This is a genomic window from Bradyrhizobium zhanjiangense, from assembly GCF_004114935.1.
GTDB classification, from domain to species: domain Bacteria; phylum Pseudomonadota; class Alphaproteobacteria; order Rhizobiales; family Xanthobacteraceae; genus Bradyrhizobium; species Bradyrhizobium zhanjiangense.
The window spans coordinates 4,626,303-4,683,651 of sequence record NZ_CP022221.1; the positions used below are offsets into that span (position 1 = coordinate 4,626,303).

Annotated in this window: 51 protein-coding genes and 1 pseudogene (2 of these 52 only partly in view); 33 read left to right on the forward strand and 19 right to left on the reverse strand. The window is 64.4% G+C overall.

Annotated features, from left to right (window positions below; genetic code table 11):
• Window positions 1–62: the end of an ABC transporter ATP-binding protein gene (locus XH85_RS22110; protein ID WP_128933460.1), read on the forward strand. The gene continues 982 nt to the left of window position 1, outside the view; the window shows 62 of its 1,044 coding nt (coding positions 983–1,044); the start codon falls outside the window, past its left edge; the stop codon is at window positions 60–62.
• Here XH85_RS22110 and XH85_RS22115 read toward each other — a convergent pair.
• Window positions 49–678 carry a LysR family transcriptional regulator gene (locus XH85_RS22115; RefSeq protein ID WP_128933461.1) on the reverse strand — a complete coding sequence of 210 codons (630 nt, stop codon included), beginning with the start codon at window positions 676–678 and terminating at the stop codon, window positions 49–51. The genes XH85_RS22110 and XH85_RS22115 overlap by 14 nt on opposite strands.
• 140 nt (window positions 679–818) lie before the next feature.
• Between XH85_RS22115 and XH85_RS22120 the strand changes: the two genes are divergently transcribed.
• On the forward strand, window positions 819–1,205 hold the full coding sequence (locus XH85_RS22120; RefSeq protein ID WP_128933462.1) for a RidA family protein: 387 nt from the start codon (window positions 819–821) through the stop codon (window positions 1,203–1,205).
• A gap of 642 nt (window positions 1,206–1,847) precedes the next feature.
• On the opposite strand, the gene XH85_RS22125 is transcribed toward XH85_RS22120, so the two are convergent.
• The 4 genes and pseudogenes from XH85_RS22125 to XH85_RS22140 form a co-directional block, all read right to left on the reverse strand.
• A complete protein-coding gene (locus XH85_RS22125; protein ID WP_091885921.1) occupies window positions 1,848–2,876 on the reverse strand; it encodes an ABC transporter permease in 1,029 nt (342 codons plus the stop codon).
• Window positions 2,877–2,888: 12 nt separating this feature from the next.
• Window positions 2,889–4,391 carry a sugar ABC transporter ATP-binding protein gene (locus XH85_RS22130; protein WP_128933463.1) on the reverse strand — a complete coding sequence of 501 codons (1,503 nt, stop codon included), beginning with the start codon at window positions 4,389–4,391 and terminating at the stop codon, window positions 2,889–2,891.
• A 6-nt stretch (window positions 4,392–4,397) separates the two neighbouring features.
• Window positions 4,398–5,420 (reverse strand): sugar ABC transporter substrate-binding protein, encoded by a 1,023-nt coding sequence (locus tag XH85_RS22135; RefSeq protein ID WP_091885915.1) that lies wholly within the window; start codon window positions 5,418–5,420, stop codon window positions 4,398–4,400.
• 142 nt (window positions 5,421–5,562) lie between these two features.
• Window positions 5,563–5,979: pseudogene (locus XH85_RS22140) on the reverse strand (globin).
• Between the two features lie 471 nt (window positions 5,980–6,450).
• Here XH85_RS22140 and XH85_RS22145 point away from each other — a divergent pair.
• The 8 genes from XH85_RS22145 (at window position 6,451) to XH85_RS22180 (ending at window position 15,631) form a co-directional block, all read left to right on the forward strand.
• Entirely contained in the window at window positions 6,451–6,837 is a 387-nt protein-coding gene (locus XH85_RS22145) for a DUF2946 family protein (RefSeq protein WP_128933464.1), read from the forward strand.
• An 84-nt stretch (window positions 6,838–6,921) separates the two neighbouring features.
• Window positions 6,922–9,399 carry a TonB-dependent receptor gene (locus tag XH85_RS22150; protein WP_245474199.1) on the forward strand — a complete coding sequence of 826 codons (2,478 nt, stop codon included), beginning with the start codon at window positions 6,922–6,924 and terminating at the stop codon, window positions 9,397–9,399.
• 38 nt (window positions 9,400–9,437) lie between these two features.
• On the forward strand, window positions 9,438–9,971 hold the full coding sequence (locus XH85_RS22155) for a copper chaperone PCu(A)C (RefSeq protein ID WP_128933466.1): 534 nt from the start codon (window positions 9,438–9,440) through the stop codon (window positions 9,969–9,971).
• Between the two features lie 31 nt (window positions 9,972–10,002).
• The gene (locus XH85_RS22160; protein WP_128933467.1) at window positions 10,003–10,521 is read left to right on the forward strand and encodes a YcnI family protein; all 519 of its coding nucleotides are present in this window, start codon (window positions 10,003–10,005) and stop codon (window positions 10,519–10,521) included.
• Complete coding sequence (locus tag XH85_RS22165; protein ID WP_164940812.1) at window positions 10,521–12,080, forward strand: copper resistance CopC/CopD family protein; 1,560 nt, start codon at window positions 10,521–10,523, stop codon at window positions 12,078–12,080. The genes XH85_RS22160 and XH85_RS22165 overlap by 1 nt, the downstream gene beginning before the upstream one ends.
• A 165-nt stretch (window positions 12,081–12,245) precedes the next feature.
• Window positions 12,246–13,565 (forward strand): proline--tRNA ligase, encoded by a 1,320-nt coding sequence (gene proS, locus XH85_RS22170; protein ID WP_128933469.1) that lies wholly within the window; start codon window positions 12,246–12,248, stop codon window positions 13,563–13,565.
• Window positions 13,566–13,638: 73 nt separating this feature from the next.
• Window positions 13,639–14,919 carry a lipoprotein-releasing ABC transporter permease subunit gene (locus tag XH85_RS22175; protein WP_091885894.1) on the forward strand — a complete coding sequence of 427 codons (1,281 nt, stop codon included), beginning with the start codon at window positions 13,639–13,641 and terminating at the stop codon, window positions 14,917–14,919.
• A gap of 7 nt (window positions 14,920–14,926) precedes the next feature.
• Window positions 14,927–15,631, forward strand: a complete 705-nt coding sequence (locus XH85_RS22180) for an ABC transporter ATP-binding protein (RefSeq protein WP_128933470.1) — start codon at window positions 14,927–14,929, stop codon at window positions 15,629–15,631.
• Between the two features lie 128 nt (window positions 15,632–15,759).
• Here the strand turns inward: XH85_RS22180 and XH85_RS22185 are convergent, their stop codons facing one another.
• Window positions 15,760–16,839, reverse strand: coding sequence for a zinc-binding dehydrogenase (locus XH85_RS22185; RefSeq protein ID WP_164940931.1), 1,080 nt, complete (start codon window positions 16,837–16,839; stop codon window positions 15,760–15,762).
• Window positions 16,840–16,948: 109 nt separating this feature from the next.
• Here XH85_RS22185 and XH85_RS22190 point away from each other — a divergent pair, with 109 nt between their 5' ends.
• Window positions 16,949–17,722 (forward strand): helix-turn-helix transcriptional regulator, encoded by a 774-nt coding sequence (locus XH85_RS22190; RefSeq protein WP_128933471.1) that lies wholly within the window; start codon window positions 16,949–16,951, stop codon window positions 17,720–17,722.
• A 118-nt stretch (window positions 17,723–17,840) separates the two neighbouring features.
• Here XH85_RS22190 and XH85_RS22195 read toward each other — a convergent pair whose 3' ends face one another.
• Window positions 17,841–18,749, reverse strand: a complete 909-nt coding sequence (locus XH85_RS22195; protein WP_128933472.1) for a LysR substrate-binding domain-containing protein — start codon at window positions 18,747–18,749, stop codon at window positions 17,841–17,843.
• A gap of 107 nt (window positions 18,750–18,856) precedes the next feature.
• On the opposite strand from XH85_RS22195, the gene XH85_RS22200 reads away from it, so the two are divergent.
• Window positions 18,857–20,233, forward strand: a complete 1,377-nt coding sequence (locus XH85_RS22200; RefSeq protein ID WP_128933473.1) for an FAD-binding oxidoreductase — start codon at window positions 18,857–18,859, stop codon at window positions 20,231–20,233.
• Between the two features lie 142 nt (window positions 20,234–20,375).
• A complete protein-coding gene (locus XH85_RS22205) occupies window positions 20,376–21,248 on the forward strand; it encodes a GNAT family N-acetyltransferase (protein ID WP_245474202.1) in 873 nt (290 codons plus the stop codon).
• A 168-nt stretch (window positions 21,249–21,416) separates the two neighbouring features.
• Here the strand turns inward: XH85_RS22205 and pdxR are convergent, their stop codons facing one another.
• Entirely contained in the window at window positions 21,417–22,823 is a 1,407-nt protein-coding gene (gene pdxR / locus XH85_RS22210) for a MocR-like pyridoxine biosynthesis transcription factor PdxR (RefSeq protein WP_128933474.1), read from the reverse strand.
• 113 nt (window positions 22,824–22,936) lie between these two features.
• Here pdxR and XH85_RS22215 point away from each other — a divergent pair, with 113 nt between their 5' ends.
• Both XH85_RS22215 and XH85_RS22220 read left to right on the forward strand, forming a co-directional pair.
• Window positions 22,937–23,398 (forward strand): carboxymuconolactone decarboxylase family protein, encoded by a 462-nt coding sequence (locus XH85_RS22215; protein ID WP_128933475.1) that lies wholly within the window; start codon window positions 22,937–22,939, stop codon window positions 23,396–23,398.
• Window positions 23,399–23,439: 41 nt separating this feature from the next.
• The gene (locus XH85_RS22220; protein ID WP_128933476.1) at window positions 23,440–24,078 is read left to right on the forward strand and encodes an HD domain-containing protein; all 639 of its coding nucleotides are present in this window, start codon (window positions 23,440–23,442) and stop codon (window positions 24,076–24,078) included.
• Between the two features lie 28 nt (window positions 24,079–24,106).
• Here the strand turns inward: XH85_RS22220 and XH85_RS22225 are convergent, their stop codons facing one another.
• Window positions 24,107–24,373, reverse strand: a complete 267-nt coding sequence (locus XH85_RS22225; protein WP_128933477.1) for a DUF3551 domain-containing protein — start codon at window positions 24,371–24,373, stop codon at window positions 24,107–24,109.
• A gap of 1 nt (window position 24,374) precedes the next feature.
• Entirely contained in the window at window positions 24,375–24,695 is a 321-nt protein-coding gene (locus XH85_RS22230) for a DUF3551 domain-containing protein (RefSeq protein ID WP_128933478.1), read from the reverse strand.
• A 252-nt stretch (window positions 24,696–24,947) separates the two neighbouring features.
• On the opposite strand from XH85_RS22230, the gene XH85_RS22235 reads away from it, so the two are divergent.
• From XH85_RS22235 to fabZ, 15 genes are all read left to right on the forward strand, one after another.
• Window positions 24,948–25,670, forward strand: coding sequence for an outer membrane protein (locus XH85_RS22235; RefSeq protein WP_091885854.1), 723 nt, complete (start codon window positions 24,948–24,950; stop codon window positions 25,668–25,670).
• Between the two features lie 440 nt (window positions 25,671–26,110).
• A complete protein-coding gene (gene dnaE / locus XH85_RS22240; protein ID WP_128933479.1) occupies window positions 26,111–29,614 on the forward strand; it encodes a DNA polymerase III subunit alpha in 3,504 nt (1,167 codons plus the stop codon).
• 99 nt (window positions 29,615–29,713) lie between these two features.
• Window positions 29,714–30,241 carry a DUF2846 domain-containing protein gene (locus XH85_RS22245; protein ID WP_164940814.1) on the forward strand — a complete coding sequence of 176 codons (528 nt, stop codon included), beginning with the start codon at window positions 29,714–29,716 and terminating at the stop codon, window positions 30,239–30,241.
• Between the two features lie 222 nt (window positions 30,242–30,463).
• On the forward strand, window positions 30,464–33,016 hold the full coding sequence (locus XH85_RS22250) for a caspase family protein (protein WP_128933481.1): 2,553 nt from the start codon (window positions 30,464–30,466) through the stop codon (window positions 33,014–33,016).
• 214 nt (window positions 33,017–33,230) lie between these two features.
• Window positions 33,231–34,226 (forward strand): 30S ribosomal protein S2, encoded by a 996-nt coding sequence (locus XH85_RS22255; RefSeq protein ID WP_128933482.1) that lies wholly within the window; start codon window positions 33,231–33,233, stop codon window positions 34,224–34,226.
• A 133-nt stretch (window positions 34,227–34,359) separates the two neighbouring features.
• Window positions 34,360–35,283, forward strand: coding sequence for a translation elongation factor Ts (gene tsf / locus XH85_RS22260; RefSeq protein ID WP_128933483.1), 924 nt, complete (start codon window positions 34,360–34,362; stop codon window positions 35,281–35,283).
• 61 nt (window positions 35,284–35,344) lie between these two features.
• Window positions 35,345–36,061: a UMP kinase gene (gene pyrH / locus XH85_RS22265; RefSeq protein ID WP_128933484.1), complete on the forward strand. Its 717-nt coding sequence runs from the start codon at window positions 35,345–35,347 to the stop codon at window positions 36,059–36,061.
• Between the two features lie 66 nt (window positions 36,062–36,127).
• A complete protein-coding gene (frr, locus tag XH85_RS22270) occupies window positions 36,128–36,691 on the forward strand; it encodes a ribosome recycling factor (RefSeq protein ID WP_091885834.1) in 564 nt (187 codons plus the stop codon).
• A 12-nt stretch (window positions 36,692–36,703) separates the two neighbouring features.
• A complete protein-coding gene (locus XH85_RS22275) occupies window positions 36,704–37,462 on the forward strand; it encodes an isoprenyl transferase (RefSeq protein WP_091885831.1) in 759 nt (252 codons plus the stop codon).
• On the forward strand, window positions 37,459–38,301 hold the full coding sequence (locus XH85_RS22280) for a phosphatidate cytidylyltransferase (protein ID WP_128933485.1): 843 nt from the start codon (window positions 37,459–37,461) through the stop codon (window positions 38,299–38,301). Before XH85_RS22275 ends, XH85_RS22280 begins: the two co-directional genes overlap by 4 nt.
• A gap of 4 nt (window positions 38,302–38,305) precedes the next feature.
• A complete protein-coding gene (dxr, locus tag XH85_RS22285) occupies window positions 38,306–39,529 on the forward strand; it encodes a 1-deoxy-D-xylulose-5-phosphate reductoisomerase (protein WP_128933486.1) in 1,224 nt (407 codons plus the stop codon).
• A gap of 45 nt (window positions 39,530–39,574) precedes the next feature.
• Entirely contained in the window at window positions 39,575–40,726 is a 1,152-nt protein-coding gene (gene rseP / locus XH85_RS22290; RefSeq protein ID WP_128933487.1) for an RIP metalloprotease RseP, read from the forward strand.
• A 178-nt stretch (window positions 40,727–40,904) separates the two neighbouring features.
• Window positions 40,905–43,427, forward strand: coding sequence for an outer membrane protein assembly factor BamA (bamA, locus tag XH85_RS22295; protein ID WP_128933488.1), 2,523 nt, complete (start codon window positions 40,905–40,907; stop codon window positions 43,425–43,427).
• Window positions 43,428–43,552: 125 nt separating this feature from the next.
• On the forward strand, window positions 43,553–44,620 hold the full coding sequence (lpxD, locus tag XH85_RS22300; RefSeq protein WP_128933489.1) for a UDP-3-O-(3-hydroxymyristoyl)glucosamine N-acyltransferase: 1,068 nt from the start codon (window positions 43,553–43,555) through the stop codon (window positions 44,618–44,620).
• Entirely contained in the window at window positions 44,617–45,078 is a 462-nt protein-coding gene (gene fabZ, locus XH85_RS22305) for a 3-hydroxyacyl-ACP dehydratase FabZ (RefSeq protein ID WP_091885814.1), read from the forward strand. The genes lpxD and fabZ overlap by 4 nt, the downstream gene beginning before the upstream one ends.
• A 6-nt stretch (window positions 45,079–45,084) precedes the next feature.
• Here the strand turns inward: fabZ and XH85_RS22310 are convergent, their stop codons facing one another.
• Window positions 45,085–45,429, reverse strand: a complete 345-nt coding sequence (locus XH85_RS22310) for a KTSC domain-containing protein (RefSeq protein ID WP_128937380.1) — start codon at window positions 45,427–45,429, stop codon at window positions 45,085–45,087.
• Between the two features lie 177 nt (window positions 45,430–45,606).
• On the opposite strand from XH85_RS22310, the gene lpxA reads away from it, so the two are divergent.
• The 3 genes from lpxA to lpxB are packed head-to-tail and all read left to right on the forward strand — an operon-like array spanning window position 45,607 to window position 48,450.
• Window positions 45,607–46,398, forward strand: coding sequence for an acyl-ACP--UDP-N-acetylglucosamine O-acyltransferase (lpxA, locus tag XH85_RS22315; protein ID WP_128933490.1), 792 nt, complete (start codon window positions 45,607–45,609; stop codon window positions 46,396–46,398).
• 19 nt (window positions 46,399–46,417) lie between these two features.
• Window positions 46,418–47,275, forward strand: coding sequence for an LpxI family protein (locus tag XH85_RS22320; RefSeq protein WP_164940815.1), 858 nt, complete (start codon window positions 46,418–46,420; stop codon window positions 47,273–47,275).
• Window positions 47,272–48,450: a lipid-A-disaccharide synthase gene (gene lpxB / locus XH85_RS22325; protein WP_128933492.1), complete on the forward strand. Its 1,179-nt coding sequence runs from the start codon at window positions 47,272–47,274 to the stop codon at window positions 48,448–48,450. Before XH85_RS22320 ends, lpxB begins: the two co-directional genes overlap by 4 nt.
• Before the next feature lie 103 nt (window positions 48,451–48,553).
• Here the strand turns inward: lpxB and XH85_RS22330 are convergent, their stop codons facing one another.
• The 8 genes from XH85_RS22330 to gltA all read right to left on the reverse strand — a co-directional run.
• A complete protein-coding gene (locus XH85_RS22330; RefSeq protein WP_128933493.1) occupies window positions 48,554–49,321 on the reverse strand; it encodes an SDR family NAD(P)-dependent oxidoreductase in 768 nt (255 codons plus the stop codon).
• The gene (locus XH85_RS22335) at window positions 49,318–50,427 is read right to left on the reverse strand and encodes an ABC transporter ATP-binding protein (protein ID WP_128933494.1); all 1,110 of its coding nucleotides are present in this window, start codon (window positions 50,425–50,427) and stop codon (window positions 49,318–49,320) included. The genes XH85_RS22330 and XH85_RS22335 overlap by 4 nt, the downstream gene beginning before the upstream one ends.
• A gap of 10 nt (window positions 50,428–50,437) precedes the next feature.
• A complete protein-coding gene (locus tag XH85_RS22340; protein WP_164940816.1) occupies window positions 50,438–51,295 on the reverse strand; it encodes a carbohydrate ABC transporter permease in 858 nt (285 codons plus the stop codon).
• Window positions 51,288–52,136, reverse strand: coding sequence for a carbohydrate ABC transporter permease (locus tag XH85_RS22345; RefSeq protein ID WP_420837914.1), 849 nt, complete (start codon window positions 52,134–52,136; stop codon window positions 51,288–51,290). The genes XH85_RS22340 and XH85_RS22345 overlap by 8 nt, the downstream gene beginning before the upstream one ends.
• A gap of 71 nt (window positions 52,137–52,207) precedes the next feature.
• Window positions 52,208–53,494, reverse strand: coding sequence for an ABC transporter substrate-binding protein (locus XH85_RS22350; RefSeq protein WP_128933496.1), 1,287 nt, complete (start codon window positions 53,492–53,494; stop codon window positions 52,208–52,210).
• Between the two features lie 57 nt (window positions 53,495–53,551).
• Window positions 53,552–54,730 carry an ROK family transcriptional regulator gene (locus tag XH85_RS22355; protein ID WP_208758150.1) on the reverse strand — a complete coding sequence of 393 codons (1,179 nt, stop codon included), beginning with the start codon at window positions 54,728–54,730 and terminating at the stop codon, window positions 53,552–53,554.
• Between the two features lie 211 nt (window positions 54,731–54,941).
• Window positions 54,942–55,895: an IS110 family RNA-guided transposase gene (locus XH85_RS22360; protein ID WP_128933498.1), complete on the reverse strand. Its 954-nt coding sequence runs from the start codon at window positions 55,893–55,895 to the stop codon at window positions 54,942–54,944.
• A gap of 357 nt (window positions 55,896–56,252) precedes the next feature.
• A protein-coding gene (gene gltA / locus XH85_RS22365) for a citrate synthase (protein ID WP_128933499.1) crosses the window boundary here: on the reverse strand, window positions 56,253–57,349 show its 3' portion. The gene runs 205 nt beyond the window's last position; the window shows 1,097 of its 1,302 coding nt (coding positions 206–1,302); the start codon falls outside the window, past its right edge; its stop codon occupies window positions 56,253–56,255.

The window sequence follows — 57,349 nt, forward strand, 5'->3', positions numbered from 1 at the left end:
GCGACGAGATTGCGGCGCAGGCGGGATTGGCAACGACAGAGGGCCGCCTCAACGTCCGCTGATGCCGACCAGGCGAGGGCGGCGGTGGTTTGTGCGCGGGTTGTCGGCGAGGAGGGCGCGCAACCATTCGCGGAAGCTGACGACCTCTGGGCAATCCGCGGTGCCTTCAGGCGCAACCAGCCAATCACCCAGACCAGCCCCCTCACTGACCCGGTCGCAGCGATAGCCCGGATGGTGGCCAAGGCCGCGGGCGATCAGCAGGTCGACCTTGCCCTCGACCAACTCGTGCAAGCCGGCGGGCTGCAGCACCCGCAAGCCGATGTCTGGATGCGCGCTGCGAAACTCCGCCAATTCGAGGCGACGCAGGTCGACGCTGCCATGGACTCCCAATTGCAGCAGCACCGCACCTGCCGGCTTCAATTGCGAGGTCGCCTCCGCAATGTGACGAAAGCCTTCGGATATCCCGGGCAGATAGGCCTGACCGGCCGCGGTCAGGATGAGCTGCTTATGCAGGCGATCGAACAGGCGTACGCCGAGGCGCGCCTCCAGCGCCTTCACCTGCTGCCCCACGGCGGCGGGCGTTACGTGCAGCTCGTGCGCAGCCAATTTGAAGCTGAGATGCCGCGCGGCGGCTTCGAATGCGCGGAGCGCATTGAGCGGAGGAAGGATGTAAGTCATCGCTGCCTAGTTTGTCACTGAATGGCCGCGTGCTTGCAATAGATTTTCTTGCGCTGAACCGCAGCAACATTGCTTTGCGCCGGCGCGATGCAGCCGGTTAGGGTCGATCGATCGCAAGAGCGAACAGGAGACAATCTGACATGGCTCAAATCGTCAGTCATAATCCACCATCGGTCCATGCTCCCGCCGGTGGTTACAGCATGGGACTTGAGTTCAGTCAGCATCGCCGCCTGCTGTTCATCAGCGGCCAGGTGCCCGAGAAATCCGACGGCAGCGTGCCCGAAGGTTTCGAAGCGCAATGCGAGCAAGCCTGGCGCAATGTGATCGAGGTGCTCGCCGCCGCCGGCCTCGGCGTCACGCATCTGGTCAAGGTCACCACGTTCCTGACCGACATCAGTCAGGTCGTGCCCAATCGTGCCGTTCGCCGCAAGATGCTCGAAGGACACGAACCCGCGCTGACGGTCATGATCGCTGAAACCGTCGACAGCAAATGGCTGCTGGAGATCGAGGCGATCGCCGCGGAATGAAGCGGATCCAAGGGGCAATCGCTCACGGCGCCCGGAATGGAACGTCTCGCCGCGGAGCGTCAATTCATGTCGTCGGAGGACCAGACGTTACTTCGCGAGCAGGCTGCAACAAGCGGCACAAAAGCCAAGGTAGCGGCGTTCTCAGACTCCGCCATGCACGTGGTCGAGCTCTCTGCCACCACGTCGTCATTGCGAGCGCAGCGAAGCAATCCAGAAATGTATCCGCGGAAAGACTCTGGATTGCTTCGCTGCGCTCGCAATGACGAGACTGGTACAGCGATCGTCGTTCTATGTCCGTCATCCTGAGGTGCCGGAGCGTAGCGGAGGCCTCGAAGGACGACGGCCCGGCTGCACATCTCGGCCGTCCATCCTTCGAGGCTCCGCATACGATGCGTTCGCATCGCTTGCCCCGCACCTCAGGATGACGGATATTTGTTTGCGCTGAACGTCAGAGCGTTCAGGCAGCGCTGCCTCGGGCCGAGACATCGCCATGGTGCCATCCTGCTCCTGTTTTGCCCGACGTGTCAAATGGATTTCGTGAAATCCGCAATTGTGCGGCGGTCACCGGCAAGCCATTGATTCCGCTAGCCCCGGCTACTGTGCATGGGGTTGTTTTCGCACTTTTTTGTTTGAGCGCGCCGTCTACTCCGCCGCTTTTTCCCTCAGCCGCTGGGCGTAGACGTTGATGACCAGCGCCGCCAAGAGGATCAGGCCGCGGATCAGGATCTTCAGGAAGCTGTCGATGTTGACGTGGTCGAGGCCGTTGTTGAGGACGCCGAGCACGAACAGGCCGACGATGGTGTTGCCGATGCCGCCGCGGCCGCCGAACAGGCTGGTGCCGCCGACCACGACGGCGGCGATGGAGTCGAGCAGGTAGGTGTCGAACTCGTTCTGCTGCGCGCTGCCGAAATGGGCGACGCCGAGCATGCCGCCGATGCCGGAGCAGACCGCCGAGATCACCATCACCGCGCCGAGGATGAGCTTGACGTTGAGGCCGGAATATTCCGCCGCTTCGCGATTGCCGCCGACCATGTAGATGTAGCGGCCGAAGCGCGTGTAGGTCAGCACCAGATGCCCGCCGAGCAGCATGATGGCGGCAACGATGACGATCCAGGGAATGCCGCCGATCGAGCCGGAGCCGAGCGTCGTGATCAGGCTCGGCACCTTGTAGGCGATCTGGCCGCGCACCAGCAGCGCCGAGATGCCGGCCGCGATCTGCATCATCGCCAGCGTCATGATGAAGGAGGGGATGCCGATCACGGTCAGCCCCAGCGCATTGACGAGGCCGAGCAGCGCACAGAGCAGGATCGACAGGATGATCGCGACCGCGCCCGGCAGCGGCACATTGGCGATGTTGACGTAGGATTCCTGGAGCGTGAAATAGGCGACGGCGATGCCGGTGACGTTGGCGATGCTGGCGATCGACAGGTCGATTTCGGCGCAGAGGATCACGAAGGTGAGGCCGACGGCGATGATGCCTGTCACTGACACCTGGGTCAGGATGTTGCCGAGATTGTCGAGCGTCGCGAAGGAGGGGCTGGCGAAGGCGAAGAAGCCGGACAGGAAGATCAGGGTGAGGAACGGCGCGATGTTGCGCATCTGCGAGCGCAGGAAGGGCGCAACGCCCCGCGCTCGCGCAGCCGCCGCCGGAACCGTTTCACTGCTCGTCATGGTGCTGCTCCGTCACGCCGCTTCCAGCAGGCGGTCCTTGCTGACCGGCTCGTTCCTGAATTCCCGCACCAGTGCGCCGCGCTTGAGCACGAGGATGCGGTCGGCCAGCGACAGCACCGTTTCCGGCTCGGTCGACAGCACGATGATGGCAAGCCCCCTGGCGCGCAGGTCGCGGACGATGTTGATGACGTCGTTCTTGGCGCCGACATCCATGCCACGGGTCGGCTCGCACAACACCAGAAGCTTGGGCGGATAGGTCAGCCACTTTGCCAGCGCGACCTTCTGCTGGTTGCCGCCCGAGAGCATGCCGAGGTCGAGGCCGACCACGGGCGGCCGGATCTGCAACTGATCGACCTGGCGCTTGGCGATATCGCGCTCCTGTGCCGGCTTGAGCAGCAGGGACGAGATGCGATCCAAAATGCTGATCGAGATGTTCTTGTAGACCGGCTCCTGGTGAAACAGCATGTCGCGCCGGCTCTCGGGCACCAGCGCCACGCCCGCCCGCCGCGCCGCCGCCGTGCTGGCAAAGGTCTTTGGCGTGCCGTCGACGGCGAGCGTGCCGCTGTCCGGCTTCAACTTGCCGAACAGGATGCGCGACAGCTCCTGCTGGCCGCAGCCCATGAAGCCGTAGATGCCGAGCACCTCGCCGGCGCGGGCCTCGAACGAGACATCCTGAAGGCTGCGGGCGAGGGATAGCTGGTCGACCTTCAGGACCACCGGACTGCCGCTCGGTTGTGGCAGCATCAAATCGTCGGTGTAGCTGTGCTCGAGCACCTCGCCGCCGCGGCCGATCATGGCCTCGATCAGCGCGCCCTTGCTGGTCGCGGCGCTCGCCGTCTCCGCGACTTTCCGTCCGTTGCGGAACACGGTGACAGTGTCCGACACGCGCAAAATATCCTCGATGAAATGCGAGATGAAGACGATTGCGGTGCCTTCCTCGCGCAGGCGCCGGAGCGTCGCGAAAAGCCGCTCGACCTCGGGCGGGGAGAGGGCGGAGGTCGGCTCGTCCAGGATGACGATGCGCGCGCCGGAGAACAGCACGCGCGCGATCTCGATCAGCTGCTGAAGCCCGATCGGGAGGTCGCCGAGCCTGCTCATCGGGTCGACGTCGATGCCGAAGCGAGCGAGCTGCTCGCCGGCTTCGCGCGCCATCCGCCGCCACTGCACGAGGCCGAGCCGGTTGGTCGGCTGGTTGCCCAGGAAGACGTTCTCCGCGACCGTGAGGTCGGGCGCGACAGAGAGCTCCTGGTGCACCATGGCGATGCCGGCCGCATGCGCATCGCGCGCCGAGCGGAAATGCGTCTCCACCCCGTCGATCAGGAAGCGGCCGGAGAATTCGGCATGCACGCCGGCGATGATCTTCATCAACGTGCTTTTTCCGGCGCCGTTCTCGCCGACGAGACCGTGGATCTCGCCGGGAAGAAGCGCGAAGTCGACACCACGAAGCGCTTCGACGCCGCCGAAGCTCTTCGTGATGCCCTTCAGTTCCAGGATGGGCGAACGAACCTCTGGCATGGAGGACTAAATCAGGAAATGGTCTTCCATCCACTGCATGCCGGGGGCATTTGCCTTGGTCACGACCGGGCCGTCGGTGACGACGTTTTTCGGGATGCCCTGTCCGCTCTTCTCGCCGCCGACCACGGCCGACACGCCTGCAATGATGGCGCCGCCATGGATGCGGCAGGACGGATTGCGCACGGTCGCGAACATGCGGCCCTCGCTCACCGCCTGGATCGCCGGCGGCATGGCATCGACACCGCCAATCAGGATGTTGGTGCGGTTGCGTGCCTTCATGATGTTGTAGGCGGCGAGCGCCATGTCGTCATTGTGGAAGAACGCCGCGTCGATCTGCGGATATTTCGTGAGATAGGTCTCCCAGAGGCGGGCGGTCTTGGAGACGTCCCAGTCGGCCGGCTGGGTGTCGAGCACCTCAATGCCGGGGAATTGCTTGACCACCGAGTTGAAGCCCTTGGCGCGTCCTTGCGCGCCGGTGTGGCCGAGCGCGCCTTGCGTCATGATGATCTTGCCCTTGCCGCCCATGGCGTTGCACAGCGCCTGCGTCACCGAGGCGCCCATGAACTCGTTGTCGGGGGCAAGGAAGGAATGGACATTGATCTGGTCGAGCGGCGCGATCAGCGTATCCATGTCGATCACGGGCGTGCCGGCGTCGATCATCTTCTGCACGGGCTGGGTGAGGGTGCCGATGCCGAAAGCCTGGATCGCGACGAAATCCCATTTCTGCGAGGCCATGTTGTCGATCGCGGCGCGCTGCTTCACCGCGTCGAGCTGACCATCGAACCAGGTCACCTCGACATTGAATAGCTTGCCCCAGAATTCCGCGGCCTGCTTGCCCTGCGCGCACCAGGTGGCCTGGAGGCCTGCGTTGGAGAAGGCCGCTTTCAGCGGCTTCTCGGATCGTCCGACTTCGGCCGCAAGTGCTGGATTTATGCCCATGCTGCCGAGGATGGCAGTCGCGGCGCCGGCGGTCGCTGCCGCCTGAAGAAGATCGCGCCTCGTCGTCGAGAAATCTTTCGTCCCGGACATCGCTCGCTCCCGTAAAATTTTATCGTCGGCGCGTCATTGCTTGCGCGACCGATGTCCGAAAGTGTCTCACAAGAGCTGACGTCACTCAATCTGCAATCAATCGCGCGATCGCAGCAAGCCACCCTTGGTGCAGCGCAAAGCGTCAGGCCGGCACGCCGGCGAATGCGTCGATCGCCACGCGCATGCATCCCAGGCCTCTGCCTCTGCCTCTGCAATGTCCGGTGACCATTCATCACCGAGCAGATCGCGGAGCGTCTCCCTGATGATCGCAAAGAAGGCAATGAAGAGGTCGCGTGACGTGCCGTAAGCCTCGTGCGAGGCGGCCTCGCAGGCGATCAGCCGGAAATGCCCGCGGCGCTCATCGGCGAAGTCGAGGACCGCCTCGATGGCCAGCGCGAGCATCGATCCCATCACGAGCTCGCTGCCTTGCGAGCGAAACATCATCCGGGTTTCCGGATGCTCTTCGAACAGGCGCTGATAGACCCTCGCCCGTCAGATCGGCGCAGCGCGAGGCCGCCAGCTCAAAACTGCGTTCGATCGGATTGGGAGGAGCCTTCATCGGCGCTTCAGCCATGCAGGCAAAAAAAGAGCGGGGCCCTGGCCCCGCTCAAAAATTGTGTCGACCCTATTATCCCCGATTCTAAGATTTGCTCTTGATTGACGGGGCGACGCTGCGTTTTGCGCGCCAGGGGCTCCTCCCGAGACTTGGACCACCAGGCCACGACCTCGCGGTCAGCGCCTGAGCAAGAGAATGCTAGATCAACTTTTCTCACTTGTCATCATTTTCGGCAACGATTGTTCAAAATAAGAGCAGCTGACGAAATGATCGGGTTTGCGGCTTTATAAGTATATGACAAATATAAGAAATCTGTGGACCGTGGGGGCCTTTGACTTGTCTCAAATGCCGGCCCTCCGACCTTGGGTAGGGGGCTCCGACCACAGTTTTTCGAGAAATTTGCGCCGGGGCAAGCAGACGGTGGAACTGACCTCGACTTGGGGCAGGCACGATGTTTAGTTAGCAGGCGAACGAATGGTTCGGCGGATGCACGCGCGGCTGCAAAAATTCCTACCCGTTGTCCTGCTCGCCTTGGCGATGCAGGTGCTGGCGCCGATTGCCGCCTGTCTGGCGGCCGGTCAGGCCGGTGTCGATCCGCTGTCCGCCGGCGTCATCTGCCACAGCGGGGGTGAGCAGGGGGGCCTGAACGATCAAACCGGCGGCCCCAGCGCACACGCCGGTGCGTGCGCGCTGTGTTGCCTGGCGCAGGCGGGCGCATCGCTCGATTCGCCGCCGCAGCCGGCGTTCGCGATTCCCTCCCGCCACGTCGAAAGCGTAGTGTGGCACGCGGCGGATGTATCTGCCGTTTTCACCCACAAGGGCTCAAGTACCCAGGCGCGCGCGCCTCCTCGAATTTCCTGACGACCTCCACCGTCGCCGCGGCTCGTCCGCTGGCGATTGATGCTGTCGAACAGCCGGGAAGAAAGCCGGCGTCAGGAATGCCCCATGTTACGTTGTCATGCCCGCCGCGGCGTGAGCATCGTTGCCATTCAGGCCGCGCTGCTGGCGTCGTCGAGCGGAGTTTTCGCTCAGAGCAGTAACGTCGTGCTGCCGCCGGTCACCGTCGATGCCCCCGCGGTAGTGAAGCCCAAGCCGCGCAAGCCGGCGGCGCGTACGGTCGCCGTCCAGAACCGGTCGGCAAAGCCCGCCACCGAGCGGGCCGCCCCCGCCGTCGCGGCCGAGCAAGGTGCAGGCAGTGCCCGCGTGTCACTCGAGCCGCCGGCCGCCGTGGCACGTTATCAATTGCCGCAGCGCTCCTTCAGCGTCACGGCGAAAGAGGTCGACGAGACTATCAACCTCAAGGACCCCGAGGACGCCGTCAAATATATGCCGAGCCTGTTCGTGCGGAAGCGCAACGACGGGGACAACAATGCCGTGCTCGCGACGCGAAGCTGGGGCCTCAATTCGAGCTCGCGGACGTTAATCTACTACGACGATCTCCTGATCTCGGCGCTGATCGGCAACAACAACACGAATGCCTCGCCGAAGTGGAACCTGATCTCGCCGGAAGCGATCGGTCGGGTCGACTATCTCAACGGGCCGTTCGCGGCCGCCTATCCCGGCAACTCGATCGGCGGCGTGCTGCTGATCTCGTCAAAGATGCCGGACAAGCCGTTTGCAGTCGCCAAGGAAACCGTGTCCGTGATGCCCTGGAATCAATACGGCACCAAGGACACCTACGTGACCAGCCAGACCAGCGCCGCTGCGGGCAATCGCGACGGCAAGCTGTCCTGGCTCGTCAGCGCCAACTATCTCGATAGCTACCAGCAGCCCCTGACCTACACGACGAGTGGCAGCATCCCGGCCGGTACGACCGGTGCGTTTTCGGCGCTCAACAAGCAGGGCGTTGCGGCCAACGTGGTGGGCACGGGCATCCTCGCGCATTCGCAGCAGACGTCCGGTAACATCCGCCTTTCCTATGACGTGACGGCGCAGGTGCAGGCGACCTATTCGTTTGGGATCTGGAATAACCACCAGGTCTCCGATCCCCAGACCTACTTGAAATCAGCAGCGACGGGTGCGCCCACATTCGCGGGCCTGTCCGGATTTGCCACGGGCAAATATGTCTGGGACCAGACCCATGTCAGCAACGCCGTTGCGATCAAGAGCGACACCAAGGGCGCCTACGATTTCGACCTTTCGGCGTCGAGCTACAACTATCTCCAGGACATCCAGCTCAATCCGTTCACGAGCACGCCCACAGGCGTCGGCTATTCCCAGAACGGGAAGATCACGAGGATGGACGGCACCAATTGGCAGAATGCCGATGCCCAGGGGATCTGGCGGCCGTATGGTTATGGCGGACCGCACGAGGTCAGTTTCGGCATGCATGGTGATCGTTATCGCCTGGAAAGTCCCGTTTATGCGTCATCCGTTTGGAATACGACGGGAGACACCGGGACGGGCACGCTCTACTCGCAGGGGCAGGGTGAGACCCGGACCGGTGCGATTTGGCTTCAGGATGCCTGGAGGATCCTTCCCAATCTGAAGCTCACGCTCGGTGGTCGGTTCGAAACCTGGCGCGCCCAGGATGGTTTCAATATCAGCACCGCGACGAACGCTGCCGGCGCGATTACATCGATGGCTGCGGTTCAACAATCGCAACTCGCCTCGACGAATTTTTCACCGAAGGCGTCGCTGTCCTTTGATCCGAACAAGGACTGGAATATCACGGCAAACTTCGGGCAGGCCTATCGCTATCCGACCATCATGGAGCTCTATCAGAACATGACAGTCGGCGGCGTAGCGACGATCGCCAATCCCAACCTGTTCCCCGAGCAGGATCTGACAGGTGAGCTGAACATCGAGCGCAGATGGAGCGACGGCCGCATCCGCTTGACCCTGTTCCGGGAGCACACCGATCATGCGATCATCTCCCAGACCAACCTCGTCACCAATCCGATCACGAAGGTGCAAACGCCGACGACCGTGATCAGCAATGTCGATGCGATCAGGTTGCAGGGTATCGAGTTGTCCGCCGACAAGGACAACGTTCTCGTCAGTGGTCTGCAGCTGTTCGGCAGCGTAACTTATGTCGACTCGCGAATCCTGGCCGACGCGGGCTGGGCCGGAATTGATCCTCTGACGAATCTGCCCACGACTGTGGTCGGCAAGCGCGTGCCTTACGTGCCCGACTGGCGCGCTAAGTTCGGCGTGACCTACCGGCCGAACGATAGCTGGGCCTACACGGTTGCTGCACGCTACAGCGGCAAGCAGTACTCGACGCTGGACAACACGGATCGCGTCTCCCACGTCTATGGCGCGTTCGATAACTTCTTCGTTGTGGACTTGAAGGTGCACTATAACGCGACGAAGAACTTCGCATTCGACTTCGGCATCGATAATCTCTTCAACGAGCAGTACTTCCTGTTCCATCCGTTCCCGGGGCGAACCTTCATTGTCGCCGGCAAGTACACGTTCTGAGGGGTGGAGTGATGTTTACGATAAGAAAGGCAAAGGACATGACCAAGCTCTCACGCATCCTCGCGCTCGCAGCGCTTTCCGCCGCAATGTTCGCCGCCCCCGTGCGCGCCGACGACGTCAAGGCCGGCGATCTCGTCATCTCGCAGGCCTGGAGCCGGGCGACGCCGGGCGGCGCCAAGGTCGCGGGCGGCTATCTCACCATCGAGAACAAGGGGTCGGCGGCGGACAGGCTGGTCAGCGTTTCCGCCGACATCGCGGGGAAGGCCGAGATTCACGAGATGGCGATGGACAATGGCGTGATGAAGATGCGCCCGCTCGACAAGGGGCTCGTCATTGATCCCGGCAAGACCGTGAAGCTTGCGCCCGGCGGCAATCATTTGATGCTCCAGGAGCTGAAGGGCCCGTTCAAGCAGGGCGACAAGGTGCCGCTGACACTTCAGTTCGAGAAGGCCGGCAAAGTCGCCGTCTCTCTCGACGTCCAGGCTGTTGGCGCGCCGGCGCCCGGCGGCGCCGGGCACTCCGGCCATATGGACATGAAGAAAATGCCGGATCACTCGGGAATGAAGATGTGATGAGGCTGATCTGGCCTCCGGGAGACCGAATATGTTGAAGCGATCCTGCCCGATCCTGATTGCTGCGTTCGCCATCTCGCCGGCGGCGGCGCACGTGTCGCTCGAGACGAAGCAAGCCACGGTCGGCGCGTCGTACAAGGCTGTGTTTACCGTACCGCACGGCTGTGCGGGCTCGCCCACGGTGAAGATCCGCGTGCAGATCCCTGAAGGGGTGATCGCTGTCAAGCCGATGCCGAAGGCGGGCTGGAACGTCGATGTCGTCGAGGGCAAATATGCCGGGGAATACGACTATCACGGCAACAAGCTCTCTTCCGGCGTCAAGGAGGTGATGTGGTCCGGCGGCAAGCTGCCGGACAAGAACTATGACGAGTTCGTCATGCACACGGTCCTGACTGGCTCGCTAAAGCCAAACACGACCCTGTACTTCCCCGTCGTCCAGGAATGCGAGACCGGCGTCAGCCGCTGGATCGAAATCCCGGCAGAGGGGGCAGGGCATTCACACGAGGGCAAGTCGCCGGCGCCCGGGGTGAAGCTACTGCCGAAACCGTGATGCGCCTGCTCGCCGCGCTTGCGACGCTACTCATCGTTGTCGGCTTCGCGACCGGCGCGTCCGCGCATGCGGCGCTGGTCGCGGTCGAGCCGGCCAGCGGCAGCATGCTTGCGCGCGCGCCGAAGGCCGTGGTGCTGCGCTTCAACGAGGCGGTGACACCGGGCGCGGTCCAGCTGATTGATGGCACGGGCAGGGCGCGGGACGGTGTGCGCATCAACGCGTCGGGCGAAACGATTTCGGTTGCGGTGCCGCCGGACCTGCCGCAGGGCACGGCGGTCGTCAGCTATCGCGTGATTTCGCAGGACGGCCATCCCATCGCGGGATCGGTGGTCTTCTCGATCGGCGTGCCGACAGGGACGAAGCCTCCCGCGAATACAGAAGGCGGGTTGAGCGCGCTCATCTGGCTGGCGCGGGTCGGCCTTTACCTCGGGCTGTTTGTCGGCGTCGGCGGCGTATGGTTTGCGCGCTGGATCGCGTGGTCGATGACGGGCACGACCGTGCCGCGTGTGGCACTCGCGGTCGGCCTTCCGAGCGCGGTGGTGTCCCTTGGTGCGTTGGGCCTCGATCTCCTCGGCTTGCCGCCAGTGGCTCTTGCGACCATGGCCCCCTGGATGGTGGCGTTCGCGACGAGCGCGGGTCCCGCATCGCTGATCGCCATCGCCGCGATGCTGCTTGCGTTGGTGGCGCTGCGCAGCGCGTGGTACCCGCGCGGTCTTGCGTTCATCGCGTTCATCGGCGTCGGCCTGTCGCTGGCCATGACCGGGCACGCCGCCACGGCTCCGCCCGAAATGTTGACGCGGCCGGCGATTTTCCTCCATGGCCTTGGCGTCGCGTTCTGGATCGGGGCGCTGGCGCCCCTCGTTGCGCTGGTGTCGAAGCCGGTGGCCATGGCCTTGCCTGTCGTAAACCGCTTCTCCCGCACCGCCGTGCCGGTCGTCGCCACGCTGGCATTGACCGGCCTTGTGCTCGCCATCGTCCAGCTCGAAAAGCCATCGGCGCTGGTCGAGACCCGCTACGGCCTCATCCTTTCCATCAAGCTCGCGCTGGTCCTCGTGCTGCTCGCACTCGCCGCGCTCAACCGCTTTCACCTGACCCCGACGCTGGCAAGGGATCACGAGGCCGCGTCCCTCAAGCGCTCGATCCTGTTCGAATGCGCGATCGCACTCATCATCTTCGCGGTCGTCGCCGGCTGGCGCTTCACGCCGCCGCCGCGGAGCATCGTTCCGGAGACGCCCTTGGCGATCCATATTCACAGCGACAAGGCAATGTTCCAGGTGCTGGTGTCTCCTGGGAAGGCCGGCGTCGACGATTTCGTGCTTCAGCTCATGACCGGAGAGGGGACGCCGCTCGCGGCCAAGGAGGTGACATTGACGCTGAGTCTGCCTGAGCGCGGCATCGAGCCGATGGAACGGGATGCCTCGTTGGGGCCGGACGGCTACTGGCATGTCCGCAAGGTCGAGTTGCCCTTCGCCGGCCGCTGGCACGTGCGGATCGACGCGCTGGTGACCGACTTCGAGAGGATCACGCTGGAGGATGAACTGGAGGTGGCGTCGCCCTAGGAGCGCCGGCTTTGCAGGGCATGCTGCTGCTCAAGTCAAACCTGAAGTCGACGGAAAAATGACAGGAATTCCGCCGCGTTAGCGGCTTTTCCTCATTCTCGGTCTTGTGTTTTCGCTCCCAATCCGGTTTCACTGCAACCCGTCACTGATTCCTAGAGTGTTGCCATGCGGTTGTCGCGGTTCTTTCTGCCCATCCTGAAGGAAAATCCGAAAGAGGCGGAGATCGTCTCGCATCGGCTGATGCTGCGTGCCGGCATGATCCGGCAGGAGGCCGCCGGCATCTATGCCTGGCTGCCGCTCGGCTTCCGCGTGCTCAAGAAGATCGAGCAGATCGTGCGCGAGGAGCAGGACCGCTCCGGCGCGATCGAGGTATTGATGCCGACCTTGCAGCTCGCCGATCTCTGGCGCGAGAGCGGCCGCTACGATGCCTATGGCCCGGAGATGCTGCGCATCGCCGACCGCCACAAGCGCGAACTGCTGTACGGACCGACCAACGAGGAAATGATCACTGAGATCTTCCGCGCCTATGTGAAGTCCTACAAGAACCTGCCGCTCAATCTCTATCATATTCAATGGAAATTCCGCGACGAACAGCGTCCGCGGTTCGGCGTGATGCGCGGCCGCGAGTTCCTGATGAAGGACGCCTATTCGTTCGACCTCAACGAGGCGGCGGCGCGGGTCGCCTACAACAAGATGTTCGTCGCCTATTTGCGCACCTTCGCACGGATGGGACTGAAGGCGATTCCGATGCGCGCCGAGACCGGCCCGATCGGCGGCGATCTCAGCCACGAGTTCATCGTGCTGGCAGAGACCGGCGAATCCGGCGTCTTCATCAATCGCGACGTGCTGGACCTGCCGGTGCCGGGCGAGGACGTCGATTATGAGGGCGACCTGACACCGATCATCAAGCAGTGGACCTCGCTATACGCTGCGACCGAGGACGTTCACGATTCCGCGCGGTTCGAGCAGGAGGTGCCTGCGGACAAGCGGGTGAACACCCGCGGCATCGAGGTCGGCCAGATCTTCTATTTCGGTACGAAATACTCTGAGCCGATGAAGGCGCTGGTGGCCGGCCCCGACGGCGTCGACGTGCCGATCCATGGCGGCTCCTACGGTGTCGGCGTCTCGCGCCTGCTTGGCGCCATCATCGAGGCCTGTCACGACGACGCCGGCATCAAATGGCCGGAAGCCGTCGCCCCGTTCCGCGCCGTGGTGCTCAACCTGAAGCAGGGCGATGCCGCGGTCGATGCGGCCTGCGAGAAGCTCTATGCGGAGCTCACCGCCAAGGGCGTCGACGTGCTTTATGACGATACCGACCAGCGCGCCGGCGCCAAATTCGCCGCCGCCGACCTGATCGGCATCCCCTGGCAGATCATGATCGGGCCGAAGGGGCTCGCCGACGGCAAGATCGAGATCAAGCGGCGAGCCGACGGCGCACGCGAGACCATGTCGCCTGCGGACGCAGTCGCCCGGCTGGTCGGCTGAATATTGTTCATCGCGCGATATCGCGGCCGCCAATCCGGCCACAATTGACCCCGAATCATGGGATTATCGAGCGATGGATGAGACCATGACCGAAACCGTGCAGACCGCGCCTTTTGCGCCATTCGAGTGGATGCTGTCGGGGCGCTACTTGCGGGCGCGCCGCAAGGAGGGATTCATCTCGGTCATCGCCGGGTTCTCCTTTCTCGGCATCATGTTGGGCGTGGCGACGCTGATCATCGTCATGGCCGTCATGAACGGCTTCCGCAAGGAGCTGCTCGACAAGATCTTGGGTCTCAACGGCCATATCCTGGTCCAGCCGCTGGAATCGCCGCTGACCGACTGGAAGGACGTCGCGGACCGCCTCAGCCAGGTCGAGGGCATCCGGCTCGCTGCTCCCGTGGTGGATGGTCAGGCGCTGGCGTCTTCGCCATGGAACGCTTCGGGCGTCCTGGTGCGCGGCATCCGCTCCGACGACCTCAACAACCTCACCTCGATCGCCAAGAACATCAAGCAGGGCTCGCTCGAAGGCTTTGACGAGGGGCAGGGCGTCGCGATCGGCCGCCGCCTCGCCGACCAGCTGTCGCTGCATGCCGGCGACAGCGTGACGCTAGTGGCGCCGAAGGGCGCGGTCACCCCGATGGGCACGACGCCGCGCATCAAGCCGTACAAGATCGTGGCCGTGTTCGAGATCGGCATGTCCGAATACGATCTCGGCTTCGTGTTCATGCCGCTGGCGGAGGCACAGGCCTATTTCAACCGCAGCAACGACGTCACCTCGATCGAGGTGTTCACCACCAATCCCGACAAGATCGACGCCTTCCGCAAGGCAGTGACGGAGGCCGCGGGCCGCCCTGTGTTCCTGGTCGACTGGCGGCAGCGCAACTCGACCTTCTTCAACGCGCTCCAGGTCGAGCGCAATGTGATGTTCCTGATCCTGACCATGATCGTGCTGGTCGCGGCCCTGAACATCGTCTCCGGCCTGATCATGCTGGTGAAGGACAAGGGCAGCGACATCGCGATCCTGCGCACCATGGGCGCCTCGCAGGGCTCGATCATGCGCATCTTCCTGATCACGGGCGCCTCGATCGGCGTGGTCGGCACGCTGGTCGGCTTCTTCGTCGGTCTCGTGATCTGCCTCAACATCGAATCCATCAGGCAATTCCTGTCCTGGCTCACCAGCACCGAGCTGTTCTCGCCGGAACTCTATTTCCTGTCGAAGCTGCCCGCCGAGATCGACATCGGCGAGACCACGGCGGTCGTCGTCATGGCGCTGACGCTGTCGTTCCTGGCGACGCTGTACCCGTCGTGGCGCGCCGCGCGCCTCGATCCCGTCGAAGCGCTCCGGTACGAGTGAGGGGCTGATGGAGCAGCAGCAGGGGGCGGAAGATGTACCGGTCATTTATCTCCACGAGATAAAGCGGCAGTACTTGCAGGGCGAGGTGCCGCTGACGATCCTCGACGGCGCCAAGCTGGCGTTGTGGCGCGGGCAGTCGGTCGCGCTGGTGGCGCCGTCGGGCTCGGGCAAGTCGACGCTGCTGCACATCGCGGGGCTGCTCGAGGCGCCGGATTCCGGGGAGGTCTATGTCTCGGGCGCGCCGACCTCGCAGCTGCCTGATATCGAGCGCACGCAGCTGCGCCGCACCGATATCGGCTTCGTCTACCAGTCGCACCGGCTGCTGCCGGAGTTCTCGGCGCTGGAGAACGTCATGCTGCCACAGATGATCCGCGGCCTGAAGAAGTCCGAGAGCGTCAAACGCGCCAAGGATATCCTGGGCTATCTCGGCCTCGGCGACCGCATCACCCATCGCCCGGCCGAGCTGTCCGGCGGCGAGCAGCAACGCGTCGCGATCGCGCGAGCGGTCGCCAATGCGCCACGCGTGCTGTTTGCGGACGAGCCGACCGGCAATCTCGATCCGCATACCGCGGACCACGTCTTTCAGGCCCTGATGCAGCTGGTCAAGGCGACCCAGGTGTCGATGCTGATCGCCACCCACAACATGGAGCTCGCCAGCCGCATGGACCGGCGAGTCTCGCTGTCGAACGGCCAGGTCGTCGAGCTCGATTAAAAAAAACGCGAAAACAACCCCATGCACAGTAGCCGGCTGCTGCCGGCCACGATCGGGGTCATGCATTCCAGCTATTTGATATATCCAGCAAATCGGCTGCGACGGCGCATCGCAGCGGCGCGCCGCCGTTACGGCCGGATCACGGTCAATTTGAACGGCCCGCTATTGGCCGCGGCGTGTGCCACCGCCTCGTTGGCGTGGTCGAGATCGAACGCCGTCACCTCGTACTCGTCGAGCCTGAGCAGCCCGGCGCGCACCAGCGCGATCAGGCGGCTGGCGGCGTCCGGCGGGTACATCCAGACGCCGTGGATGGTGATGCAGTTCCGCATGATCCAGGGGTACGGCAACTCGAGCCCCGCGCCGCCCGCCATGCCGACGCCGCCCATCAGCACGACACGGCCGTAAGCGCGCACCGCCATGATCGCCGCGCGCACCACATTCGTGCTGACCGAGGGCGGCATGATGTCGAACACGCAGTCGATCGGGCCCGGTGCGGCGCGCTTCATGCTCTCGCGGTCGTCGTCCTCAACGCCGGTGAGCTTGACCGGCTTGACCCGAGCGCCGAAGCGGCGGACGAGGTCGGCCAGGATCTTCTCGTTGCGGCCGGGGGCGACCACGCAGGCCGCGCCCATCGCCAGCGCGACCGAGACGGCGGCGCTGCCGAAATTGCCGGTGGCCCCGCTCACCAGGACGGTCTCGCCTGGTCGCAGGTTCGCGGCGAGGAAGCCGCCATAGGGCACCAGGAGCGTGCCAAGGGCGCACCATTGCGTCGCTTCCTCCGGCGCGATCGCGCCGAGGCGTGTGACGTTCTCGGTCGGCAGGCGCATCTGCTCGGCAAACGAGCCGTGGCGAAAATGCTTTTGCAGGCGCAGGCCGCCGGGGCCGGCGGCGGTGAGCCCTTGCAGGGCGATGTCTGGCGCAACGGCGTCGTCGCGCGAACGCACCGTCGGGTCGCAGAACACCCAGTCGCCGATGGCAAGCTTGGTTGCGTCCGGGCCGATCGCGCGCACCCTGCCGATGCCGCCGGGTCCGGGGATGATCGGCAGGTCGAGCGCATAATTGCGCGTCCCGTCGAAGACCTCGTTCATGTAGGACAGCACGCGCGTGGCGACGACGTCGACGATGACCTCGCCGGTGCCGAGCACCGGTTCGGGGGCATTCTCGATCACCAGCGGCGAACCGAAAGATTTGAGCACGGCAGCTTTCATGATGTTCACCTCAAAGTCGGTGAAGCGCATATGCGCCGCCTTGGAGGGGACATGAAGGCCTGGTATTATCCTAGTATTCTAAGGACCCTCCATCGCGCGAGCGACAGCAATGACCGACCCACGCCGCGTCGAATTCGGCGATTTCCTCAGGTCTCGCCGCGAAAAGCTGTCGCCGAAATCCGTGGGTCTTCCGGCGGGCCGCCGGCGGCGCACCGCGGGGCTGCGACGTGAGGAGGTCGCGCAGCTCGCTGGTATCGGCGTCGACTGGTACATCCGCCTCGAACAGGGCCGCACCGTCAGCCCCTCGGTCACCACCGTCGACGCACTGGCCCGTGCGCTGCGGCTCAGCAAGACCGAGCACGCCCATCTGAAGGCGCTGGCGCGCGACGGCGCGAGGGCCGCCTTCGTGCCCGAGATCGTGCCGCCGCCCATCCGGCGGATGATCGAGAGCCTGACGCAACCGGCCTACATCACCGGCCGGCGCTGGGACGTGCTGGCCTGGAACGCGGCGGCCGAGGAGGTCTTTGGCTTCGGACAGCTGCCGGAGCAGGATCGCAATACGCTGCTGCTGGTGCTGACGAACAAGCAGACGCGAAAATTCTACGGCGCGGGCTGGACCGAGGTCGCCAAGAGCATGGTCGCGATGTTCCGCGCCACCCACGACGTCTGGGCCGGCGATCCCGCCTTCACCGAGCTGCTCACGCGACTGCGCCAGGGCAGTCCGGAATTCGTCAAATGGTGGGAGGCGCACGAGATCCGCAGCACCGCCTCGGGCCTGAAGACCATGAACCATCCGACCAAGGGCGTGCTCCGGTTCGAGCACACGAGTTTTCAGGCCAACGACGATCCCGCGCTGAAGCTCGTGATTTATACACCGGTGTAGGACACGGAGACACCGAGGCCAGCACGTCTCCTTTCGAATGGCCGGAGACCTTGCTGGTCAATTTGGACTGAACCGCTGTAACGGGGAGTGGACATCTCGAAGGACACGGAGAAGCGGATCAAGGACTTGACCGTAACCATTCCGAGAAGGCCCGGATGGTTCGCGCGCGCGGATGGCCTGGCTTACTGACCACATGGAAGCCGTAGCCAGGCAAGCTCAACTTGAACGCCTTCACGAGCGTACCAGCTGCGAGGTCGTGTGCCACGAGCACATCACTGAAAACCCCGACTCCTTGCCCGGCGATCACCGCCTCGATGGCGTGCAGTTCCTCCCGGAAACTCAGGTGCTGCATGTCCTTGAACTGGGGCACCTCGCGCCACCTGCGCTGAGCCGCGGCGAGCCATCTCTGCCATGTCGGCGGCTCACGATCGGCCGGCGACCAATAGGAGTGAATCAGAACGTGGTTTGCGAGGTCGACTGGTCTCTTCAGGCGCCCCGTTGCAAGCAAACGCGGACTGCAAACCGGCCAGAATGTATCGCTGAAGAGATCATCGACGATTCCGTCTGTCGGCCGTGCCCGGCTAGTCGCATAGCGAATGGCGACATCGCCATCTCCGGCCTGCAAGTCGAGCACCGAGTCAGTGCCGATAACTTCCAGTGGCACATCGGGATGCAGCTTCCGCCACAGGGGCAGGCGGGGCACGAGCCAGCGGCTGGCAAAAGCATTGGTTGTCGTCACCCGGAGAGGCTGTTGGTCGCCTTCGTGCCTGACGGCCGCAATGGCAGCGGCAAACACCTCAAGGCCGCCACGAATGGCGGGGAAAAGCCGCGCTCCGGCATCGGTCAACGAGAGAGGCCGTGGTCTGCGGCGGAACAGAGCGCGACCACAATACTGCTCGAGCAACCCGATCTGATGGCTGATCGCCGTTGGCGTGACGCCGAGTTCTGCCGCCGCCTTCTTGAAGCTCAGATGGCGGGCGGCAGCTTCGAAAGCACGCAGCTCGATCAGGGGCGGCAGCTTGTACATGCCGCCAGTCTAGGTGAAATCAATTCATCGTCACCTGAAATCTTCGGATTTGCTCCAAGACAGGCCACGATCGAGGATATGGCGGGTCAAGCTGAGGAGACCATGTCATGTCGTCCATCGCATCTGTCGCCAGCGCTGCCGCCGATCTCAACGCCTCGTTCGGAGGACAACTCCTCAAGCCGGGGGACGAGGGCTACGAGGAGGCGCGAAAGGTCCACAACGGGCTGGTCGACAAACGGCCGGCATTGATTGCCAGGTGCCGCAGTGTGTCCGATGTCGTGGATGCCGTGGCTCTTGCGACCAAGCTCGGCCTCGAGGTCGCGGTTCGCGGCGGCGGCCATAATGTGGCAGGTCGTGCGACCATCGACGGCGGTATCATGATCGACCTCTCGCCCATGAAGGGCATCCGGGTCGACCCTGTCGGCAAGACGGCGTGGGCGCAGGGCGGGGTCATCTGGGGCGAGCTTAATCGCGAAACACAACTTCACGGTCTTGCGGTCACCGGCGGCGTGATCTCGACCACCGGGATCGCCGGGCTGACGCTCGGCGGAGGACTGGGCTGGCTGATGGGCAAGTACGGCCTAGCACTGGACAATTTGCGGGCCGTCGAACTCGTTACCGCCGACGGCAAGGTTTTGCGGGTCAGCAAGCAAGAGGAGCCCGATCTGTTCTGGGCCGTCCGCGGTGGCGGCGGAAACTTCGGGATCGCCACCAGTCTCGAATATGATCTTCATACGGTCGGGCCGATCATAACCGGCGGACCGATCATCCACCCCATCGAGCGCTCCCGCGACGTGCTCGAATTCTTCCGGGCCAGCACGCGATCGCTCGCGGACGAGCACATGTTGTTCGCATCCCTGACCCATGCGCCCGATGGGTCCGGCACGGAGGTCGCGGTCCTGGTCACCAGCCACTGCGGTCCGGTGGCGGAGGCCGAACGAGCGATGCGGCCGCTGAAACAGTTCGGGGCTCCGATCCTGGATGCAGTCGGGCCGATGCCCTATTGCGAGCTCAACCGCATGCTCGACGCCAACTATCCGAAAGGCGCTTTCAACTATTGGAAATCGAACTTCCTGAGGGAGCTGAGTGATGGTGCGATTGCGACCATGATCGAATGTTTCGCGCGCTGTCCGACTCCCATGGGGCAGCTGCTTCTTGAGCACATCCACGGTGCGGCGGCCCGTATCGATGCCGGGGACACGGCATTTCCGCATCGGCAGGAGGGCTACAATTTCTTGATCCTCGCGCAGTGGACGCAGGCTAGCGATACGAGCCGCTGCATCTCCTGGGCGCGCGAAACCCATGAGAGGATGCGGCCCTTCTTTGCCTCCGGCCGCTATGTCAATTATCTCGATGATGACGAGACAGGCGATCCCGTCGCTGCTGCCTATGGACCGAACTACCGGCGCCTGCAGCGGATCAAGGCGAAATACGACCCGACGAACTTCTTCCGCATGAACCAGAACATCCGGCCGCTCGCCTGATTGCCGGCTGAGGATTTCGTCGCTCTCATCCTGTTCAGGCTGTTAGTCGAAAGCGCTACGCTCCGGCCCGGTTCGACGGTTGGCCGGGCGTGCTGATCCCGGGGAGGATTCGAGAATGGCTGTCGTGTGCCGACCGGCTCGCATGGACGACTTGGCGAGAGCCGACGAGATCGTGGTCGCCAGCATCAACGAACTCACTGAGAGGCGGGGCTTTGGAAAAATGGCATCCTCCCGCCCGCAGAATTTTCAGGCCTTCTCGCTCACGGACGATCCCGAAGGTCTATGGGTCGCCGATGACGACGGAGAACTCGTCGGCTTCGCGTGGAGTTGGGTTTGTGGCGAGCTTTGGTTTCTGGCGCAGCTGTTCGTGACCCCGGATCGCCAGAGCGACGGCATTGGCAATCAACTCATCAGCAAGATGTTTGCTCACGCAGAGAAGCGCGGAGCATCCGTCAAAGCGCTGATCACCTTCACGTTCAACAACGTGTCTCAAGGCCTCTACATCCGCCACGGGCTATTCCCGCGCTCTCCGATCTACATGGTCAGCGTGCCTCGTGACCGGCTGGCGTCGCGGTTGGCCGAGCCGCGGCTTCGTCTTGAATCTCTCACGGCCAAGACGGCCGGGTTGGATGAGCTGGCGCCCATTGATGTCGGTGCACTCGGTGTTTCCAGGGAGAAGCATCATCGGTATCTCCTGGGCGACAGCCAGACGAGCGGGTTCACCATCCACGCCGGCAGCGAGTGCGTCGGGTATGTCTATATTTCGGATGGACACATTGGCCCGCTTGCAGTCCGCCGGCCAGATCTCATGGGCTCGGCGCTTGCTGCTGCGTTGTCGTTCGCGGCGCAGAGCGATGTTCCGACCATTTCGGCCTTCGTGCCGGGCGCGAGCGAGCCAGCGCTCAAGGCGGCGACCGACCACGGGATGCGCCTGACGTTCCCGATGCTGCTGATGTCGAACCGGCAGTTCGGAGATTGGGGCAGCTACCTCCCGCGCAATCCGGGTTTCATGTAGGTCAATCCAAGCGCGTTGTAAGCAGAGTCACCGCGCAGCTTGGTCACGGGACAACGACCGGTCCTTTCTTCGCACGCGACCCTTGCCAGTCACGGGTCGGCCTGTCGCTCCATGAGAAGCCGATAAAGATCGTGACATGGCCGGTTAGGGCGATCGAGGTCAGCTTGGTCACGTAATACGGTCGATGATCTGAAGCAGCCGATCACAGGACGCCTCGATCCTCTTTAGCGGAGACGTCGCGACGCCCAGCAACAGTCCCGGGCGGGCCGAAGCCCTCGACGCATACCAGAGCGATAGCGGCGTGGGCGCCAGTCCAAGCGGTGCTGCTTCCCTGGCGATGGCAAGATCGGCTGCTCCCTTCGGCAACCGCAGGACAGCCGCCAATCCGGCAATCGCAACATTTGCAGTGCGCGGGCGAAGGTATTTCAGCAATGCATCGCCTTGCGCTGCATAGACCCGCTTCGTTCGCCGAAGATGCCGGAGATAATGGCCGTCGCGCATGAAATCGGCGGTCGCGAGCTGCACCGCTGGCCCGGGCGCCGGCGCGAGGCACGCCGCAGTTTCGGCAAACCGCGACGCCAGTGCGGCCGGTGCAACCACAAAGCCGAGCCGCAAGGCAGGGGTTATGGTCTTGCTGAAGGAGCCGATGTGAATGACGCGGCCGGCGCGATCGAGGGAGGCGAGCGCCGGCGTGGCCCGGCCCTTGAGCTGAAGCTCGCTCAGATAATCGTCTTCGATCACCCACGCCTTGTTTTGGGTCGCCCAGTCGAGCAGGCGTGAGCGTCTTGCCAGCGACAGCGTGAATCCGAGCGGCGCCTGCTGCCCTGGTGTCACCACAACCAGTGCCGCATCAGGCGCATGTTTCAGGGCGTAATCGACATCGATGCCGTCAGCGTCAACCGGGATCGGCGCGATCGACAATCTCGCAAGCTCGAGGCCGCGCCGCGTAAAGGGAAAGCCGGGATTCTCCACCCAGACTTTCTTCTGCTCGAGACCAAGGACACGGAGCGCCAGACCAAGCCCGCCGCTAAAGCCGCTGGTGATGATGATCTGGGACGGCGCGCATTCGATCCCGCGCGCCAGCGCAAGGTAGGCCGCGATCTCGCGCCGCAACTCCAACTCGCCGCGCGGGTCACGGTAAATCGCCGGCGCGCTCACCTCAACGCGAACCGCCTGCGCGCGCATCCTCGCCAGCAGCATGGCAGGAAGGGTCTCCTGCGCAGGCACGCCCATCTGGAAGATCGCCGGCCCTGCGGTGAGTTCCTGGTACATCTCCATGAATGAGCCGGGGGCGGGGGCTTTGTCCCGCCGAACGGGGAAGGACGGCCGGTCCACGACATGCGTGCCTGTAGCGCGGGCTGCAACGATCAGTTGGGCGGATGAGAGCTTTTCATACGCCGAACGCACGGTGCCGCGCGCGACGCCGAGCTGGGCCGCCAAATCCTGCCATGAGGGCAGGCGAGCGCCCGGGGCGAGCACACCGCTCTCGATGGCAGCTCTGATCCCCCTGTGGATCTGCTCCGCCAGTGGCGTCTTCGCGGATCGATCGAGCTCCAGCCGCAGCGATTTGGTCATGCACCTTGGTACACGAGTTTTGTAGGTTTTTGGTACTTTTTTGTGGACTAGTGCAGGGGCACCTAAGGGGCGAAGGGAGCATTTCATCCCCTGATCCATCAAGGAGAAAGCAGATGAGTGAACGTCTCAACTACAACCACATCGCGCCGGCAGGCGCGAAGGCACTGGGCGGCGTCTACGGCTACGTCATGCAGAGCGGACTGCCTGCGACACTAGTCACCCTCGTCTATCTCCGCGTTTCGCAGATCAACAACTGCGCCTATTGCTTGGACATGCACACCCGCGACCTGCTCAAGAGCGGCGTGAAGATCGAAAAGCTCGCGTTGCTGCAGGCATGGACCGAGGCCGGGAATCTCTTCGACGAACGCGAGCGCGCGGCCCTCGCCTGGGCCGAGACGGTGACCCGCGTCGCCGAGACCAACGTTCCGGATGAAGCCTATCAAGCCGCCCGCAAGGTCTTCAGCGAGCGCGAGCTGGTCGATCTCACGATCGCGATCAGCCTGATGAATGCGTACAATCGCATGTCGATCAGCTTCCGAAAGACGCCACAGGCTGCGCTCGAGAATGCAGCCTGACCCGAAGGGCATCAGCCGAAACAGAAACCAGGAGCCTGAAAATGACGAGCGTGATCTCCGGCGTCAAAATTCCCGACAGCCAACTGGCGCGCGAAGCCACCGAGCTGGTGCGCAGTTACGAAGACGAGATGTTGTTCAACCATTCGGTTCGCGTCTATGTGTTCGGCGCGATCAAAGGGCTGCGTCAGAAGCTGAAGTTCGATTCCGAGCTGCTCTATGTCGCAGCGCTGTTTCACGACCTCGGCCTCGTCGATCACTACCACACCGAGACCAAGCGATTTGAGGTCGACGGCGCAGACGCCGCGCGCGACTTTCTGCAGGCGCGCGGCATTGCCGAGCGGCAGGCCGATCTGGTGTGGGAAGCGATCGCGCTGCACACCACCCCCGGCATTCCGCAATATATGAGGCCGGAGATCGCTCTCACCAACGCAGGCGTTCTGGTGGACGTCGTCGGCGTTGGATATGACGACTACACACCGGAGCAGCGCGACCAGGTGATCACTGCGTTTCCGCGTGGTGACTTCAAGAACGAGTTCCTGAAGGTGCAGACCTGCTCAGCCCTGAAGAAGCCGCAGACGACCTTCGGGACGGTCAATTTCGACTACATCGAAGATTACGACCCCAGCTTCCGCAAGCCAAACGCGTGCACGCGCATCCGCAACACGCCCTGGCAAAGCTGAGAGATACGAGGCCATAGGATCGTTGGGATTATCCGACGCCAGCGGCGGCAGGGCTCGATCGGCGAGGGGGCGTCGGTGTCCTTGATGGGAAATACGGGTTCACGATGCAGCTCGCCGAACGCCCGACGGCGAGATATCTGCACTGCTCAAGCGAGCCATAGCGGCAGTCGAAATAGCCGACTGGACCGTAGATCTGCATGCAGACTGGATAGCGCGGATCATAGGTTTGCGCGTGCGCACGCGCGCTCGCAAGGAGCATGCCGGCTGCGATCAGCGTAGGCCACGCGCGGCGCATCTCAGCGCGACAGGAAATAGCCTGATGAATAGCCTGGCGTCTGCGCGCGCGGACGATTTTGATACGCGTAGGGATCATCGGTCTGGCCTGCGAAGAACGGATTGGCGATGCAGGTCAGCGCGCGACCCGATGCGCTCGCCTGACACTGCGCGTAGCTATCGAACCTGCAATTGCTCAGCCCCGGCCATTCATCGCCGGTGAGACAGAATGGATGATTCTTGCCGAAGGCGCGCGCCGGCGTGCTTGCGTTGAGCGCGAGTGCAAATGTGGCGAGAGCGAGCGAAAATGTGGCGACAATGGGGAGAGTAACTCGGGCTCGCATCTGGATTCTCCAATCACGCGAATGTGCGCGCGACGTTGTTACGCGCGCATGCAGTTTATGTCGTGTTGTCGACATTGGAACTACAGAAAACACTTGTTTCAAAGGGTTTCCCACGCGCTCTGCTAAACGTTCATTAATGAAGCGCGGCCCTTTGGCTCTAACTGTTGCGTCGAAGTTACAGCAATTCCGTCGATCGCTGATATGACGACCCACGGCCCGGGGGCCTACTGAAGAAACTGGAACGGGAATCAAATGAAGAAGAATTTGTTGCTTGCCGCTGTCAGCCTGATCGCGCTCAGCGCGGCTGCGCCGGCGGTGGCTGCTGACCTCGCGGCGCGGCCCTACACCAAGGCTCCGCCGGCGGCGATCGCTGCGGTCTACGACTGGAGCGGCTTCTACATCGGCATCAACGGCGGCGGCGGTTCGGCTCGCACGACCTGGGATTTCGTTGGCGTCGGCCGCGAAGGTTCGCACGATGCGACCGGCGGCACGGTCGGTGGTCAGATCGGCTATCGCTGGCAGTCCGGCCAGTTCGTGTTCGGCGTGGAAGGCCAGGGCAACTGGGCCGACTTCTCCGGCGACAATGTCAGCGCGCTGTTCGCCACCCGCAACCGCACCAAGATCGATGCGTTCGGCCTGATCACGGGCCAGGTCGGTTATGCCTGGAATAACGTCCTGCTCTACGTCAAGGGCGGTGCGGCTGTGGTCAGCGACAAGTACGAGATCTCCGACCTCGGCGGCGGGCTGCTCGCGTCGACCAGCGACACCCGCTGGGGTGGTACTGTTGGTGCCGGCCTCGAGTACGGCTTCGCGCCGAACTGGTCGGTTGGCGTCGAGTACAACCACATCTTCCTGGCCGACAAGGACGTGACGTTCGCCGGCTTCGCTGGCACGGAGCGCATCCGTCAGGACGTCGACATGGGCCTCGTCCGCCTGAACTACAAGTTCGGCGGCATGCCTATCGCGCGCTACTGAGACTGATCGCTCAATTCGAGCGTCGTCGAAAGCCCCGGCCTTGCGCCGGGGCTTTTTTATTGTTCGAGTTCAAGAAGTTAACCATGCCCTTGCGGAATGGCTCAGACGGCTTGACTCCTGAGAACGAAATGAGAACAATGTTCTTCATACGTTCTAGGCAAAGGAGCGAGACATGTTCAGGGTTTTCGTGGAAGAAGCGGCTGCACTGGCGTCAATCACGCTGTTCGTCGGGATGATCGCGATCTGGGCCCAGGTGATTCCGCAACTCTGAGGAGGCGCGGTTGGGGAAAAGCGGGACGACGCGGCGGATTGGCCGCTCCGGCGTGGACTCTCGCGGCGCCACACCCCACCATCGGGAGGCGAGTCGGCCGGGCGAGTGCATAATGCCTTGAGGAGCTGGCGACCGCTCCACTTCATCTGCAAGAGGCCGTTACGCGACCATGCCGAGCGCCGGATTTGTCCACCTTCACGTTCACTCGGCCTATTCGCTGCTCAAGGGCTCGATCAAGATCGCCAAGCTTGCCGAGCTCGCCAAGAAGGACCACCAGCCGGCCCTAGCGCTGACCGACACCGACAACATGTTCGGTGCGCTGGAATTCTCCGACAAGATGGCGGGTTCCGGCATCCAGCCGATCGTCGGCTGCGAACTGGCGATCGACTTCGGCGACCAGGATCCGAACGCGCGCAACGCGCTGGGGCCGTCGCGCGTGGTGCTGCTGGCGGCGCAGGAGCGCGGCTATCGCAGCCTGATGCGGCTGAATTCGCGGGCGTTCCTGGAGACGCCGGATACCCATGCCTCCCACATCAAGTTCGACTGGCTCGAAGGCGAGACCGAGGGCCTGATCGCGCTCACCGGCGGTCCGGACGGACCGATCTCGCTGGCGCTTGCCACCGGGCAGGCCGAAATTGCGGCGTTGCGGTGCGAGCGTCTCGCCAGCCTGTTCGGCGACCGCCTCTACATCGAATTGCAACGCCACAACACCGACAAGGAACGCCGCATCGAGAGCGGCCTGATCGACATCGCCTATGCCAAGGGCCTGCCGCTGGTCGCGACCAACGAGCCATATTTCGCCGCGACCGACGATTACGAGGCGCACGACGCGCTCTTGTGCATCGCCGGCGGGCGGCTGATCGCCGAGACCGAGCGCGAGCAGCTCACGCCTGATCACCGCTTCAAGACCCGCGCCGAGATGGCGGTGCTGTTCGCCGACATTCCGGAGGCGCTGGCCACGACGGTGGAGATCGCCGAGCGCTGCTCGTTCCGACCGATGACGCGCAAGCCGATCCTGCCGTTCTTCACCGTCGGCGCCGCATCGAGCTCGGATGCGGCCGCGGTCGAGGCCGCCGAATTGAAGCGCCAGGCGGAGGAGGGGCTCGCCAACCGCCTGCGCGTCCACGGCCTGTCGCAGGGCACGACGGAGGAGACATACGCCAAACGGCTTGCCTTCGAGCTCGACGTCATCATGCGCATGAAATACGCGGGCTACTTCCTGATCGTGTCGGACTTCATCAAATGGGCGAAGTCGCAAGGCATTCCGGTCGGGCCGGGCCGCGGCTCCGGCGCAGGATCGTTGGTCGCGTGGGCGCTGACCATCACCGACCTCGATCCGATCAAGTTCGGCCTGCTGTTCGAGCGCTTCCTCAATCCCGAGCGCGTCTCGATGCCGGACTTCGACATCGACTTCTGCCAGGATCGCCGCGGCGAGGTGATCCAGTACGTGCAGCAGCGCTACGGCCGCGACCAGGTCGCGCAGATCATCACCTTCGGTACGCTGCAGGCGCGCGGCGTGCTGCGCGACGTCGGCCGCGTGCTGCAGATGCCCTACGGCCAGGTCGACAAACTCACAAAACTGGTGCCGCAGAATCCGGCTGCGCCGGTGACGTTGGCGGCTGCGATCGAGAGCGAGCCGAAGCTCCAGGCGTTCCGCGACGAAGACCCGGTGGTGGCGCGCGCCTTCGACATCGCCCAGCGCCTCGAAGGCCTCACCCGCCACGCCTCGACCCATGCGGCCGGCATCGTGATCGGCGATCGCCCCTTGAGCGAACTCGTGCCGCTCTACCGCGATCCCAAATCCGACATGCCGGTGACCCAGTTCAACATGAAATGGGTCGAGCCGGCGGGCCTCGTGAAGTTCGACTTCCTCGGCCTGAAGACGCTGACCGTGCTCGACGTTGCTTGCAAGCTGCTCAAGCCGCGCAACATCCACGTCGATCTCGCGACGCTGCCGATCGACGATGCCGAGAGCTACCAGATGCTGGCGCGCGGCGACGTGGTCGGTGTGTTCCAGGTTGAAAGCCAGGGCATGCGGCGCGCGCTGATCGACATGCGTCCCGACCGTTTCGAGGACATCATCGCGCTGGTGGCGCTCTATCGCCCGGGTCCGATGGCGAACATTCCGACCTATTGCGCGCGCAAGCACGGCGACGAGGAGCCTGAATATCTGCACCCCGTGCTGGAGCCGATCCTGAAAGAGACCTTCGGCGTCATCATCTACCAGGAACAGGTGATGCAGATCGCGCAGGTGATGTCGGGCTATTCGCTTGGCGACGCCGACCTGTTGCGCCGCGCCATGGGCAAGAAGATCCGCGCCGAGATGGACAAGCAGCGCGACATCTTCGTCGCGGGCGCGGTGAAGAACGGCGTGCCGAAAGGGCAGGCCGAGACCATCTTCGAGCTGCTGGCGAAGTTCGCCGATTACGGCTTCAACAAGAGCCACGCGGCGGCCTATGCGCTGGTGTCCTACCACACCGCCTACATGAAGGCGCATTATCCGGTGGAGTTCATCGCGGCGTCGATGACGCTCGATCTCAACAACACCGATAAGCTTTCCGAATTCCGCTCCGAGGCGCAGCGCCTCGGCATCAAGGTCGAGCCGCCGAACATCAATCGCTCGGGCGCGACCTTCGAGGTCGGCGAGAAGACGATCTACTACGCGCTTGCCGCGCTGAAGGGCGTCGGCATCCAGGCGATCGACCAGATCATCGAGGAGCGCACGAAGAACGGTCTCTTCACCTCGCTCGCCGACTTCGCCGCGCGGGTCAATCCGCGCGCGATCAACAAGCGCATCATCGAGAGCCTTGCCGCCGCCGGCGCCTTCGACACGCTGGAGCCGAACCGGGCGCGCGTCTTCGCCGGCGCGGACTCGATTCTGGCCGCCTGCCAGCGCGCGCACGAGGCCGCCACCATCGGCCAGAACGACATGTTCGGCGGTTCGGCGGATGCGCCCAGCATCATGCTGCCGCAGGTCGAGCCGTGGCTGCCGGCCGAGCGGCTGCGCCGCGAATACGACGCGATCGGCTTCTTCCTGTCGGGACATCCGCTCGACGATTACGCCACCGTGCTGAAGCGTCTGCGGGTGCAGAGCTGGGCCGAGTTCTCGCGCGCGGTGAAGACCGGCGCCACTGCCGGCAAGGTCGCGGCCACCGTGGTCTCGCGCATGGAGCGGCGTACCAAGACCGGCAACAAGATGGGCATCATGGGCCTGTCCGATCCGACCGGCCATTTCGAGGCGGTGCTGTTCTCCGAAGGCCTCGCGCAATATCGCGACGTGCTGGAGCCGGGCGCCGCCGTGCTGCTCCAGCTCGGCGCCGAGCTCCAGGGCGAGGACGTCCGCGCCCGCGTGCTGCATGCCGAGCCGCTGGATGACGCCGCGGCCAAGACGCAAAAGGGCTTGCGCATCTTCCTGCGCGACACCAAGCCGCTGGAATCGATCGCCAAGCGTCTCGCCGGACCCGAGATGGCGCCAGCGAACGGTGCCGCGCCGAAGATCGGCAGTCCCGGCATCGCGCCGCGCTCCAACGGCGACGGCGAGGTCTCGCTGGTGATGATGCTCGATCTCGAGACCGAGGTGGAGATGAAGCTGCCCGGCCGCTTCAAGGTCTCGCCGCAGATTGCCGGCGCGATCAAGGCGGTCGCAGGCGTGGTCGACGTGCAGCAGCTCTAAGACCCGGTCTGCGCGATCCACACAGTGGTCGTGGGATGTGGTTGCAACCTGTCGCTGATTCCAGCTAGCATGCCCCCGGGGAATGGGCTGGGGTGTGCGATGCTGCGACGGGGCGCGTTGTTGTTGGCCGTCGGTGCGATGCTGGTGAGCTGTGTCAGCGATCAGGTCGGAACCGACTTTGCCTCTGTGTCGAAAAAGGTCGGGCCTCCGCGCGCCGGGCACTCGCGCGTCGTCCTGCTCCAGGACAAGAGGAATGGCCTCAGCATGGCGATCTGCGCCTGTGAGGTGAGGCTCGACGGTGCGCCGCTCGGCAAAGTCGTGGCTGGGAAATACGCCTATGCCGATCGGCCGGCGGGTCGCCACGAATTGCTGGTGACGGAGCTGATGTTTCCGGGCGACACCAAGCGCGAGATCGTGATGGAGGCCGGCCGGACGCACTTTTACCTCATCAAGAGCAGCCCCAGGCACGATGCCGCGACCGGCGGTGCGATCGTCGGCGGCTTGGCCGGGCTTGCCGTCGTTTCCGTGGCGACGGCGGGAGACGCCAATCCCGGGCCGGCCGAACTCGTTGCGCTGGACGAGGCGACCGCGCGGACGAAGCTCGCCGAGCTGCAAGCTGTGGAGTGAGGTGCGCTGCACGACGATCCGATCGCACAGGGTAGCGACTTGAAGGAGCCTTGCGCCGTTTCGAGCTGACTTGAGGCTGACTTGAGGGTGATCTGGAGCTGACGGCAGCAGCGGCGTGGCCATGCCATCGCCTCAATCCGAGCTTTTCGTTCAACCGCCGTTCAGCCGGCTGCGCGCTTCATGCGTGGTGGCACCTCAACAACAATAGCGGGCAAGCAAGCCATGCGTGGGACGCTCAAAGTCTTCATTTGCCTTCTCCTGCCGATCGTGGCCCTTGCCGCCGGCGCGCCGGGACCCGTGCGCGCCCAGCAGCAGGAGAAGCGCATCGCGCTCGTGGTCGGCAACGGCGCCTATGCCAAATCGCCGCTGGCGACCACCGCGAACGATGCCGGCCTGATCGCGCAAACGCTGCAAGCGGCGGGCTTCGACGTCGTCGGTGCGCGCGATCTCGACGGCGACACGCTGCGCAAGAGTTTTCGCGATTTCATCCAGAAGGCGCAGGCCTCAGGCCCCGGCACCGTCGCGATGATTTATCTCGCCGGCTATGGCGTGCAGCTTGCCGGCGAGAATTATTTCATCCCGGTCGATTCCAACATCACCCGCGACACCGACATTCCGACCGAGGCCTTGCGCGTCAGCGACTATGTCCGCCAGCTCGCCGCCATTCCGCTCAAGGCCAACATCGTCGTGCTCGATGCGGCCCGCGCGCAGCCCTTCATCGAAGGTGGCCAGCCGATCGCGAGTGGCCTCGCGCTGGTTGAGCCCGAGCCGAACATGCTGATCGCCTTCAATGCGGCGCCCGGCACGGTGGCGCCGGAGGAGCCGGGCCCCTACGGCATCTATGCGCAGTCGCTGGCCGAGATGATCCGCACCGGCGGCCTGCCGCTGCCCGAGGTGTTCGATCGCGTCCGCCTGCGCGTCAACGAGGCCAGCAAGGGCGCGCAGGTGCCCTGGAACGAGCAAAAGATTACCGCCCCATTTTCGTTCTTCGAGCGTGGGCCGGACGCGCCACCGCCGGAGGCCGCGCCCGACCAGGTTGCCGCGATCCGCAGCAAGCCGATCCGCGATCTCGGCGTGCAGGATGCCTATGCCGCGGCGCTCGAGCGCGACACGCTGCCGGCCTATGAGGAATTTCTCGCGGCCTATCCGAACGATCCGCTCGCAAAGCGCGTGATGGCGATCGTCGCGGCGCGCCGCGAAGCCATCACCTGGCGGCGGACCTACCGAACCGACACGCCCGAAGCGTACTGGTCGTATCTGCGCCGCTATCCGCGCGGACCGCATGCGGCGGATGCGCGCCGGCGCCTTGCGATCCTCACCGCGCCGGCCGAGCCGCCGCCGAGCTTTGCGATGATCGATTACGACGTGCCGCCACCGCCGCCGGAGGAGGTGGTCTATGTCGATCGCCCCGTGCTGTATTTCAGCGACCCCGATTTTGGCTTCGCGCCGCCACCGCCGCCCCCGGTCTACTATCTGCCGCCGCCGCCGCCGGATTTCGTCGTGCTGCCGCCGCCGCTGCCCGTGGTCGGCCTGTTCGTGCTGCCCCAGCCGGTGTTCGTGCCGATCCCGGCGTTCGTCCAGCCGCCGGTCTATGTCGCGCCGCCGCCGAACAACATCATCTACCAGAACATCCACAACACCACGGTCATCAATACCGTGATCAACCGTCCGCCGGCCGCGCCGACGGGCGCGGCGCCCGCGCTGGGCAATCTGGCGCCAGCCGTTGCCGGACGCGCCAATCCGGCAGGTCCAGCGGTGCCACAGGCCGTCGTCCAGCGCGCTGCCCTGATCCAGCAGGGCAAGGCGCCGATGCCGCCGAGTGCGACCATCCAGCCGACGGCTAGACCTACGGCTAGACCTGGAGCGCCTGCCGCGACGCCGGCGAATGTCGCTCCGACTGTTGCGCCAACCGCTGCGCCACCGACCAGGCTGCCGCAGGCCAACACGCTGCCGGTCCCCGGCGCTCACGGCGGCCCGCCGGCGCCGCCCGCGGGGGCAGGGCCTCTGCCGGGCGGAAGGCCCGTGCCGCCGACGGCGACTGCACCCGGTGCGCCGTCGCCGACCCATCCGGGGGCGCCGACGACTGCTGTCCCCGGCACAGCACCGCCGGCTCATTCCGGCGCCCCAACGGCTGCCGCGCCAGGGACGGCTGCGCCCACCGCGACGAGCCCGGCCGCCGGACCCGGCCAACCGCCGAAGCCGCCGGTGGCGCAGACCCCACCCGGGGCCGGCCCTGCGGATCACGCCAAATCCGCGACCCGCGAGCCGGCCAGCTTGCCGCCGCCAGCGGCGGGTGGGCACGGCACGCCTCCGACCACCGCCGGCAGACCGGTCACGCCGCCACCCTCGGCCGCGCGCGAGCCGATCAAGCCGCCGAATCATCCGTCGGCTGCGCCGGCGCAGGCTGCCCGGCCGTCCGCACCGCCACCGCGGCCGCAAGCCGTGGCACGACCGACGCCTCCGCCGCCGGCCGCCGTCGCGCGCCCGGCACCGCCGCCTCCGCCGCATGTCGCATCGCCTCCACCGGCACGGGTGGCTCCGCCCGTGGCGGCTGCGCGGCCGGCGCCGCCGCCGCCGGTCACAAGGCCAGCGCCGCCGCCGATGGCACGGCCCGCGCCGCCGCCGCCGGTGGCTCGGCCGGCGGCACCGCCACCGCCGCCGCCCCGGATGGCCGTCGCGCCTCCGCCGCCGCCGCGCCCGGCAGCGCCTCCGCCACACCCCGCGGCTCCGCCGCCGGCGGCAAAGAAGTGCCCGCCGAACCAGCCGAAGTGCTAAGGCACGGCCCGATCTCTCTAAAAAAAGGGGCCTCTCGCGGGCGAAAACCGCCCCCCGAAAGGCCCTTATTTCCTTGCTTCTGGCCGAAATGGCGCTATATAGCGCGCCATCTCACACGGAAACATGGCTCACAAGGCCGTCCGGTGGCAACCGGGGCGAGAACGCTCCGTTTTGCTCACACGTTTCCGGAGGAACCAACCGGAGAATTAGAACGATGGCGCTACCTGATTTCACCATGCGTCAGCTGCTCGAAGCTGGCGTGCACTTTGGTCACCAGTCTCACCGCTGGAATCCGAAAATGGCACCGTTCATTTTCGGCACCCGCAACAACATCCACATCGTCGACCTCGCCCAGACCGTGCCGATGCTGCACCAGGCCCTCCAGGCCGTCAGCGACACGGTTGCCAAGGGCGGCCGCATCCTGTTCGTCGGCACCAAGCGCCAGGCGCAGGACGGCGTTGCCGACGCGGCCAAGCGCTGCGCGCAGTATTTCGTCAATTCGCGCTGGCTCGGCGGCACGCTGACCAACTGGAAGACGATCTCGGCCTCGATCAAGCGCCTGCGCCACCTCGATGACGTGCTCTCGGGCGGCGAAGCCAATTCCTACACGAAGAAGGAGCGCCTGACGCTGCAGCGCGAGCGCGACAAGCTCGACCGCTCGCTCGGCGGCATCAAGGACATGGGCGGTCTGCCCGACCTGATCTTCGTGATCGACACCAACAAGGAAGACATCGCGATCCAGGAAGCCCAGCGACTCAACATCCCGGTCGCGGCGATCGTCGACACCAATTCGGACCCCAAGGGCATCACCTATGTGGTGCCGGGCAATGACGACGCCGGTCGCGCCATTTCGCTGTACTGCGATCTCATTGCGCGTGCGGCGATCGATGGCATTTCGCGCGCCCAAGGCGATTCGGGCATCGACATCGGCGCCTCGGCCCAGCCGCTCGCTGAAGAGCTGCCGGCGCCCTCGTCGAGCGGTTTCCAGGGTCTTGCAGGTCCCCGCGGCACCGCGGACGACCTCAAGAAGCTGCCGGGCGTGTCGGGTGCGATCGAGAAGAAGTTCAACGATCTCGGCATCTTCCACTACTGGCAGCTCGCCGAGCTCGACCACGACACCGCGCACACGATCGGCGAAGAAGTCGGTCTGCCGAGCCGTGCGGATGCCTGGGTGGCCAAGGCCAAGGCGCTGACCGCGGAAGCGGAATAGTCAAAAAGAGCGATGGGTTGGCCGGATAGGATCCGGCCACCATTTCAGTTGACGCGAATTCCTGAGATGGACCGCGGCGGGGTGCTTCGATGCCGCGCCGCGGCAAACCGGCAGGCACAAAGGATTTTCAACGATGGCAACGATCACAGCTGCGATGGTCAAGGACCTGCGCGAGTCGACCGGCGCAGGCATGATGGACTGCAAGGCCGCCCTGACCGAAAACGACGGCAACATGGAAGCCGCGCAGGACTGGCTGCGCAAGAAGGGCCTGTCGAAGGCCGCCAAGAAGTCGGGCCGCGTCGCGGCCGAGGGCCTGATTGGCGCGCTCACCAAGGGCACCAAGGGCGTCGTGGTCGAGGTCAACTCCGAGACCGATTTCGTGGCGCGCAACGGCCAGTTCCAGGGGCTGGTCAAGATGATCGCCCAGGTCGCGTTCGACGTCGGCGCCGATGTCGAGAAGATCAAGGCCGCCAAGGTCGGCGACGTCACGATCGAGACCGCGATCAATGACGCGATCGCCACCATCGGCGAGAACATGACGCTGCGCCGCGCTGCCCAGCTCGAAGTCAGCCAGGGCGTGGTGTCGCACTATGTCCACGGGGCCGTCGTCGACGGCGCCGGCAAGATGGGCGTGATCGTGGCGCTGGAATCGCCGGGCAAGGCCGACGAGCTCGCAACGCTCGGTCGCCAGATCGCGATGCATGTCGCCGCCACCAACCCGCTGGCGCTCGATCCGTCCGGCCTGGATCCGGCGGTCGTCAAGCGCGAGAAGGACGTGCTCGCCGACAAATACCGCCAGCAGGGCAAGCCCGAGAACGTGATCGAGAAGATCGTCGAGTCCGGCCTCAAGACCTATTACAAGGAAGTCTGCCTGCTCGAGCAGGCCTTCATCCACGACACCGGCAAGTCGGTGGCGCAGGCGGTGAAGGAGGCCGAGGGCAAGGTCGGCGGGCCTGTGAAGATCGCGGGCTTTGTGCGCTATGCTCTCGGTGAGGGAATCGAGAAGCAGGAAAGCGACTTCGCAGCCGAGGTCGCGGCGGCCAGCGGCAAGAAGTAAGCGCCGGAACACCTCCTTCCGGCGTGCCGCCGGAAGCGGCGCCCGGACAAGGAAAGTGCTCATGACTGATCCGGTCTATCGTCGCGTCGTGATCAAGCTGTCCGGCGAATACCTCGCGGGACAGCAGGGCTTTGGTATCGACCAGCCGACCGTGGACCGGGTTGCGGATGATCTGATTGCCGCCCGCAAGCTCGGCACCGAGGTCGCGGTCGTGATCGGCGGCGGCAATATCGTGCGTGGTGTCGAGGTGTCATCCCGCGGCGTATCGCGCCCGACCGGCGACACCATGGGCATGCTCGCCACCATGATGAACTGCCTCGCGCTGGAAGCGGCGATCGAGCGCAAGGGCTCGCCGGCCCGCACGCTGTCGGCCTTCGTCATGCCGGAGATTTCCGAGCTGTTCACCCGCGCCGCGGCGCACAAATACCTCGCCGAGGGCCGGATCGTGCTGCTCGGCGGCGGAACCGGCAATCCGTTCTTCACCACCGACACGACCGCGGTGTTGCGCGCCGCCGAGATCGGCGCCCAGGCGGTTCTGAAGGCGACCAATGTCGACGGCGTCTACTCGGCCGACCCGAAGAAGGATCCGACCGCCACGCGGTTCGACCGGCTGACGCATTCGCAGGCCATCGAGGGCGACTACAAGGTGATGGATGCCACCGCCTTCGCGCTTGCCCGCGAGACGTCGCTGCCTATCATTGTATTCTCGATCGCGCAGTCGGGTTCGATCGGTGCGATTCTGCGTGGTGCCGGCCACGGAACCATTGTCGCCGGCTGACGGCTCGTTGTCGCGCCCCGAGAGAAGGGCGCGGAGCGGTCGCCGGGATTTTGAAGGAGAAACGTGATGGCCACGGGTAGTTTCGACCTCAACGAAGTGAAGCGCCGCATGCAGGGCGCCGTCCAGTCCCTCAAGCACGAGCTTGGCGGCCTGCGGACGGGGCGCGCCTCCGCCTCGATGCTCGATCCGGTGCAGGTCGACGCTTATGGCACTCACATGCCACTCAATCAGCTCGCCACCGTCAGCGTGCCGGAGCCGCGCCTGATCTCGGTGCAGGTCTGGGACAAGTCGATGGTCAAGGCGGTGGAGAAGGCGATCGTCGATTCCAACCTCGGCCTGTCGCCCGCGACCGAAGGCCAGGTGCTGCGCCTGCGTATTCCCGAGCTCAACGAGGAGCGCCGCAAGGAGCTGGTGAAGGTCGCGCACAAATACGCGGAGGCCGCCAAGGTCGCTGCGCGCCATGTCCGTCGCGACGGTCTCGACGTGCTCAAGAAGCTCGAGAAGAATCACGAGATGTCGGAGGACGACCAGAAGCGTCACGCCGACGAGGTGCAGAAGGCGACCGACGGCACGATCACCGAGATCGACCAGCTGCTGGCCGCCAAGGAAAAAGAAATCCTCACCGTTTAAGGCATCGCCTTCATGTCCAACGCCGCCGCGCCCGCAACGGAAGGACCCGACCGGTCCGACGCGCCTGCGCATGTCGCCATCATCATGGATGGCAACGGGCGTTGGGCGGCTGCGCGCGGCTTGCCGCGTGCGGAAGGGCATCGCCGTGGCGTGGACGCGCTGCGCCGCGTGGTGCGCGCCTCGCACGAGCTCGGCATTCGCTATCTCACCATCTTCTCGTTCTCCTCGGAGAACTGGTCGCGCCCGGCGAGCGAGATCGGCGATCTCTTCGGCCTGCTGCGGCGCTTCATCCGCAACGATCTGGCGAGCCTGCATCGCGACGGCGTCAAGGTCCGCATCATCGGCGAGCGCGAAGGACTTGAGAGCGATATCTGCGCGCTCCTCAACGAGGCGGAGGAGCTGACGCGCGACAACACGCGCCTCACGCTCGTCGTCGCCTTCAACTACGGCTCGCGGCAGGAGATCGCGAAGGCCGCGCAGAAGCTCGCGCGCGAGGTCGCAGAGGGCAGGCGGGATCCCGCCACGATCGACGCCGAGACGCTCGGCGCGCATCTCGATGCGCCCGACATTCCCGATCCCGATCTCATCATCCGCACCAGCGGCGAGCAGCGCCTGTCCAACTTTCTGATGTGGCAGGCCGCCTATAGCGAGCTCGTCTTCGTGCCGATCCACTGGCCCGATTTCGACAAGGCGGCGCTGGAAAGCGCGATCGCCGAATTTGCCAGGCGCGAGCGCCGTTTCGGCGGCCTGGTCGCGAAAACCGCCTCGTGAGCGAACCCGACGCCGCACCGGCGGGCTCTGCGCCTGCCCCGAGCAATCTCGTGCTGCGGATCCTCGCCGCGCTCGTGCTGGCGCCGCTCGCCATTGCGCTCGCCTACGCCGGCGGCTGGCTGTGGGCACTTCTTGTCACCCTGGTGTCGATCGGACTGTTCGCGGAATGGCTGATGGTGGTGGGCGCGGGCTCGGTCGCGCTGACTGGGACGGGGACTATCGTCATCGCCATCATGGGATTTTGCGTTGCCTTCGGCGCGCTCAAGACGGCTGTCATCGCCGGCTTCATCGGCGGTGCGATCGTGACGCTGATCGCGCGGGGCAAGTTCGTCTGGGCGGCTATCGGATTCGCCTATGCATCGGCGGCGCTGCTGGCCTCGATCCTGGTGCGGCAGGATCTCTTAAACGGGTTCGCTGCCCTGATGTTCGTGCTGCTCGTGGTGTGGGCGACCGATATCGGCGGCTATTTCGCCGGCCGCAGCATCGGTGGACCGAAGCTGTGGCCACGCGTGAGTCCCAAGAAGACCTGGGCGGGCGCTCTCGGCGGCTTTGTCGCAAGCCTCTTGGTTGCGGTGGGCTTCGCGGCTTGCGGGCTCGGAAAGATGGCGCCATTGCTGCTCGTCAGCGCCATCCTGTCGGTGGTATCGGCGCTGGGCGATCTGTTCGAATCCGCAGTGAAGCGGCGCTTCGGCGTCAAGGATTCCAGTCACTTAATTCCCGGCCATGGCGGACTTATGGACCGCCTGGACGGCTTTGTTGCCGCCATCCTGGCGGCATGGATTATCGGCTTTCTCCGCCATGGTGTGCATAGCGCCGGAAGCGGTCTTATGGTTTGGTGAGGATATGAGCGCGGTCCCATTGCGTAACAACAGGCTTGCTGCGTCTGCCGTCCGCAGCGTCACGGTACTCGGTGCCACCGGCTCGATCGGCGACAGCACGATGGATTTGCTGCGCGCCTCGCCCGAACGCTATCGCGTCGAGGCGCTGACGGCGAACGGCAATGTCGAAGCGCTGGCCAAGCTCGCGAAGGAATTCTCCGCGCGCTACGTCGCGATCGCCGACACCTCCAAGCTCGCCGAGCTGAAGGCCGCGTTGGCCGGGACCAGCACCGAATGCGGCGCCGGCGAAAGCGCGGTGATCGAGGCGGGTGCGCGTCCTGCCGATTGGGTGATGGCGGCCGTGAGCGGCGCCGCCGGACTCAAGCCGGCCCTGGCCGCGGTTGATCGCGGCGCGCATGTCGCGCTCGCCAACAAGGAATGCCTGGTCTGCGCCGGCGATTTCTTCATGCAGCGCGCGGCAAAAGCCGGCGCCTGCATCCTGCCGGCCGATTCCGAGCACAATGCTCTGTTCCAGGCGCTGAGCTCAGGCAATCGCGACGAGCTCGTCCGCGTCATCATCACGGCCTCCGGCGGCCCGTTCCGGACCTGGAAGCCTGCCGACATCGAGCAGGCCACGCTCGAGCAGGCCCTGAAGCACCCCAACTGGAGCATGGGCCAAAAGATCACGATCGATTCCGCCTCGATGATGAACAAGGGGCTCGAGGTGATCGAGGCGTCCTATCTGTTCGCGCTCGCGCCCGACGAGATCGACGTGCTCGTTCATCCGCAGTCGATCATCCACGGCATGGTCGAGTTTTCCGATTGCTCCGTCGTGGCCCAGCTCGGCGCGCCCGACATGCGGACGCCGATCGCGCATTGTCTCGGGTGGCCCGACCGTATCAAGGGTCCGGCGGCCAAGCTCGACCTGGCCAAGATCGGCCAACTGACCTTCGAGGCGCCGGATTTCGAGCGGTTCCCGGGCCTGCGCCTAGCCTTCGATTCGCTCCGGACCGGGAAGGGAGCGACCACGGTCTACAATGCTGCCAACGAGGTCGCCGTCGCCGCCTTCATCGCCGGCAAGATCCGGTTTGGTGCGATCGCGCGCCTGGTCGAGGCGACGCTGGATGACTGGGTCCGCAGCGGGAACCAGGCTCCGATGACCTCGGCCGATGATGCAATCTCCGTTGACCATGTTGCTCGAAATAGAGCTGCCGCCCTATTGCCTCAAATTGCCTTAAAGGCATCCTAGATGGTTCGGGGCCAGGGCCTTTGCGGCGCTGGATGAGGGAATTCGATGATCGACTTTTTTGTCCATAGTTTCAATACGTTGAGCCATGGGCTCCTCGGTTACGTGATCCCCTTCCTGTTCGTCCTGACCATCGTCGTGTTCTTCCACGAGCTCGGCCATTTCCTGGTCGCGCGCTGGGCGGGCGTTCGCGTTTTGACCTTTTCACTCGGTTTCGGGCCTGAGCTGGTCGGTTTCAACGACCGTCACGGGACGCGCTGGAAGATCTCCGCGATTCCGCTTGGCGGCTACGTCAAGTTCTTCGGCGACGAGAGCGAGGCCTCGACCCCGTCGGCCGAGGCGCTCGCGGCCATGACGGCCGAGGAGCGCGCCGGCAGCTTCCATCACAAGAAGGTCGGCCCGCGCGCCGCCATCGTCGCCGCCGGACCGATCGCCAATTTCATCCTGGGCGCGCTGATCTTCGCCGCCATGGCGCTGTACTACGGCAAGCCGAGCACGATCGCGCGCGTGGACGGCGTCGTCGCCGACGGCGCTGCGGCCGCGGCGGGCTTCAAGATCGGGGACGTCGTCGTCCAGATCGACGGCAAACCGATCGAGAGCTTTGCCGACATGCAGCGAATCGTTGCGATGAGTGCAGGTTCAGCGCTTGCGTTCCAGGTGAAGCGCGACGGTGCCATCGTGTCGCTGACTGCGACCCCCGCACTGCTCGAGCGCAAGGATCCCTTCGGCAACCGTCATCGTGTCGGCGTGCTCGGTGTCGAGCACAAGTCGCAGGCTGGTGAGGCCTCGACCGCTCCGGTGGGCATCGGCGAAGCGCTCAAGATCGGCGTCGAGCAGGTCTGGTTCATCATCACCAGCACCTTCAAGTTCCTGGGCTCGTTGTTCGTCGGAAACGGCAATCCCAACGAGGTCAGCGGCGTCCTGGGAATCGCGAAGATGTCGGGGCAGGCGGCCAGCGCCGGATTCCAGTTCGTGATCAATTTGTGCGCGGTGCTGTCGGTGTCGATCGGCCTGTTGAACCTGTTCCCGATCCCGCTGCTCGATGGCGGTCACCTTATGTTCTATGCGGCGGAAGTGGTCCGCGGCCGGCCGCTGTCCGAACGGACTCAGGAGATGGGGTTCCGAATCGGGCTCGGTTTGGTGCTGATGTTGATGGTGTTTGCGACCTACAACGACATCCTTCGGATGGCGGCTTCCTGATAGGGGCTTTTTTGTGGCGTTGCTGTTGAGCAACGTCTTGGAATGAAATTGAAATTGCGGCGCGCTCGACCGTTTGCGGCGTCGGTGAAATTGGCTACAAGCGGCCTGAACTTGGGGAATCTTTCCAGATCGGCGTTGGGGTTGGGTCTGGTACGGAATGATAAGGGCGCGTTGCGCGATGAAGTTTGGACTGCGACTCCGGGGGGGCTTGCTCGCAACCCTGATCATGTTCGGCGCGCCGGTGGTTGCCCCGGTTGGGGCTGTTTTCGTGTCTTCGTCTGCACTCGCTCAGACGGTCCAGTCGATTTCCGTCCAAGGAAATCGCCGTGTCGAGGTGGAGACGATCCGCTCCTATTTCAAGCCGGGCCCGGGCGGCCGCCTGGATCAAGGCGCCATCGACGACGGCCTGAAGGCGTTGATCGAGACTGGCCTGTTCCAGGACGTCAGGATCAATCGCGGCCCCGGCGGCCAGATCATCGTCTCCGTGGTGGAAAACCCGGTGATCGGGCGCATCGCCTTCGAGGGCAACAAGAAGATCAAGGACGAGCAGCTCACCGCTGAGGTCCAGTCCAAGGCACGGGGCACCTTCTCCCGCGCCATGGTGCAGTCCGACACATTGCGAATCGCCGAGATCTATCGCCGGTCCGGCCGCTATGACGTGCGCGTCACGCCTGAAATCATCGAGCAGCCGAACAATCGCGTCGACCTGATCTTCACGATCGAGGAGGGCGCCAAGACCGGCGTCAAGTCGATCGAGTTCGTCGGCAACAATGCATTCTCGTCTTATCGCCTGCGCGACGTCATCAAGACGCGCGAATCGAACCTGCTGAGCTTCCTCGCCAGCGGTGACATCTACGATCCCGATCGCGTCGAGGCGGACCGCGACCTGATCCGTCGCTTCTATCTCAAGCACGGCTTCGCCGACGTCCAGGTCGTGGCCGCGCTCACCGAATACGATCCGGAGAAGAAGGGCTTCAACGTCACCTTCAAGATCGAGGAAGGCGCGCAATACCGCGTCGGCGCGGTTGACTTCCGCTCCAGCATTCCGAATTTCGATCCCTCGTCGCTGCGCGGGTATTCGCGCGTCAGCGTCGGCTCGCTCTACAACGTCGAATCGGTCGAGAAGTCGGTCGAGGAGATGCAGATCGAGGCTTCGCGCCGCGGTTATGCCTTCGCCGTGGTTCGTCCCGGCGGCGACCGCAATTTCGAGGCCCATACCGTCTCCGTCGTGTTCAACGTCGACGAGGGCCCGCGCACCTATATCGAGCGCATCAACCTGCGCGGCAACACCCGCACGCGCGACTACGTGATCCGCCGCGAGTTCGACATCTCGGAAGGCGATGCCTACAACCGCGCGCTGGTCGACCGCGCCGAGCGGCGGCTGAAGAACCTCGACTACTTCAAGAGCGTGAAGATCACGACCGAACCCGGCTCGTCGAGCGACCGCGTGATCCTGATCGTCGACATGGAAGAGAAATCGACCGGCGACTTCTCGATCTCCGGCGGCTACTCCACGACCGACGGCGCGCTGGCCGAAGTCTCGATCTCCGAGCGCAATCTGCTCGGCCGCGGCCTGTTTGCCAAGGCGTCGGTGACCTATGGCCAGTATGCGCGCGGTTACTCGCTGTCGTTCGTCGAGCCCTATCTGCTCGACTATCGCGTGGCGCTCGGCCTCGACCTCTATCAGCGCCAGCAGCTGGCCAACAGCTACATCTCCTACGGCACCAAGACGCTCGGCTTCTCGCCGCGCCTCGGCTTCTCCTTGCGTGAAGACCTGGCGCTCCAGCTGCGCTACTCGATCTACCAGCAGGAAATCACGCTGCCGTACTATCTGGCGAACTGTAACAACAATCTGGGAACGTCGGCCTTCAACCCGAGCCCGGCCTTCGCCGCCGTGAACGGCATCGACCTGAGCTCGACCAACGGCCTCGGTTGCTACAGCGACGGTGAAGCCTCGCTGCCGGTGCGCAAGGAACTTGCCAACGGCAAGACCCTGACCTCGGCGCTCGGCTACACGCTGACCTACAACACGCTGGACAACAACAAGAACCCCACCGACGGTCTGCTCATCGACTTCCGGCAGGATTTCGCCGGCGTCGGCGGCGACGTCAGCTATCTGAAGACCGTTGCGGACGGAAAGTACTACGCTCCGCTGGTGTCTGACATCGTCGGCATCGTCCGTCTTCAGGGCGGTATTCTGACCAAGATCAACGATGATCTGCGGATGCTCGACCACTTCCAGATGGGCCCGAACCTCGTCCGTGGCTTCGCGCCGAACGGCATCGGCCCGCGCGACCTGAATCCTTTCGGTACGCAGGACGCGCTCGGCGGCACCAAGTATTGGGGCGCTTCGCTCGAATTGCAGATGCCGTTCTGGTTCCTGCCCAAGGAAGTGGGTCTGAAGGGCGCAGTCTATGCCGACGCCGGCGGTCTCTACGACTATAAGGGACCGACGAGTTGGACCGCTACCAACGAGGTCAATGTGCCGGGCTGTATCCCGTCGACCATCAATCCGACGAGCACCGGAACCTGTACTGGCCTCGTTTACGACGACAGCAAGGTGGTCCGCACGTCGGTCGGTGTCGGCCTGATCTGGCAGTCGCCGTTCGGTCCGCTGCGCTTCGACTACGCCGTGCCGCTCACCAAGGGCAAGTACGACCGCACGCAGGAGTTCCGGTTCGGCGGCGGCACCACGTTCTAATTCGATCAGCACGGCACGATCCGGATCACTGGAGCCGGTTTCCGAAAGGGATCGTGCCAATCCTGCAGATGAGGCATGATGCGGCCTGACCGCTTCATGCCGAAGCCGGACCGCGACGGGGTGGAATGGCGCAGCCGACCTTCTTCACAAAACCGCCTGCCTCAGCGTTGGCTGACATCGCCGCGCTGATCAAGGCGCAGCTCGTCGACCCCGAAAGGGGCGGCCGGATCATCACGGGCCTTGCTTCACTCGACGAAGCCGGCCCGATGCATCTGGCGTTCTTCGACAACCTGAAATATGCCGATCAGCTCAAGGCGACCCGGGCCGGGGCCTGCCTCGTCAGCCCGCGCTTCGAGGCCGAGGTGCCCGCGCATGTGGCCGTGCTGCGGGTGGCGCAGCCGTTCCGTGCCTTCGTCAGGATCGCGCGGGAATGGCACGGAGACGCGCTCAGGCCGCAATCCTGGGTCGGCAATGACGGCATCGCGCCGTCCGCCATCATCGATCCCACGGCCCGGCTCGAGGACGGCGTGATCGTCGATCCCCTGGCCGTGATCGGCCCGGGCGTCGAGATCGGTAGCGGCACCGTGATCGGCGTCGGCGCGGTGATCGGCCCCGGCGTCAAGATCGGCCGGGACTGCAATGTCGGTGCCCGCACGGCCATCCAGTGCGCCCTGATCGGCAACAACGTGCTGATCCATCCGGGCTGCTCGATCGGCCAGGACGGCTACGGCTTCATCTTCTTCGGCCCCGAGGGCCATCTGAAGGTGCCGCAGACCGGGCGGGTGCTGATCCAGAATGACGTCGAGGTCGGCGCCAACACCACGATCGACCGCGGCTCCTTGCGCGACACCGTGATCGGCGAAGGGACCAAAATCGACAATCAGGTCCAGATCGGCCACAATGTGACGATCGGGCGGCACTGCCTGCTGGCGGCCCAGATCGGCCTCGCCGGCAGCCTGACCATCGGCGACAACGTGGCGCTGGGAGCGAAGGTTGGCATCAACAACCACCTCAAGATCGGCGACGGAGCTCAGGTGACCGCTATGAGTGCCGTCAAGGACGACATCCCGCCGGGCGGACGCTGGGGCGGGCATTTCGCCAAGCCGACCAAACAGTGGTTCAAGGAGATCATCGCGGTGGAGCGCCTGGTGCGCGACAGCAAGGCCGATGCGAAGGACGAGGGACGGGAATGACGGTGGAATCACCTGTTAAGTTCGAACTGGTGGATATCAACGCGATCCTCCAGACGCTGCCGCACCGCTTTCCGATGCTCTTGATCGACCGCGTGATCAACATCCGCGCCGATTACAGCGGCATCGGCATCAAGAACGTCACCTTCAACGAGCCGGCCTTCCAAGGGCACTTTCCCGAGCGCCCGGTCTATCCCGGCGTGATGATGATCGAGGCGATGGCGCAGACCGCGGGCGTGATCGGCATCAAGTCGGTCGAGGGCACCGAGAAGCCGCGCGCGGTCTATTTCCTGACCATCGACAAGTGCAAGTTCCGCAAGCCCGTGCTGCCCGGCGATACTATCGAGTATCACATGCGCTCGCTCGGCCGCCGCAAGGCCATGTGGTGGTTTCACGGCGATGCCAAGGTCAACGGGCAGATCGTTGCGGAAGCCGACGTCGGCGCTATGCTGACGGACTGAGCGAAATCAACCCTTGCGGACCGGCTCGCGTGTCCGGCACGCGTAGCTCCCGGTGGTCGCCTCGGGCTTGATATTTTGGTTGAAGAACTGCCCCATGGAGGGCGCGCCGAGGAGACGCTCGACCGTATCGGGCGTCACGCCGCAATAGCGGTCATAGGCTCCGTTGTTCGCGACAATCAGATCCTGCTGCTTGCGATCGTAACAGACCCGCTGAAGCACCGTGCTGCGGGTGATGTCCCGGCATTCAAATGTCCCGAGATCGACGAGGTGGCGTTCGCCGGTCTCGACCGTCTCGGACACGATCGGAGCCGTCGCGAGCTGGGCGAGCAGAAGTGCCAGGGTCCTGACCACGATCACCTCAAGCTTCACATGAACCTGTTGATGGGCCGGGAAGGCCACCTCATCCGGCACATGAAACACGCCGAGATGATACGTCACTGGACAGATCGGGCATAGTCGCGCTAACCAGCCGAAAACCAAGCGACTTCAATACATAACCAGACCTTCTTGACGAGTAAGATTGGCTTGATGAGCAAGATTGATCCCACCGCACGGGTCGCGGACGGCGCCGTGATCGGCGCGGGCACCGAGATCGGCCCCTATTGCATCATCGGCCCGAACGTCGTGATCGGAGCGAACTGCCAGCTGATCGGACATGTGCATGTCACGGCGCAGACCACGATCGGTGACGGTTGCACCATTTACCCGTTCGCCTCGCTCGGCACGCCGCCGCAATCGCTCAGCTATCGTGGCGAGCTGACGCAGCTCAAGATCGGCTCGGGCTGCATCATCCGCGAATCCGTGACCATGAATGCTGGCACCGTCGCAGGCGGCGGCGTCACCATGGTTGGCGACCGCGGGTATTTCATGAACTGCAGCCATGTCGGCCACGACTGCCATGTCGGCAATGACGTGATCTTCGCGACGTCGGCAACGCTCGGCGGCCACTGCGAGATCGGCGACTTTGTCTTCATCGGCGGCCTGTCCGCAGTGCACCAGTTCACCCGCATCGGCCCGCAGGTCATGGTCGGCGGTGTGTGTGGCGTGCGCGACGACATCATCCCGTTCGGCCTCGTCAACGGCCAATATGCGGTGCTGGAAGGCCTCAATCTGATCGGCATGAAGCGGCGCAAGTTCACCAAGCAGCGGCTTGCGACCGTGCGCGGGTTCTACCAAAAACTCTTCCATGGTCACGGCACTTTCGCCGAGCGGCTGGAGGCCGCGCGGCCGCTCGCGGGCGAAGACCCTGCGATCGCCGAAATCCTCGACTTCATCGGCAAGGGCAAGCGCCCGCTCTGTCTTCCCGCCATCGCGAAGTGATTTTGGGATGGCCGCGGGCATGACATCGGCGGCTGCGGAGATATCCTCACCTGTCGGCGTGGTCGCCGGCGGCGGCGCGATGCCGTTCGCGGTCGCCGAATCGCTCGCCGCGCGCGGCATCACGCCGGTGCTGTTTCCGCTGCGCGGGGCCTGCGATCCGGCGCGGGTGGAGAAATTCCGCCACCGCTGGATCTCGGTCGGCCAGCTCGGCCGCGCGATGCGGCTGTTTCGCGAAGAAGGCTGCCGCGACCTGATCTTCATCGGCACATTGGTCCGGCCGTCGCTCTCGGAGATCCGCTTCGACGTCAAGACGCTGCGCCTGCTCGGAAACGTCATTCGTGCCTTCCGCGGCGGCGACGATCATCTGTTGTCCGGCGTCGGCCGCATCCTCGAGCAGGATGGCTTTCGCATGGTCGGCATCAAGGACGTCGCGCCCGACCTGCTGATGCCCGAGGGCTGCATCAGCCGCGCCTGGCCGAGCGACACCGGCAAGACCGACATCGAGCGCGGCCGGGCGGTGCTGACCGCGCTTGGTCCGTTCGACATCGGCCAGGCCGCGGTCGTGATCGACGGTCATGTCGTGGCGGTCGAGGATATCGAGGGCACCGACGCGCTGCTTGCGCGCGTCGCGCGGCTGCGCGAGGAGGGCCGTATTCGCGCGGCCATGGGTCGCGGCGTGCTGGTGAAGGCGCCGAAGAGCGGCCAGGATCTGCGCTTCGACCTGCCGACGATCGGCCCGCGCACCATCGAGGGCGTCGCTAAGGCCGGCCTTGCCGGCATCGCCGTCATCGCCGGCAACACGATTGTCGCAGAGCCGCAGGCGATGATCGCGCTCGCCGACGCCAAATACCTCTTCGTCATCGGCATGCCGGCGTGATGCAGGGCCGCGATCCCAAGCGCAAGATCTTCCTGATCGCCACGGAGGAATCCGGCGACCGGCTCGGAAGTGCCTTGATGAAAGTGCTGCGCCAGCGCCTCGGCGACGGTGTGCAGTTCGAAGGCGTGGGCGGCCGCACCATGGCGCGCGAGGGGCTCGAGACCCTGTTTCCGATCGAGGAGCTCTCCATCGTCGGCTTCGCCGCCGTCGTTCAGCAATTGCCGAAAATCCTGCGGCTGATCCGTAAGACGGTCGACGCCGTGACCGAGGCCGCGCCCGACGCGCTCGTCATCATCGACAGCCCCGATTTCACCCATCGCGTCGCCCGCCGCGTGCGCTCGCGCAGTCCGGCGATTCCGATCGTCGATTACGTGTCGCCGCAGCTCTGGGCGTGGCGGCCGGGTCGGGCGCGGACCATGCTCGGTTATGTCGACCATGTGCTCGGCCTGTTGCCGTTCGAGCCGGAGGAATACCGCAAGCTGGGCGGGCCGCCATGCAGCTATGTCGGCCATCCCCTGGTCGAGCAATTGGGCTCGCTGCGGCCGAATGCGGAGGAACAGAAGCGCCGCAACAGTGAGCCGCCGGTGCTCCTGATGCTGCCCGGCAGCCGCCGCAGCGAGATCCGGCATCACCTCGAGGTGTTCGGCGCGGCGCTCGGCCGCTTGCAGGCGGAGGGGCGCGCGTTCGAATTGATGCTGCCGACCATGCCGCATCTCGAAGCGACAATCCGCGAGGGCATCGCGAATTGGCCGGTCAAGCCGCAAATCGTGATCGGCGAGAACGACAAGCGCGCCGCCTTCCGCATTGCCCACGCGGCGCTGGCGAAGTCGGGCACGGTGACGCTGGAGCTCGCGCTGTCAGGCATTCCGATGGTGACGGCCTATCGCGTCGGCGCCATCGAGGCCTTCATCCTGCGCCGCGCGATCCGCATCTCCTCGGTGATCCTTGCCAATCTCGTGATCGGCAAGGACGTCATTCCGGAGTTCTTGCAGGAGGACTGCACGCCGGAGAAGCTGGGACCGGCGCTCGCCGAATTGCTGACGGATTCGCCGCTGCGGCGAGAGCAGGTCGAGGCATTCGCCCAGCTCGACCAGATCATGTCGACCGGCAACAAATCGCCGAGCGTGCTCTCGGCCGATATCGTGCTCGCGACGATGCGCAAGGGCAGGCGGTAAGACGGATTCGTAGGGTGGACAAAGCGAAAGCGTGCCCACCATTTCTCCTCCTTAATTGCGTAGAGAGACGGTGGGCACGCTGCGCTTCGCCCACCCTACAGGACTAGCCGAGACCGCCATCGACCTGAAAGCATTGGCGCGTGATGCGCTGGCTCTCGTCGGAGGCGAGGAACAGCGCCATGTTGGCGATGTCGTCGGGTGTCACCGCATCGGGAACGGCCTGACGCGCGCGCATCTCGGCGATGGTCTGCTCGTTCGGATACCACAGCTGGCGCTGGCGCTCGGTGATCACCATGCCTGGCGCAATCGCGTTGACGCGAATGCGGTCGGGACCGACCAGCCTAGCCAGCGAGTTGGTGAAGCCGACGATCGCCGCTTTCGCGGCAGCATAGACCGGCAGCGCCGGCGCGCCACGCATCCAGGCGATCGACGACATGTTGATGATCGAGCCGCCGCCGCGCGCCTGCATCTGCGGCACCACCGCCTGCGCCGCGAAGAAGACGTGCTTGAGGTTGACGCCGATCATCCAGTCGAAATCGGCCGGAGTCACCTCGGAGAGAACCTGGCGTTGATCGTTGGCGGCGTTGTTGACGAGAACGGCGGCATCGCCGAGCGAACGGTGGACCTCCGCCATCGCGGTGCGCAAGGCGTCGACGTCCAGGAGATCGCAGGGCACGAACAGCGGGGCGGTCCCGCCCGCTGCCGCCACCTCCCGCACCAGCGTTTCACCGGCATTCGTGTCGATGTCGAGGAAGGCGATGCGGGCGCCCTGGGTCGCGAACGCCCGTACAAGGGCAGCCCCGATGCCGCTGGCGCCGCCGGTGATCAACACCACGCGGTCCGCAAGGCCTGAATAGGTGGTCTTCGTCATGCGATCAGTCGCTCCGTCTCGGGGTCGAACAGGCAAATGCGCCGCGTGTCGAGCGCGAAAGAGGCGGACGCGCCGAGCGTGGGGCGGATATCGGGCGAGATTCGCGCCATCGCAGGCTCGCCCCCGAGCCGCAGCAACACCATCGTCTCGGCACCGGTCGGCTCGACCATTTCCACCGGCGCGTTGACGAGGACAGGTGCATCGCCGGAGAACGCGCGGCTGCCTTCGGCAATGCATTCCGGCCTGATCCCGAACACCACCTCGCGACCGACGAAGGATGCTGCGGCGTCATATCCTCTCAGGCGCAGACGAACCTCGTCCGGCCGCCCGGCGCCGATCACGACCACCGGCCCGTCATTCCCGGTCTCGAGCCGCGCCGGCATGGTGTTCATCGGCGGCGAGCCCATGAAACGCGCCACGAACAGATTGGCCGGGTAGCGGTACACGGTATCGGGATCGGCGAATTGCTGCACGCTGCCCTGATGCATCACCGCGATCCGTGTCGCCATCGTCATGGCCTCGATCTGGTCGTGGGTGACATAGACGATGGTGGCGCCGATACGCTGGTGCAGCCGCTTGATCTCCATCCGCATCTCGACGCGCAGCTTGGCGTCGAGATTGGACAGCGGCTCATCGAACAGGAAGAGCAGGGGATTGCGCACCAGCGCGCGCCCCATCGCCACACGCTGGCGCTGGCCGCCGGACAATTGCGACGGCTTGCGGCCGAGCAGCGGCTCGATCTGGAGCAGCTTGGCCACATTCGCGACCGACTTCTCCTGCTCGGCCTTCGGCACATGGCGGCATTCCATGCCGAAGGTGATGTTCTGGCGCACCGTCATCGAGGGATAGAGTGCGTAGGACTGGAACACCATGGCGATGTCGCGGTCCTTGGGCGGGATGTCGTTGACGACGCGTCCGCCGATCTCGATCGTCCCCGCGCTCGGCCGGTCGAGCCCGGCAACGATGTTGAGCAGCGTGGACTTGCCGCAGCCGGACGGTCCGACCAACACGGTGAACTCCCCGCTCTCGATGTCGAGATCGATGCCCTTCAGCACCTCCAGATTGGCGTAGCGCTTGGACAGGGCGCGAATGCTTAGTGCTGCCATGACAAATCCATCATTTCACTGCGCCGGCGGTAAGGCCGCGCACGAAGTACCTGCCGCCGAGGAGATAGATCAACAAAGTGGGCAGCGCTGCGATGATCACCGCTGCGCTCTGCACGCCATGCTGCGGGATATCCGCAACTGCAGCAGATAGCGCGATGAGAGCAGCCGTGACGGGCTGCTGTTGGCCGCTCGTGAACGTCACGCCATAGAGGAATTCGTTCCAGATATGCGTGAACTGCCAGATCACGGTGACGATCAGGATGGGAGGCGAGAGCGGCAGAATGATGCGCCAGAAAATACGAAAGAACCCGGCGCCATCGATGCGCGCGGCCCTGATCAATTCATGGGGAATGGCGACATAGTAGTTTCGGCAGAACAGCGTGGTGAAGGAGAGCCCCTGGATGGTGTGAATCAACACGAGGCCCGCCAGCGTGTTGATGAGACCGATGTCCCGCAGCACGATGGTCCAGGGAAGCAAGCGCATCTGCTGGGGAAGGAACAGGCCGAGGGTCACGATGCCGTAGATCCAGCTGTCGCCGCGAAAACGCCAGAGCGACACGGCATAACCGGCGATCGCACCGAGCATGGTCGAGAAAATCGTCGCAGGAATCGTGACGAGCGCGGAGTTCAGCATGTACGGTCGGATGCCGGCGCAGGTCTCGGCGACGCAGAAGCCGCTCCAGGCAGCGACGTAGTTGCTCCAGGCCCATTGCTGCGGCCAGCCGATCATCGAGGCCTGCGCGATCTCCTCGTTGCTGCGGAGCGAGTTCAGCACGACAACAGCCAATGGCGCGAGCCATGCTGCGGCGATCAGCGAAACGATGAGATAGATCAAAATCCGGCTTGGTGCGAAGGTTCGGTCACGCATGGGCCGCCCGCCGCCGCTGAAGATAACGCCACGCTGCATACGGCAGCAGGACCGCGAGAAGAATAAGCAGCATGAGCACCGCCGCCGCGGCCCCCCGGCCGAGCAGGCTGCGCTGGAACATCAGGTCGTAGACAACAAGTGCCGGCAGCTGGGTCGCGATTCCCGGCCCGCCGTTGGTGAGCGCGCGGACGAGGTCGAAAGCCGAAATCGCGAACTGCAACTGGATCACGACGACGGTGATGGTGATCGGCCAAAGCGTCGGCAGAATGATGCGCCGGTACATTCGGACCGGTCCCGCGCCGTCGATCTGCGCAGCTTTGATGAGGTCGGCGTCGACCGACCGAAGGCCGGCAAGGAAGAGCGCCATGGCGAAGCCCGAGGATTGCCAGATGGCAGCGATAACAATGGTCCAGATGGCCATGTCGCGGTCGATCAGCCAGTCGAACTTGAAGGAGGTCCAGCCGAGGTCATGGACCAGCTTCTGGATTCCAAGGCCAGGATTGAGCAGCCAACTCCAGACCGTGCCGGTGACCACGAACGACACCGCCAGGGGGTAGAGGAAGATGGATCGGAGCAGGTTCTCGCCGCGAATGCGCTGATCGAGCAGGATCGCAAGGATGAGGCCGGTCACCGCGCTCAGCAGCACGAAAGCGCTGCCAAACAGCAGCAAATTGTCAAAGGCGATCTGCCAGTTCCGCGATGCCGTGACCGCCGTGTAGTTGCGCAACCCCACCCAGCCCGAGACCGGCACCAGAGTGGATGGCGTGAACGATATCCAGATCGTCCACAGCGAGAACGACACGAGGTGCGCGGCGGACAGCAGCAGCGGCACCCAGATCATCAGATATTCGGGCAGCCGGCGCACCACGTCCGAAGGCGCCGGCCGGCCCGATCTTGTCGCGACGATTTGGGTCAACGTGCGCTCTCGACTGCATCGGCAAGGCGGGTGACGGCTTGCTCCGGCTTGATCGTCTTGTTCTTCACGTATTCCGTGATCACGTCGATCATCGCTGCGGTCATTCCGTTTTCCTGAGCCATATTGTGCGCAAGGCTCAGAACCGCCTGATTGCTGGCAATAGCGTCTTTCAGGGCTGCTGCGGTCCGCCGTTGACCGTCCGACCAGCCTTCACCAGAAAGATCGACATCGGTGCGCACGGGTATTGATCCTGTAATCTGCGAATACATCGTCTGGATAGCGGGATCCATGACGAGCTGAGCCATCAGCATCTGACCGGCCTGGAGGTCGGGCTCCTTGCGCTGCCAGAAGATGAATGCATCAGCGTTCAACAGGAACACCGGCTTGCCATTGTCGCTGGGGCCCGGCGCAATCATGAAGTCGTCGAACTTGAAACCGGCGTTGCGCAACACGCCCTGCGCCCATCCGCCCATGATCATCATGCCCATGTCGCCGTCGACGAAGCGCTTCAGGTTGGTCGAAAAGTGTTGGGCGCCGACGTTGGGATCCATCCAGTCGGCGATCCTGCGCACCTGTGCGAACGCGGCCTTGAGCTCGGGACCCTCCAGAGCTTTCTTGTCGAGATTCATGATGGCGGCGCGGTATGCGGTTGGACTGATGCCCGCTAGAGAAGCCTCGAATTTTTGTCCGTCGTCCGGGCGGGTACCACCGTTGGCGATGGGATAGGGGACACCGCCCGCTTTCATCTTTTCGGCAAGGTCATTGAAGTCTGCCCAGGTGACGGGGATCTTGTCGGCCTTGGCCTTGTCCATCGCGCGTTTGGACAGGAACAGCATGTTGGTGCTGTAGATCTGCAACGGCAGTGCGATCCACTTGCCTGCCGGTTTATGCAATCGTGCAAGATCTGGAGCGACGACCTTCTCATAGCCGGCGGCAGCGACGACGGCGTCAAGATCGACGGTCGGGGCGATCTTCGACCAGGCTGCAATCTCGGGACCTTTAAGTTGCGAGCAGGCCGGAGGATCTCCGGCCATGATCTGAGCGCGCAGCTTGTTCATCATCTCGGTGGTGAAGCCGGGGACGGGCGAGTGCTGCCAGACCCCTCCCTTCTCCTCGAATTTCTTACCGAGCGCCGTGATGGCCGCCCCGTCGCTGCCCGCGGACCATTGCGAGATCGCGGTCAGGCGCGGCTTGACCGCGCCCTGGGCGCGGGCAAATGCCGGCAGCGCGAGTGCGGCAGCAGATCCAGCGAGCAGACGGCGCCTTGTTGTTGTGATCGGCATGGCAGTTCCTCCCGTGTTGAGTGCTTTGTGCGTTGGGGCCGCACGGTTCAGGGCATGTCAGGCGGCCTCCGTCGATGCGGCGGGCATGCCGCCGCGGCTGGCCAGGCAGAAGGCGGCGAAGGCCAGGGCAGCCTGCGGATCGTTGCCGGTCGAGGGTGGCACGAAGGCGATGGACACTTGCGCCAATGTCCGGCCGCCCAGTAGGCAGGCGTCGATCCCCTCGACCACGGCGTTGCGATCGTCATCGGAGAGCAGCGATGGCCAGCCGCTGATGGCGACGCCACCGCATGGCTTCACATTCAGCGTGTTGCCGATCGCAAGGCCAAGCCGGAACAGCCGCCGCCGCAACTCCTGCCGAACGCGCGTCGAGAGCGGGATCGCGTGCACCCATTCGCTGCCGAGCTGGAGCAATTCGGTATCGGAGACGCCGAGGAGCTCGGCCAAAGCGGCGAGCGAGGTATAGGCCTCGACGCAGCCGAGATGGCCGCAGCGGCAGCGCGGTCCCTCGGGTCCAAATACCATGTGGCCCAGTTCGACCGGCTGGAGTGCATCGGCTTCAGACGGGTCATCCATCCAGGCGCCGGCAACGCCATGGCTGACAAAGACGAACAGATGCGTGCCGCTGAATGGATAGTTTTGCGTGCGGCAGCGGTGAAAGGTGGCGTGCGCCACCACCGAATTGGTGAATTCCAATGGCGCGTCGGCAAACATCTCGCCGATCATGGCGCTGATGCGCCCGACGTCGCAGGGGATGATCGGATTGCCAGATATGGTCAACCGGCCAAGCCCCGGAATGGAGACGCCGATCTGGGAGAGCGTGATGTGGCGGCGGCGTGTCCAGTCGCGTAGCAATGTCATCGCTTCGCGGAACACGCGGCCGACCGTCTCGACGGTTGGCGCCTTGGGCAACGGCAGACGCTCGGTATAGTGCAGCTCGCCCGACAGACCACCGACGCCGACGCTGAGCCATTGAGCGGACAGCTCGACGGCTGCGAGCGCCACGGCGCCGTCGAGCGACACGAGACCCGTCGGGCCGCCGACGTAAGGGGCAGGGCGCCGCACTTCCTCGATCAGGCCCTCGGCCTTCAGGTCGAATAGGATGCGCGACAGGCTCGCCTCGGACAGGCGCACCGCCTTCGCCAGCGGCGGCCGAAACGAGCCGCCCGACTGGAGCAAATGAGTCAAAATGGCAGCGCGCGTCTGCCGCCGACTTCTCGGCTGCTCCGGCATTTCCATCCCTGTCGTCATTCTTACTTAGTGTAAGAATTTGCGCGCGGAGCGTTTCAGCTGTCAAGTATTTGCCGGTCCGATGCGCCGACTTGTTGTTGTGCGCGGCAGCAACAGCGGTGTTTGTAGGGTGGGTTAGCCTTGCAGATGCGCGAAGCGCACCTGCAAGGCGTAACCCACCATGCTTCTGCACTGGCCGAACGAAGTCTCGTAGCAACCATTAAACGCCGAGGAGTTTTTCAGTCCACGGCGTTCCGCGTTGCACGACGGTGTTGGCATAGATGAGCAGCTTGCGCGCGCATGCGATGAGAGCGGCATTGTGAGCCTTTCCGGCCGCAGTCAGGCGGGCATAGAGGGCCATGACGGCCTTATTCCAGCGGAAGGCCGCAGGCAGGGCTGCCGCAAACAGAGAGCGACGCAGGCGAGCGCGGCCGCCGGCGATACGGCGTTGGCCCGTGTACTGCCCGCTATCGTTGTCGAAGGGAGCCAGCCCGGCAAGGGCTGCGACTTCCTCCCGGCTGACACGGCCGAGTTCAGGCATGCGGACCAGGAGGGCCAGTGCCGTGCGCTCACCGATCCCGGGAATGCTCATCACGAGGTCAAGGCGGACAGCGAGATCGTGGTGAGCGCGTAGTTGCTTGGCGATGTGACGGATTTGGGAGAGCCGCCTTGCCTTCAACCGGGCAATGTCATCCAGCACGATGCGGCGTAGCCCAGGCTTATCGAGATGCTCGAGCCGGGTCTTGAAGCGCTTGATGTCGTCCTCGATCTGCTCGAGGAAGGTGAGCTGCTCGGCGAGCTCCGCCAAGCGCGGATCCGGCGCACTCCTCACCTCTTCGAGCGATGCCGCGCAGGCAGCAATCAGCGCGGCATCCAGCGTATCGTTCTTGGCGCGACGCAATCGGGAGCGGCCGAACGCCTTGACCTGGATCGGCTGCAGCACCAGCACGATGACGCCGGCCGCACGCAAATGCTCCACTACCCCACGCTCGTAACCGCCGGTCGCTTCGATCCCGACTCGCTTGACGCCAGCTTTGGTCAGCAGTTGCACCAGCTTCCGCCAACCGGGAAGGTCGTTGGCGACCTCCCAACCCTCGTCTCGACCATGAACTACAATGTCGAGCTTCGCCTTGGACGTATCGATTCCCGCTGTCGTCGTGCTAGTCTGTGCCATCTTCGTCGACCCTGCCTTGTGAAGCGAACCTGATTGTTCCGGCAACCATCCGGGTCCGATGAAGGTGCTGGCGCGATCCTGCTACGGGGCAGCCACAAACTGCTCAGGGTGGGCGCGATCCGATCGCCAGCGGCCTGCCGCGGGTTGCAGCCGCGGCAGGCCATTCCTCACGGAACACGCCGACAATATCTGATTGCGCTATTACAAGGGTGGGCAAAGCGAAGCGTGCCCACGACTTCGTATCTGTCGCGGACAGGTGGTGGGCACGCTGCGCTTTGCCCACCCTACGGCATCTGCTTAAAACAAAAACGGCGCCATCATGAGATGGCGCCGTTTCAAAAGCCGTGACGGCCGACGTTACCGCTTGTCGATCGGCACGTAGTCGCGCTTGGCGACGCCGGTGTAGAGCTGGCGCGGACGGCCGATCTTCTGGTGGGGATCCTCGATCATCTCGCTCCACTGGCTGATCCAGCCGACGGTGCGGGCGACCGCGAACAGCACGGTGAACATCGAGACCGGGAAGCCCATCGCCTTCAGCGTGATGCCCGAATAGAAGTCGACGTTCGGGTATAGCTTACGGTCGATGAAGTACTGATCGCTGAGCGCGATCTTCTCGAGCTCCATCGCCACGTTCAGCATCGGATCGTTGCCATGGCCGGTCTCCTTGAGCACGGCGTGACACATCTTCTGCATGATCTTGGCGCGCGGATCGTAGTTCTTGTAGACGCGGTGCCCGAAGCCCATCAGGCGGACTTCAGAGTTCTTGTCCTTCACCTTGGCGATGAACTCGGGGATCTTGTCGACCGAGCCGATGTCGTAGAGCATATTGAGCGCGGCTTCGTTGGCGCCGCCATGCGCCGGGCCCCAGAGGCAGGCGATGCCCGCCGCGATGCAGGCGAACGGATTGGCGCCGGAGGAGCCGGCGATGCGCACCGTCGAGGTCGAGGCGTTCTGCTCGTGGTCGGCGTGCAGGATGAAGATCTTCTCCAGCGCGTCGGCGAGGACCGGGCTGACCTTGTAATCCTCGCAGGGCACAGCGAAGCACATGTTCAGGAAGTTCTCGGCAAAGCGCAGCGAGTTCTTCGGATAAACGAAGGGCTGGCCGACGGTGTACTTGTAGGCCATCGCAGCCAGCGTCGGGATCTTGGCGATCATGCGCATGGAGGCGACCATGCGCTGCTTGGGATCGTTGATGTCGGTGCTATCGTGATAGAATGCGGCCAGCGCGCCAACGGCCGCCACCATGATCGCCATCGGATGGGCGTCGCGGCGGAAGCCCTGGAAGAAGCGGGCCATCTGCTCGTGCACCATCGTGTGATGGGTCACGCGATAGTCGAAATCCTTCTTCTGCGCGGCGGTGGGGAGATTCCCGTAGAGCAGGAGATAGCAGGTCTCCAGGAAGTCGCCGTGCTCGGCGAGCTGCTCGATCGGGTAGCCGCGGTATTCCAGCACGC

Excerpts from the sequence above, each read along its gene's own strand:
- XH85_RS22225 (WP_128933477.1), bottom strand. The coding sequence starts at position 24,373 with ATGCGCCGCGCGTGGCCTACGCTGATCGCAGCCGGCATGCTCCTTGCG.
- XH85_RS22190 (WP_128933471.1), top strand. The coding sequence starts at position 16,949 with ATGACCGACCCACGCCGCGTCGAATTCGGCGATTTCCTCAGGTCTCGC.
- rseP (WP_128933487.1), top strand. The coding sequence starts at position 39,575 with ATGATCGACTTTTTTGTCCATAGTTTCAATACGTTGAGCCATGGGCTC.
- XH85_RS22215 (WP_128933475.1), top strand. The coding sequence starts at position 22,937 with ATGAGTGAACGTCTCAACTACAACCACATCGCGCCGGCAGGCGCGAAG.
- XH85_RS22195 (WP_128933472.1), bottom strand. The coding sequence starts at position 18,749 with ATGTACAAGCTGCCGCCCCTGATCGAGCTGCGTGCTTTCGAAGCTGCC.
- XH85_RS22360 (WP_128933498.1), bottom strand. The coding sequence starts at position 55,895 with ATGGCACAGACTAGCACGACGACAGCGGGAATCGATACGTCCAAGGCG.
- lpxD (WP_128933489.1), top strand. The coding sequence starts at position 43,553 with ATGGCGCAGCCGACCTTCTTCACAAAACCGCCTGCCTCAGCGTTGGCT.
- lpxA (WP_128933490.1), top strand. The coding sequence starts at position 45,607 with ATGAGCAAGATTGATCCCACCGCACGGGTCGCGGACGGCGCCGTGATC.
- pdxR (WP_128933474.1), bottom strand. The coding sequence starts at position 22,823 with ATGACCAAATCGCTGCGGCTGGAGCTCGATCGATCCGCGAAGACGCCA.
- XH85_RS22235 (WP_091885854.1), top strand. The coding sequence starts at position 24,948 with ATGAAGAAGAATTTGTTGCTTGCCGCTGTCAGCCTGATCGCGCTCAGC.
- XH85_RS22180 (WP_128933470.1), top strand. The coding sequence starts at position 14,927 with ATGGAGCAGCAGCAGGGGGCGGAAGATGTACCGGTCATTTATCTCCAC.
- dxr (WP_128933486.1), top strand. The coding sequence starts at position 38,306 with ATGAGCGCGGTCCCATTGCGTAACAACAGGCTTGCTGCGTCTGCCGTC.
- XH85_RS22245 (WP_164940814.1), top strand. The coding sequence starts at position 29,714 with ATGCTGCGACGGGGCGCGTTGTTGTTGGCCGTCGGTGCGATGCTGGTG.
- XH85_RS22120 (WP_128933462.1), top strand. The coding sequence starts at position 819 with ATGGCTCAAATCGTCAGTCATAATCCACCATCGGTCCATGCTCCCGCC.
- XH85_RS22150 (WP_245474199.1), top strand. The coding sequence starts at position 6,922 with ATGTTACGTTGTCATGCCCGCCGCGGCGTGAGCATCGTTGCCATTCAG.
- XH85_RS22220 (WP_128933476.1), top strand. The coding sequence starts at position 23,440 with ATGACGAGCGTGATCTCCGGCGTCAAAATTCCCGACAGCCAACTGGCG.
- XH85_RS22320 (WP_164940815.1), top strand. The coding sequence starts at position 46,418 with ATGACATCGGCGGCTGCGGAGATATCCTCACCTGTCGGCGTGGTCGCC.
- XH85_RS22255 (WP_128933482.1), top strand. The coding sequence starts at position 33,231 with ATGGCGCTACCTGATTTCACCATGCGTCAGCTGCTCGAAGCTGGCGTG.
- bamA (WP_128933488.1), top strand. The coding sequence starts at position 40,905 with ATGAAGTTTGGACTGCGACTCCGGGGGGGCTTGCTCGCAACCCTGATC.
- XH85_RS22250 (WP_128933481.1), top strand. The coding sequence starts at position 30,464 with ATGCGTGGGACGCTCAAAGTCTTCATTTGCCTTCTCCTGCCGATCGTG.
- XH85_RS22340 (WP_164940816.1), bottom strand. The coding sequence starts at position 51,295 with ATGCGTGACCGAACCTTCGCACCAAGCCGGATTTTGATCTATCTCATC.
- XH85_RS22155 (WP_128933466.1), top strand. The coding sequence starts at position 9,438 with ATGACCAAGCTCTCACGCATCCTCGCGCTCGCAGCGCTTTCCGCCGCA.
- XH85_RS22345 (WP_420837914.1), bottom strand. The coding sequence starts at position 52,136 with ATGATCTGGGTGCCGCTGCTGCTGTCCGCCGCGCACCTCGTGTCGTTC.
- XH85_RS22350 (WP_128933496.1), bottom strand. The coding sequence starts at position 53,494 with ATGCCGATCACAACAACAAGGCGCCGTCTGCTCGCTGGATCTGCTGCC.
- XH85_RS22175 (WP_091885894.1), top strand. The coding sequence starts at position 13,639 with ATGGATGAGACCATGACCGAAACCGTGCAGACCGCGCCTTTTGCGCCA.
- dnaE (WP_128933479.1), top strand. The coding sequence starts at position 26,111 with ATGCCGAGCGCCGGATTTGTCCACCTTCACGTTCACTCGGCCTATTCG.
- XH85_RS22330 (WP_128933493.1), bottom strand. The coding sequence starts at position 49,321 with ATGACGAAGACCACCTATTCAGGCCTTGCGGACCGCGTGGTGTTGATC.
- pyrH (WP_128933484.1), top strand. The coding sequence starts at position 35,345 with ATGACTGATCCGGTCTATCGTCGCGTCGTGATCAAGCTGTCCGGCGAA.
- XH85_RS22145 (WP_128933464.1), top strand. The coding sequence starts at position 6,451 with ATGGTTCGGCGGATGCACGCGCGGCTGCAAAAATTCCTACCCGTTGTC.
- XH85_RS22135 (WP_091885915.1), bottom strand. The coding sequence starts at position 5,420 with ATGTCCGGGACGAAAGATTTCTCGACGACGAGGCGCGATCTTCTTCAG.
- tsf (WP_128933483.1), top strand. The coding sequence starts at position 34,360 with ATGGCAACGATCACAGCTGCGATGGTCAAGGACCTGCGCGAGTCGACC.
- XH85_RS22185 (WP_164940931.1), bottom strand. The coding sequence starts at position 16,839 with ATGAAAGCTGCCGTGCTCAAATCTTTCGGTTCGCCGCTGGTGATCGAG.
- XH85_RS22115 (WP_128933461.1), bottom strand. The coding sequence starts at position 678 with ATGACTTACATCCTTCCTCCGCTCAATGCGCTCCGCGCATTCGAAGCC.
- fabZ (WP_091885814.1), top strand. The coding sequence starts at position 44,617 with ATGACGGTGGAATCACCTGTTAAGTTCGAACTGGTGGATATCAACGCG.
- XH85_RS22200 (WP_128933473.1), top strand. The coding sequence starts at position 18,857 with ATGTCGTCCATCGCATCTGTCGCCAGCGCTGCCGCCGATCTCAACGCC.
- XH85_RS22355 (WP_208758150.1), bottom strand. The coding sequence starts at position 54,730 with ATGGAAATGCCGGAGCAGCCGAGAAGTCGGCGGCAGACGCGCGCTGCC.
- XH85_RS22230 (WP_128933478.1), bottom strand. The coding sequence starts at position 24,695 with ATGCGAGCCCGAGTTACTCTCCCCATTGTCGCCACATTTTCGCTCGCT.
- proS (WP_128933469.1), top strand. The coding sequence starts at position 12,246 with ATGCGGTTGTCGCGGTTCTTTCTGCCCATCCTGAAGGAAAATCCGAAA.
- XH85_RS22335 (WP_128933494.1), bottom strand. The coding sequence starts at position 50,427 with ATGGCAGCACTAAGCATTCGCGCCCTGTCCAAGCGCTACGCCAATCTG.
- XH85_RS22205 (WP_245474202.1), top strand. The coding sequence starts at position 20,376 with ATGGACGACTTGGCGAGAGCCGACGAGATCGTGGTCGCCAGCATCAAC.
- XH85_RS22160 (WP_128933467.1), top strand. The coding sequence starts at position 10,003 with ATGTTGAAGCGATCCTGCCCGATCCTGATTGCTGCGTTCGCCATCTCG.
- XH85_RS22165 (WP_164940812.1), top strand. The coding sequence starts at position 10,521 with ATGCGCCTGCTCGCCGCGCTTGCGACGCTACTCATCGTTGTCGGCTTC.
- frr (WP_091885834.1), top strand. The coding sequence starts at position 36,128 with ATGGCCACGGGTAGTTTCGACCTCAACGAAGTGAAGCGCCGCATGCAG.
- XH85_RS22125 (WP_091885921.1), bottom strand. The coding sequence starts at position 2,876 with ATGACGAGCAGTGAAACGGTTCCGGCGGCGGCTGCGCGAGCGCGGGGC.
- XH85_RS22130 (WP_128933463.1), bottom strand. The coding sequence starts at position 4,391 with ATGCCAGAGGTTCGTTCGCCCATCCTGGAACTGAAGGGCATCACGAAG.
- XH85_RS22275 (WP_091885831.1), top strand. The coding sequence starts at position 36,704 with ATGTCCAACGCCGCCGCGCCCGCAACGGAAGGACCCGACCGGTCCGAC.